The organism is Acinetobacter sp. (assembly GCF_036666595.1).
Lineage (GTDB): Bacteria > Pseudomonadota > Gammaproteobacteria > Pseudomonadales > Moraxellaceae > Acinetobacter.
In genome coordinates, this window is sequence record NZ_JAVWVO010000018.1 from 1 (window position 1) to 46,341 (window position 46,341).

At 40.5% G+C, this 46,341-nt stretch carries 50 protein-coding genes; 27 read left to right on the top strand and 23 right to left on the bottom strand.

Translation table 11 applies throughout. The features are described from left to right. The 5 genes from RR876_RS16065 to RR876_RS16085 form a co-directional block, all read right to left on the bottom strand. The coding region (locus RR876_RS16065) for a helix-turn-helix domain-containing protein (protein WP_332637106.1) at window positions 1-610 on the bottom strand (610 nt) is incomplete at its 3' end. Beyond that, window positions 607-915 (bottom strand): hypothetical protein, encoded by a 309-nt coding sequence (locus RR876_RS16070; RefSeq protein ID WP_332477815.1) that lies wholly within the window; start codon window positions 913-915, stop codon window positions 607-609. The genes RR876_RS16070 and RR876_RS16065, both read right to left, overlap by 4 nt. Then, window positions 912-1,166, bottom strand: coding sequence for a hypothetical protein (locus RR876_RS16075; RefSeq protein WP_332477814.1), 255 nt, complete (start codon window positions 1,164-1,166; stop codon window positions 912-914). The genes RR876_RS16070 and RR876_RS16075 overlap by 4 nt, the downstream gene beginning before the upstream one ends. Window positions 1,167-1,394: 228 nt before the next feature. After that, on the bottom strand, window positions 1,395-1,895 hold the full coding sequence (locus RR876_RS16080; protein WP_332477813.1) for a phage regulatory CII family protein: 501 nt from the start codon (window positions 1,893-1,895) through the stop codon (window positions 1,395-1,397). Between the two features lie 58 nt (window positions 1,896-1,953). Then, on the bottom strand, window positions 1,954-2,178 hold the full coding sequence (locus RR876_RS16085) for an XRE family transcriptional regulator (protein WP_151769306.1): 225 nt from the start codon (window positions 2,176-2,178) through the stop codon (window positions 1,954-1,956). Between the two features lie 129 nt (window positions 2,179-2,307). Here RR876_RS16085 and RR876_RS16090 point away from each other — a divergent pair, with 129 nt between their 5' ends. Continuing rightward, window positions 2,308-3,078, top strand: a complete 771-nt coding sequence (locus RR876_RS16090; RefSeq protein WP_332477812.1) for a LexA family transcriptional regulator — start codon at window positions 2,308-2,310, stop codon at window positions 3,076-3,078. A gap of 52 nt (window positions 3,079-3,130) precedes the next feature. Here the strand turns inward: RR876_RS16090 and RR876_RS16095 are convergent, their stop codons facing one another. Beyond that, on the bottom strand, window positions 3,131-4,783 hold the full coding sequence (locus RR876_RS16095) for a DUF4041 domain-containing protein (RefSeq protein WP_332477811.1): 1,653 nt from the start codon (window positions 4,781-4,783) through the stop codon (window positions 3,131-3,133). Window positions 4,784-5,086: 303 nt separating this feature from the next. Between RR876_RS16095 and RR876_RS16100 the strand changes: the two genes are divergently transcribed. The 7 genes from RR876_RS16100 (at window position 5,087) to RR876_RS16130 (ending at window position 8,974) form a co-directional block, all read left to right on the top strand. Beyond that, complete coding sequence (locus RR876_RS16100; protein WP_332477810.1) at window positions 5,087-5,515, top strand: hypothetical protein; 429 nt, start codon at window positions 5,087-5,089, stop codon at window positions 5,513-5,515. Then, on the top strand, window positions 5,515-5,820 hold the full coding sequence (locus RR876_RS16105) for a hypothetical protein (RefSeq protein ID WP_332477809.1): 306 nt from the start codon (window positions 5,515-5,517) through the stop codon (window positions 5,818-5,820). Before RR876_RS16100 ends, RR876_RS16105 begins: the two co-directional genes overlap by 1 nt. Window positions 5,821-5,833: 13 nt before the next feature. Further along, a complete protein-coding gene (locus tag RR876_RS16110) occupies window positions 5,834-6,907 on the top strand; it encodes an ATP-binding protein (protein ID WP_332477808.1) in 1,074 nt (357 codons plus the stop codon). Next, window positions 6,904-7,887: a hypothetical protein gene (locus tag RR876_RS16115; protein ID WP_332477807.1), complete on the top strand. Its 984-nt coding sequence runs from the start codon at window positions 6,904-6,906 to the stop codon at window positions 7,885-7,887. Before RR876_RS16110 ends, RR876_RS16115 begins: the two co-directional genes overlap by 4 nt. 142 nt (window positions 7,888-8,029) lie before the next feature. Further along, a complete protein-coding gene (locus tag RR876_RS16120; protein ID WP_332477806.1) occupies window positions 8,030-8,512 on the top strand; it encodes a class I SAM-dependent methyltransferase in 483 nt (160 codons plus the stop codon). After that, on the top strand, window positions 8,505-8,690 hold the full coding sequence (locus tag RR876_RS16125) for a hypothetical protein (RefSeq protein WP_332477805.1): 186 nt from the start codon (window positions 8,505-8,507) through the stop codon (window positions 8,688-8,690). Before RR876_RS16120 ends, RR876_RS16125 begins: the two co-directional genes overlap by 8 nt. After that, a complete protein-coding gene (locus RR876_RS16130; protein WP_332477804.1) occupies window positions 8,690-8,974 on the top strand; it encodes an HTH domain-containing protein in 285 nt (94 codons plus the stop codon). The genes RR876_RS16125 and RR876_RS16130 overlap by 1 nt, the downstream gene beginning before the upstream one ends. Here RR876_RS16130 and RR876_RS16135 read toward each other — a convergent pair. Then, window positions 8,971-9,990, bottom strand: a complete 1,020-nt coding sequence (locus RR876_RS16135) for a site-specific integrase (protein WP_332477803.1) — start codon at window positions 9,988-9,990, stop codon at window positions 8,971-8,973. The genes RR876_RS16130 and RR876_RS16135 overlap by 4 nt on opposite strands. A gap of 282 nt (window positions 9,991-10,272) precedes the next feature. Between RR876_RS16135 and tusD the strand changes: the two genes are divergently transcribed. Genes tusD through RR876_RS16155 form a run of 4 tightly spaced genes read left to right on the top strand, consistent with a single transcriptional unit; the run spans window position 10,273 to window position 11,654 of the window. Beyond that, on the top strand, window positions 10,273-10,641 hold the full coding sequence (gene tusD / locus RR876_RS16140) for a sulfurtransferase complex subunit TusD (RefSeq protein ID WP_332477802.1): 369 nt from the start codon (window positions 10,273-10,275) through the stop codon (window positions 10,639-10,641). A 44-nt stretch (window positions 10,642-10,685) separates the two neighbouring features. After that, window positions 10,686-11,036 (top strand): hypothetical protein, encoded by a 351-nt coding sequence (locus tag RR876_RS16145; RefSeq protein WP_332477801.1) that lies wholly within the window; start codon window positions 10,686-10,688, stop codon window positions 11,034-11,036. 10 nt (window positions 11,037-11,046) lie between these two features. Then, a complete protein-coding gene (locus RR876_RS16150; RefSeq protein ID WP_332477800.1) occupies window positions 11,047-11,328 on the top strand; it encodes a DsrH/TusB family sulfur metabolism protein in 282 nt (93 codons plus the stop codon). Window positions 11,329-11,342: 14 nt separating this feature from the next. Then, window positions 11,343-11,654: a TusE/DsrC/DsvC family sulfur relay protein gene (locus RR876_RS16155; protein ID WP_332477799.1), complete on the top strand. Its 312-nt coding sequence runs from the start codon at window positions 11,343-11,345 to the stop codon at window positions 11,652-11,654. A gap of 2 nt (window positions 11,655-11,656) precedes the next feature. Here the strand turns inward: RR876_RS16155 and RR876_RS16160 are convergent, their stop codons facing one another. From RR876_RS16160 to RR876_RS16170, 3 genes are all read right to left on the bottom strand, one after another. After that, entirely contained in the window at window positions 11,657-12,145 is a 489-nt protein-coding gene (locus tag RR876_RS16160; RefSeq protein ID WP_332477798.1) for a helix-turn-helix domain-containing protein, read from the bottom strand. Window positions 12,146-12,278: 133 nt separating this feature from the next. Further along, window positions 12,279-14,420: an HAD-IA family hydrolase gene (locus RR876_RS16165; protein ID WP_332477797.1), complete on the bottom strand. Its 2,142-nt coding sequence runs from the start codon at window positions 14,418-14,420 to the stop codon at window positions 12,279-12,281. 206 nt (window positions 14,421-14,626) lie between these two features. Further along, entirely contained in the window at window positions 14,627-15,526 is a 900-nt protein-coding gene (locus RR876_RS16170) for a LysR family transcriptional regulator (protein WP_332477796.1), read from the bottom strand. Between the two features lie 100 nt (window positions 15,527-15,626). Between RR876_RS16170 and RR876_RS16175 the strand changes: the two genes are divergently transcribed. Next, complete coding sequence (locus RR876_RS16175) at window positions 15,627-16,043, top strand: CidA/LrgA family protein (RefSeq protein WP_332477795.1); 417 nt, start codon at window positions 15,627-15,629, stop codon at window positions 16,041-16,043. A gap of 9 nt (window positions 16,044-16,052) precedes the next feature. Further along, on the top strand, window positions 16,053-16,754 hold the full coding sequence (locus RR876_RS16180; RefSeq protein ID WP_332477794.1) for an LrgB family protein: 702 nt from the start codon (window positions 16,053-16,055) through the stop codon (window positions 16,752-16,754). Between the two features lie 19 nt (window positions 16,755-16,773). On the opposite strand, the gene RR876_RS16185 is transcribed toward RR876_RS16180, so the two are convergent. The 10 genes from RR876_RS16185 to RR876_RS16230 all read right to left on the bottom strand — a co-directional run bounded on the left by RR876_RS16185 (window position 16,774) and on the right by RR876_RS16230 (window position 29,962). Next, window positions 16,774-18,000 (bottom strand): MFS transporter, encoded by a 1,227-nt coding sequence (locus tag RR876_RS16185; protein WP_332477793.1) that lies wholly within the window; start codon window positions 17,998-18,000, stop codon window positions 16,774-16,776. Window positions 18,001-18,075: 75 nt separating this feature from the next. Next, a complete protein-coding gene (locus tag RR876_RS16190) occupies window positions 18,076-20,340 on the bottom strand; it encodes a TonB-dependent receptor (protein ID WP_332477792.1) in 2,265 nt (754 codons plus the stop codon). A gap of 15 nt (window positions 20,341-20,355) precedes the next feature. Next, entirely contained in the window at window positions 20,356-21,615 is a 1,260-nt protein-coding gene (locus tag RR876_RS16195; RefSeq protein WP_332477791.1) for an MFS transporter, read from the bottom strand. Next, window positions 21,603-21,983, bottom strand: coding sequence for a hypothetical protein (locus RR876_RS16200; protein WP_004979960.1), 381 nt, complete (start codon window positions 21,981-21,983; stop codon window positions 21,603-21,605). The genes RR876_RS16195 and RR876_RS16200 overlap by 13 nt, the downstream gene beginning before the upstream one ends. Next, entirely contained in the window at window positions 21,980-22,624 is a 645-nt protein-coding gene (locus RR876_RS16205) for a GNAT family N-acetyltransferase (RefSeq protein ID WP_332477790.1), read from the bottom strand. Before RR876_RS16205 ends, RR876_RS16200 begins: the two co-directional genes overlap by 4 nt. A gap of 28 nt (window positions 22,625-22,652) precedes the next feature. Further along, window positions 22,653-24,488, bottom strand: coding sequence for an IucA/IucC family protein (locus tag RR876_RS16210; protein WP_332477789.1), 1,836 nt, complete (start codon window positions 24,486-24,488; stop codon window positions 22,653-22,655). Beyond that, entirely contained in the window at window positions 24,485-25,936 is a 1,452-nt protein-coding gene (locus tag RR876_RS16215; protein WP_332477788.1) for a SidA/IucD/PvdA family monooxygenase, read from the bottom strand. The genes RR876_RS16210 and RR876_RS16215 overlap by 4 nt, the downstream gene beginning before the upstream one ends. Beyond that, the gene (locus RR876_RS16220) at window positions 25,929-27,713 is read right to left on the bottom strand and encodes an IucA/IucC family protein (RefSeq protein WP_332477787.1); all 1,785 of its coding nucleotides are present in this window, start codon (window positions 27,711-27,713) and stop codon (window positions 25,929-25,931) included. The genes RR876_RS16215 and RR876_RS16220 overlap by 8 nt, the downstream gene beginning before the upstream one ends. A gap of 417 nt (window positions 27,714-28,130) precedes the next feature. Beyond that, the gene (gene ybaK, locus RR876_RS16225; protein ID WP_004693333.1) at window positions 28,131-28,598 is read right to left on the bottom strand and encodes a Cys-tRNA(Pro) deacylase; all 468 of its coding nucleotides are present in this window, start codon (window positions 28,596-28,598) and stop codon (window positions 28,131-28,133) included. A 167-nt stretch (window positions 28,599-28,765) separates the two neighbouring features. After that, window positions 28,766-29,962, bottom strand: coding sequence for an alkane 1-monooxygenase (locus RR876_RS16230; RefSeq protein WP_332477786.1), 1,197 nt, complete (start codon window positions 29,960-29,962; stop codon window positions 28,766-28,768). 169 nt (window positions 29,963-30,131) lie between these two features. On the opposite strand from RR876_RS16230, the gene RR876_RS16235 reads away from it, so the two are divergent. Further along, the gene (locus RR876_RS16235; protein ID WP_332477785.1) at window positions 30,132-31,064 is read left to right on the top strand and encodes an AraC family transcriptional regulator; all 933 of its coding nucleotides are present in this window, start codon (window positions 30,132-30,134) and stop codon (window positions 31,062-31,064) included. Between the two features lie 282 nt (window positions 31,065-31,346). Next, the gene (locus RR876_RS16240) at window positions 31,347-33,551 is read left to right on the top strand and encodes an OsmC domain/YcaO domain-containing protein (protein WP_332477784.1); all 2,205 of its coding nucleotides are present in this window, start codon (window positions 31,347-31,349) and stop codon (window positions 33,549-33,551) included. Between the two features lie 69 nt (window positions 33,552-33,620). Here the strand turns inward: RR876_RS16240 and lpxB are convergent, their stop codons facing one another. Then, a complete protein-coding gene (gene lpxB / locus RR876_RS16245) occupies window positions 33,621-34,793 on the bottom strand; it encodes a lipid-A-disaccharide synthase (RefSeq protein ID WP_332477783.1) in 1,173 nt (390 codons plus the stop codon). 245 nt (window positions 34,794-35,038) lie between these two features. Between lpxB and RR876_RS16250 the strand changes: the two genes are divergently transcribed. The 8 genes from RR876_RS16250 to RR876_RS16285 all read left to right on the top strand — a co-directional run bounded on the left by RR876_RS16250 (window position 35,039) and on the right by RR876_RS16285 (window position 43,028). Beyond that, window positions 35,039-37,198 carry a TonB-dependent siderophore receptor gene (locus tag RR876_RS16250; protein WP_332477782.1) on the top strand — a complete coding sequence of 720 codons (2,160 nt, stop codon included), beginning with the start codon at window positions 35,039-35,041 and terminating at the stop codon, window positions 37,196-37,198. Window positions 37,199-37,273: 75 nt separating this feature from the next. Beyond that, window positions 37,274-37,552 carry a hypothetical protein gene (locus RR876_RS16255; RefSeq protein ID WP_332477781.1) on the top strand — a complete coding sequence of 93 codons (279 nt, stop codon included), beginning with the start codon at window positions 37,274-37,276 and terminating at the stop codon, window positions 37,550-37,552. Window positions 37,553-37,555: 3 nt separating this feature from the next. Beyond that, window positions 37,556-39,115: a PepSY-associated TM helix domain-containing protein gene (locus RR876_RS16260; protein ID WP_332477780.1), complete on the top strand. Its 1,560-nt coding sequence runs from the start codon at window positions 37,556-37,558 to the stop codon at window positions 39,113-39,115. After that, complete coding sequence (locus tag RR876_RS16265; protein ID WP_332477779.1) at window positions 39,112-39,408, top strand: hypothetical protein; 297 nt, start codon at window positions 39,112-39,114, stop codon at window positions 39,406-39,408. The genes RR876_RS16260 and RR876_RS16265 overlap by 4 nt, the downstream gene beginning before the upstream one ends. Before the next feature lie 120 nt (window positions 39,409-39,528). Beyond that, the gene (locus tag RR876_RS16270; RefSeq protein ID WP_332477778.1) at window positions 39,529-40,038 is read left to right on the top strand and encodes a hypothetical protein; all 510 of its coding nucleotides are present in this window, start codon (window positions 39,529-39,531) and stop codon (window positions 40,036-40,038) included. 281 nt (window positions 40,039-40,319) lie between these two features. Then, complete coding sequence (locus RR876_RS16275; protein ID WP_332477777.1) at window positions 40,320-41,216, top strand: sulfite exporter TauE/SafE family protein; 897 nt, start codon at window positions 40,320-40,322, stop codon at window positions 41,214-41,216. 139 nt (window positions 41,217-41,355) lie between these two features. After that, window positions 41,356-42,447 carry a 3-deoxy-7-phosphoheptulonate synthase gene (locus tag RR876_RS16280; protein ID WP_332477776.1) on the top strand — a complete coding sequence of 364 codons (1,092 nt, stop codon included), beginning with the start codon at window positions 41,356-41,358 and terminating at the stop codon, window positions 42,445-42,447. 56 nt (window positions 42,448-42,503) lie between these two features. Then, on the top strand, window positions 42,504-43,028 hold the full coding sequence (locus RR876_RS16285; RefSeq protein WP_332477775.1) for a protein tyrosine phosphatase family protein: 525 nt from the start codon (window positions 42,504-42,506) through the stop codon (window positions 43,026-43,028). Here the strand turns inward: RR876_RS16285 and ispF are convergent. Further along, on the bottom strand, window positions 43,016-43,504 hold the full coding sequence (gene ispF, locus RR876_RS16290) for a 2-C-methyl-D-erythritol 2,4-cyclodiphosphate synthase (protein ID WP_332477774.1): 489 nt from the start codon (window positions 43,502-43,504) through the stop codon (window positions 43,016-43,018). The genes RR876_RS16285 and ispF overlap by 13 nt on opposite strands. A 101-nt stretch (window positions 43,505-43,605) precedes the next feature. On the opposite strand from ispF, the gene RR876_RS16295 reads away from it, so the two are divergent. The 3 genes from RR876_RS16295 to RR876_RS16305 all read left to right on the top strand — a co-directional run bounded on the left by RR876_RS16295 (window position 43,606) and on the right by RR876_RS16305 (window position 45,487). After that, complete coding sequence (locus tag RR876_RS16295) at window positions 43,606-44,256, top strand: hypothetical protein (RefSeq protein ID WP_332477773.1); 651 nt, start codon at window positions 43,606-43,608, stop codon at window positions 44,254-44,256. Window positions 44,257-44,300: 44 nt separating this feature from the next. Beyond that, window positions 44,301-44,783 carry a CinA family protein gene (locus RR876_RS16300; protein ID WP_332477904.1) on the top strand — a complete coding sequence of 161 codons (483 nt, stop codon included), beginning with the start codon at window positions 44,301-44,303 and terminating at the stop codon, window positions 44,781-44,783. 77 nt (window positions 44,784-44,860) lie between these two features. After that, window positions 44,861-45,487: an aminotransferase gene (locus RR876_RS16305; protein ID WP_332477772.1), complete on the top strand. Its 627-nt coding sequence runs from the start codon at window positions 44,861-44,863 to the stop codon at window positions 45,485-45,487. Window positions 45,488-45,841: 354 nt separating this feature from the next. Here RR876_RS16305 and RR876_RS16310 read toward each other — a convergent pair. After that, window positions 45,842-46,341: citrate/2-methylcitrate synthase (locus RR876_RS16310; protein ID WP_332637107.1), on the bottom strand; the 500-nt coding region annotated here is incomplete at its 5' end.

The following is a 46,341-nucleotide window of genomic DNA, read 5'->3' on the forward strand; positions in this document are numbered from 1 at the left end:
GGTTGTAAATCTCAAAAGCGCGTTTTTCTCGTTCCACCCATTTCGCTGTCATGAGGGTTTCTGGTTCGATGCAGTCATCGGCCAAAGTAATTTCTTCACGAAGTTTTTTTGAGCAAAGCCAGTCTTTTTTATTTTTAGATTCTAATGAGAGATTCTTTGAAAGATTCCGTGTCCCAACGTTGGGACTGTTTAACGGAATTGTTGGGACTCTTTCATGGAATTGTTGGAACTGTTCCGTTGTTGGAACTGTTCCATTGTTGGGACTGTTTAAATCACTATCTTCAGTGTTTAAGAGTACCGTTGTTGGGATAGTTTCCCGACCTTTTACACCTAATAATTGATAAACTTTGACCTGTTTTGTGCGCCCTTTTCGCTCACCTGTATCGACAATTAAGCCATCTTCAATCAGCTCATCGATGATTTTAAGCACAGTTTTACGGTCCATTTCGGTATCTTCCACCAACCGCGCCATGCTTGGATAGGCACAATGATCTTCACTTGCTCGGTCGGCAAGTGATAAAAGAACGAGCTTTTTAAGTGGTTTTAAACTGCCGCCTTTCTTTTGTTTCTGGCGTACTTTCCACACCCAAATCGTTGCATCTAAGCTCACAACTCACCTACCTCTTCATTCATCTGAATGAATCGCCCAAACATAAAAATCTGACCTGCTCGATGCAAGCTTGAAATGATTTCACCTGCATACCAAGCTGAAATACGATGTTCATTGATCAGCATTTCCATAAACTCATCACGCGTGACAGCAGCATTCTTTTCATCACTATTTACCTTGCGTAGGTTTGCTCTACGGATCTCCAGCAATCCATCTAATGTGCGGAGTGCTGGCTCGTACCATGATTGAAGCTGCATCATCTGCTTATGCTCAGGCTTCTTTTGAATAGCCTTGTTAGTAATCATGGAACCTCTGCTAAAGCTTGTTCGGCTTTAGTGAGACGGCGTTTAGCCTGTAGTTCTGCTGTAGTGGCAGTACGAATATCGTCTTGATGAACCAACTCACCACCTTCAATCCAGTAGTAATCTTTTGGCTGATATGCTTCGATTGTTAGAAGCTGCGGATCTGAATTTGACTTCTTTAAGACAACGACATCCCCAACTAGAAAATCCGTATTGTCTTCAATTACTTGTTGTGATACATTCGCGTCGTTCATGAAAGTGTACCCTCTGAATTGAATACTAAGGCCCGATCTCAACTCTCGGGCTTTTTTTTGCCCGTTCGGTGTGCTAGATTCGGATACATGTTCAATTCCACTAGAATGTTTTTGAACTAAAAGTCTGAGCTCACTCTCAGGCTTTTTTTTGATTAATAGATGTGCTAAGTTTGTTTGCATATATTCACTCCGCAAGTGTTGAATATTGGAAAAGCCTGATCCACGAAATCAGGCTTTTTCTTTTTGAGCATTTGCCGTGTACTTCTGCATTTGCTTAAGTGCTGCCTGATCCACAGCGGTAATCAACTCGATCAAGCCCTGGGTAATCTGGTGGATCTCTTCGTATTCCGCTGGTGTAATCACCCCATCTTCATAAGCCTCATACACAACACGGTTTGCTTTCCCACTCTTAATGTTGTGCTGCATCATTGCTTCAAAGATCGAAAGCTCATGATGTTTGCTTGAGTCGCAATTCACTGGTACTAATGCGTATCCCATCTGATGCGCCCACACCTTTAAAATTTCAGGGTTCTGCGTATACATCATTATGGTTTCAAGCTTCTTCAAACTCGGTAAGTGGTTCGGCATACCTACGTTGCCGTAGTTGCAAATGGTGTTGTGTGAATCACCAGTAACTTGAGCAATTTCCTTTGGTGAAATCCCCTGCGTCTGGTTAATCATTTTAAAAATTGCCGTTTGAGCTTCACGGCTTAGTGTTATTTCTTGCATTTGTGAAATCCTTGATTTGTTTCACGTTTCTTTGAGTCATCTATGAAGTGATAATTGGTTATGCGACTGAGGGATTCTTCTTTAAGAAAAATTCAAATAATTTCTTATGTGAAAGCTTATTGTTACTCGCATCCACTATTGCTTGAATGGTTTCCATACGAGGCTTTTTGCGTCCATGGATTAGATGCGACTCCATATATCCGTAAGACACTCCGACGCGCAGGCAAAATTGATTTTTTTCCGTTTCGCTTAAGGCTTTCCAGAATTCATATAGGTTGGGCATTCAAATACACCTATTAGGTAAATTAAATATAAATATACCTGCAAGGTAAATTTAATTCAACCTATCAGGGTATTTATTTTTTCTACCCATCAGGTAAATTTAACAAGTATTTTTAAATATGGGGTTCATATGACTGGCTTGATGCAAATTCATGAGATTCGCTTAATGAATGCTAGAAATCTATTAAAGAAATCTGGATTGAGTCGTGCGGATTTTGCTGAAAAGACTGGTATTTCCTACAATCTGATTAGTCAATATATTGGTAAAAATCCAACAAAAAATATTGGCGATGAAACAGCTACTAAGATTGAAGATGCTTTTGATAAACCCAAGGGATTTTTAGATCAGGCTAATGCTTTTGCACTTGAATCAAATGAGGAAGCATTAGGCAATACTCAGCCTAGTGGTATTAAAATTGCCCCTATTGAATTTAGAAGTGGAGACACAAAAACAACCAATGTGAGAATCCCAGTTTATAAGGATATTAAAGCTTCCTGCGGGGCTGGCATTCAGAATTTTTTAGAGGATGTAAGTGAATATCTTGATATTGATCCTTACATACTTAAAATCATGGGTATTCAGACTAAACCTGAAAATTTAAGAATAATATACTCATCTGAGTACAGTATGTGGCCAACCGTGGCTCCTGATAGCCCATTATTTGTGGATATATCAGACAAAGACCCAGACATGCTTAAAAACGGAAACGTATATATTTTTACACATAGTAATGAATTAAGAATGAAACGTATTTTTGTTAGTTATGCAGGCAGCAAAACAGTAAGACTAGCAAGCGATAACCCTGATAAAGTTCGCTACCCAGATGAATTTATTACAAACGAACAATTAAATGAGATCAATTTTGTTGGCCGTTTAGAGTTAGCACTCGTAAAGCCCTAGAGATAAAAACCCACCTCTAGTGGTGGGTTATTCTATAATGGTTACTAAATAATTACTCTTCCTCACCATCAAACACATACTCCAACTTGTTTGCCTCTATTTCTTCAATTGCATTCTCAAGTATGTGCTGCTCATGATCTGGCAATAATTCTATTTGTAAAGATTCTCTATATTGTAACGCCTCAGCTTTTAGGGTGAACTTAGCTTGAATCCCCTCATCCTCTAAAAACTTTTTAACACCCTCTAAAGGTGTTTTAAAAAACTCTTTCCGGTAATTCACTTTATTAACACGCTCATGATTAAAGTGGTGATGAAGCTTTTTCTCAAGTGCTGGTGCATCATCACTATAAATCATCGCATGAACATCAAAAGTAAATGGAACTGAGGCGTCACCCAACTCACGAACACGATCTAACGGCTCCAATCTTCTAGTCATACCAAGTTTTAAAACGTTTTCACCAAACGAGCCTATATTTGAAATTACATACACGTGGCCAGCTCGTGTCTGTTGTGCCATAGATATTGCTCTCTGATTTTTTTCTTCTGCCTCTTTTAGCTTTAGCATTAACTCATTCATTTTTTGATCATATTTTGATTTTTGATCATCTGATGCTTGGTCAAATTCTTTCCTTGCTTTTTCATAGGCCTTTTTCAAAAACTCTTCTTCTTTGCTTGCTTCTTTTATAGCACGCTCATATTCTTTTCTTGCCTTTTCCTCTTCACGTATTTGCTCACGAATTTCTCTTTGCTCTTCGCGCTCCCTCTCCTTGTACTCTAGAACCAAAGCTGCCCATTTAAGCTCTTCCACCCTTAGTGCTAAATACGATGGATTAATTCTTGCGTTTCTGAAGGCCACGCCATAATTATTAAGGAGCAAGTAATCCTCCTTTAGAGCTTCTGTTAGCTTACCAACGTTATCATGTCTTAATCTTGATACATGAACATCAGCCTTACTATTAAAGGCATTTGTTATGAAAGCAATTGCTGTTGTTCTTCTGTGATCCTCAACATAATCACACTCAGCAACAACATTTTGTTTAATTGCTATTTTAATCTCTGACTTTATTGTTTTTAATCTTTGAGATGCATCAAGATGCTCATAACCATCAATAAGATCTTCAAGGATAGCTTGGTTGGGAAGCAAGTATTCATCACCATAACCTTGAATTTTGTTCTCAAGTGCTCTATTAAGTTTACTTAACTCTAGTTTTCGTTCTGCTAGATCAAAGTATTCTCCAAGGAGTTTTTGGGCTTGATTTTCAATCTGAGTTTTTGTTTTTTCAGAGTGTTCTTGCAGGAAGATTTCTACGGATTTAATTTTACTTTTAATCTCATTTTTAAGTGTTTCACCCTCAGCGACAATCATCTTTTTATATGAATCATACGACTGAAGTTTAGCTTCTTTTTCTAACTCCCAATCCTTTTTAGCCTTTGAAATTTCATAAATGCAATTTTCTTTTTCAGACTCAACATATTTTTTAATATCTACAATTTCTTGATACTTTTCAAGTTCAACTAAGCGCTTTTCCAAAGCTTCTTTTTGATTTAAAAGGCCAGTTATCTGCCTATAATCACTGCTAACTTGTGCTTCATTTTTAGTAATATCAATTGATAGCTTTTTATTTTTCTCTATTAATTCAGACTCTCTAACCTGTAGTTCCTTATTTTTTATGAAAAAATAATAAACCACACCCCCTAAAGCCATTAAGGCTATCAATAAAAGTAATACCATCTTTAATTAATCATTTAAAAAATAATCAATTCTTATCATTTTTTTAAATAAAATCAATTATTAAAATAAATTCTAATAAATTTATATGTCTTACAGTTAATTACTATTTCACTTAATTAACTTTAGTTTACCAGAGTAGTAAAAAATAATTCTTATTTTCACCTAGCAGGTATTTACTTTATTTTACCTCACAGGTATATTTTATCTCGTAAACAACAAAAAAGCCCCGATGACTTTGGACGGCTATCAGGGCTTTGCAAACTTGCGAGATCAATTATGAACAAAACCTTATCCCCTTTCAATAGCATCAAGATATCTCTTGGTGTAGCTGCTGTAACAATAGGCGTGCTTAGCTGTGGGTTTAAAACTGCACCACAAGCTGCACAACCAATAGTTGCCAACGTAGCCCCTTCTGAATATCAACTCCTTGCATTACGCATGACTGGTGAAAACCACGGCGAAGCGATTATTCGTTTAGATGGTTTCCGTGTTACTGCACGTTTTGAAGTTGAAGCATTTGAAGATAGCTACGGCGTACCGGGTAGTGAATTCACCGCTGTCGACGTAACCAACCTAGACAAAGTGACCGTTTCAGATGCCCTAGGCAATCCGTACAACGATTTCACAAACCACATCGACCATCAGAACTTCAATGCCCTTATCAAAGGCTATATCGAAAAACATCGTTTAGTGGAGGCAGGCTAATGACTACTTCTACTCAAAAGTTTTCTGAGTTCATCAGCCAAGATGACGAAGGCAACATTCGTATGCGTCTCGGTCATTCAACCTACTTTGAAAAAGGTCGCCATATCTATGTGGTGAATAAGGATGGTACCGAACAGCTAATCACGCTTGAGGTTCACGCTGCTAAGCCTTGGATTCGTGAAAACTTTGAACGTGAACGAGCTTTCCAACAAAGAAAAACCATGGCTGTTCGTCTTCAGAAGTCACTTACACGTACTTATCCAAAATCATATAAACGAGCTAAAGGCTCACTGTTCTGGGCATAAGGGGGCTTTAATCATGACTGTATTTTTTAAGAAAGCTCAACGTAAAAATGCCAAATTACGTCTTGCTATAGCTGGCCCTACAGGATCTGGAAAAACTATGGGTGCTCTGCTTATTGCCAAGGGTATTGGTGGGCGTATTGCTGTTGCAGATACAGAAAACAGTAGTGCTGAACTCTATGATGATGTTGTTCTGTTTGAACATGCGAACTTGCAACCTCCCTACACTCCTGAAAAATTCATAGGTGCTATTAAGGCCGCTGAAGACGCAGGTTTTGACACACTTATCTTAGATAGCATCACTCATGAATGGTCGGGTGTAGGTGGTTGTCTTGAAATTGTAGATAAGCTGGCGAGCACTACATTTAGAGGTAATAGCTGGGGTGCATGGAGTGAAGTGACCCCTCGCCACCGTAAGTTTATCGATGCAATGCTGCAGTCTAGCATCAATATTATCGTGACGCTGCGCTCGAAAATGGAAACCGTTCAAGTTACCGATAGCAAAGGTAAAAAGAAAGTGGAAAAAGTTGGGATGAAGGCTGAACAACGCGATGGCATTGAATATGAGTTCACGACAGTCTTGGATATTACACACGACAACTTCGCTATAAAAACCAAAGATCGTACGCGTATTTTTGAAGAGCCACGCGTTCTAAGTGAAAACGATGGAATCCTACTTAAGCAATGGCTTCTATCAGGTTCTGCTGATTCTTGTATTGATGGTAACCAATACCTAGAGCTTGAGGAGTTAATGAAAAATGCGGGTGTCGATATTGAGAAATTCTGCACAAAACGCGGCTTAAACAGTTTGCATGATGTTCAACAGCAAAAGTTTGATGAAACCTGTAAATCACTCAACGATATGATTAAACGGAATGCTGAGGCACAGCAAGCAAATGATGAACAGCTTCAGCAGGAACAAGATGCATTGCTGGAACAAGACTACCAACAGGCATTAGCTGTAATTCAAAAGGCACAAAGCGCAGTTGAACTTCAATACCCTGCTGATTTTTTCAAAGGGACCAAATACGAACAACAAATTCTAAATTCTTGCCAAGCAAAGTCAGATATGGAGGGATGGACAGCATGAACATTTTAAATGGTACTGAAGCTTTTGAAGCAATGATGGCTGGTCGAAATATCATGTGCCGCGCTGCAGGTGAATTAATCACTTTTGATGACTTGGACCAGTTCCCTGCCACCATCTTTTCTAAACCCGGTTATGAGTTTTGCATCAAGATCGACACTATCGAAGTTGCGGGTATTACTTTTACAAAACCACTAGATGATGATGAAGTTGAGCATGGTGATGATATTTATATTGTTCAGGCCAATGGCGAGATACATCACCATAAATACCAAGTCTGTCATGAAGCAATAAATCAATCTGTCGCACGTGGCTTTGCGCAACGCGATCTAGCTAACGCACAGCTACAGGCAGAGGCATTCTGTAAACTCTTTGACCGTGAATATCGCCAAGCCGATATTGTTGAATTTACTGAAATGAATGCTCCACCAAAACAAAAACGTGGACGTAAAGCCAAAGAAAAGAATGTAGAGGAAAGTAAACCTGAACTTGAAGCAGCAGCAGCGGAAACAGCCTCAATCCCTGTAGAAAAAAAGACATCTGATGATTCTAATGATCTCAAAGTGGGTGAACTTAAGCGATTACAGCAAAATGCCGAGCAACTTCTTCAAACTCAAAACAACAATGATGAACAGCATCAAAATCTATTAAACGGATTGCTGGAACGCGCTGCCAGTGCTCAGTCACCTGCAGAAGCAAATGCACTAGTTAGATACACCAGTGAATGGTCAGAAGAACAACGCAAACCTCTGCTAACTGCTATTCACAACCGTTTGAGTGAGCTAAGTGCTTCCACTGCAGGTAATGAGGAGCAACCACCTTCATTGATGGTTCAAATCGAGAATGCCAAAGATTTAACTGAATTAGATTGTTTGGAAATTGAGGTCTATGGCCGTCACCCTGAGATCCAATCCAAGTTGATGGGCTTTGTGAAGCGACGTCGCTTTGAGCTGGAGAATCAATCAAGTGAGGTGGCTTCATGAAGTATGAGTACTCCTCCTTAACCCGAACACTCACAGTGTTCGGAGTGAAGATGACACATATTTTCGACAAGGTGAACGCCAGTGAAATTGATGCATTAGTTATTAATGCAAAGTTAAAAGAAGCACGTTGGAGAGAAAGCAAATGAGTGCAAAAATCCTTGATCCCTGCTGCGGCTCTCGCATGATGCATTTCGATCGTACAAATCCAAATGTCGTATTCGGAGATATTCGTACAGAAAAGCACATTTTATGTGATGGTCGCTCTCTTGAGGTAACTCCTGAAATTGAAATGGACTTTCGTGCAATGCCATTCAAAAATGGTCAATTCAACTTAGTTGTATTTGATCCACCACATTTGATCAAAGTAGGCAAGGCAAGCTGGTTAGCTTTGAAGTATGGAAAACTTCAAGCAAATTGGCGGGAAGATATCCAAAAAGGATTTGAGGAATGTTTTCGCGTGTTGGCCAACGACGGTGTGCTTATTTTTAAGTGGAATGAAACTCAAATTAAAGTCAGTGAAATTTTAGCATTGGCTGATCAAAAGCCTGTGTTCGGACATATCAGTGGTAAGCGTGCGAATACTCACTGGATCACTTTCATGAAAATGGAGCAGGCTAATGACTAACCTCCAACTCATCGCCCAAGAGCTTGCTGAAGAATTTGCACCACTCGTCATAGGCCAATCAGGTGCAACCAAAACATTCACGGCGGAGCAAGCCTCTGCCCTGTACAAAATTTTAGTTTATTGGGGGTATCCCGATGAGGGACCCAAGTCAGAAGTGGAATTGAAGGAGGTGTTTTAATGGGGGCATTAAAGTACATCATTACAGTTGAGTCAGACACACCTCCACAAGTCATGCTTGGGCAGAATATCGGTGGTGGTATTGTCAAAGAGCTGAAAGAAGTTGAGGTGGAATTAGTATCTGCTGCTAAATTAGCGGAAAAATATAATCTATCAACGACAACCATCCGTGAGCGCCTTGCATCTATTAATCAAGGTACACAAGGCAAATGCTTGTACAACCCTCGCCTAGCGCACGGCATACTCACAGCAAAAAATAAAAGAGGCAGACCGAGAGCTAATTAGCTCTCACTGTCATTAAACATTTCAACTAGGTCCTGAGCGTCTGGATTGTAGTAAGTGTTAATTAATATCCCAATCGTTTTATGCCCGGTGATCTTTGCTAAAACCTCAACTGGCAATTTCCGAACCTTAACCATTCTCGTGATTGATTCATGTCGTGAGTCGTGGAAATTAATGTGAGGTAGATTCGCTCTTTTTTTAGCTCTCACCCACGTTGCGCAACATATATCCTTGTCGATCGGCACCAGAATGTCATTATCCAAAGGTAATAATGAAAGCAGGCGCTTTGCTTCTTTCGATAACGGTACGTTTCGAGACTCGCCATTTTTAGTCATTGGCAGATGTACAAAACCATCTCTCAAGTCTGATCTGCGCATTGCCAATATTTCACCTTGTCGCATTGCTGTTTCAAGCGCAAATAAAAATGCCCATGCTACATAATGCTTTGACTTCTCAGGTGTAGATTCACCATCCCAATCCAACGCTTTAAGCAACACTTCTTGTTGTTCAGGCATAATCCGCTGATTTCGTGATTTTTCCTTACTTGGCATCGGCACAGTTTGCCAAACATTCGACTCAATTAAAAAAAGCTCTTTCAAGGCATAAGTGAAAACAGCCGAATAGATAGCATGCTCATTTCTTAAAGTTGATACTTTGACTTCTTTTTTTCGTTTATTTCGCCACTCAACAATATCGCTGGGTTTAAAATCATAGATAGACTTATCGGCAACATTGGGTGCAATGCGATCGAGGTTTTTAATCTTGAGCATAATTGTTCTAGCAGACCGCATATGTCTACCATGTTCTTGATAGTACTTATCGCATAATTGACGAAATGGGTATGCTGGCTTTATTCCTTGTTCTAAATCAGCCTTACCTGTTTTAAGCTCTAGCAGCTTGATTGATGCCCAGTGCTCGCACTCTTTTGCTGTATCTCTGGTCACTGAGTATCGCTGCTTGTCAAAAGTAACAGTGATACGCCAAGTTGACCCACGTTGTATTGGTTTCGGAAGCTTCATTTTTCTTGGTGTAGATTTGGTGCAGATTGCCTTTTATTCTATCGAGAATGTAGTAAAAGGAAAGAAAATACAGGGAATTTCGTGCAGATAGAAAATGGATTTTTGTTGTTTGACATTCAAATCAATTTAATAATCTATTGTTTTTAAATGATTATTTTTAAATTAATTTTTATATTTGGTGTGAAATTTTATAGATACCACCTAAAATCATTGTATACTACCTTTTTATTATGAAGTCCGAATGTACCAAGCAAGGTTTGGACATTCCTCTAGTGAAGTTTGATGAGTACTTTATTACTAATTACCTCCGCACCGAGTTCGATTCATGCATGGCATGCTTTAGGTTTAGCACAAGCACTGCATGCGAAAAATGAACCCTTTCGAGTGTTTTTCTACCAAGATGGTGTTCAAGTTGCCAATGCGCTGCAATGGGAACCTGACGACCAACGGAATCTATGTTCTGAGTGGCAAAAGCTCACCATTCGCCTACCCGTTTGTGTAAGTGCAGCCTTGGCCCGAGGAATTACCGATGCCGAAAATGCACAGCGTCATCAGTTAGCACAGCATAATCTTGCTACAGGTTTTGACTTGGTCGGCCTAGGGGAACTGGCCGATGCCGTTCAATCTGCAGAGCGCTTAATTCAATTCTAAGTGCTAAGTTTTCAAGAATTTGTTGCTTTTAAAAGGTATATTGTGTGAAATCTGTACTGGTTATTTTAACCCAAGCCAATTTGAACTCTTTGCAGGTGCATGAAAGCCTGTCTGCAACCATGGTTCTTGCGACTTTTGGCTGTGAAGTCAAAGTCTTATTACAAGATGCTGCACTCAGCTTATTAAACAATACTCAGTCATTTGACCCCTTAAAACATGCGTTTAAACTGGCTTCAAACATGGTTGATAGCTTTGAGTTTTATGACTTAAGCCCAATTTGGATTGAAACCAAGAATCAAGCTTCTGCTTTTGTTCAACAAACCGAGCAAGAAATTGAATGTGTTGAACTCAATGCCAATTTAATACAACAGTTTGACCATGTATTGTATTGGTAAGGAGACAGCTATGAGCAAAACACTTTATCTTGTGCAGTCTCCATTTTCCGCGACGGAGCAAGCCCTGAGTAAATTACAAAACCTGTATCAATCAGGGGACGATGTAGTTTTAATGGGAGATGCAGCTCTTTATATAGAGCATACTTTTATTCAGCAGTTAGCTTGTGTATTTGTGCTTGAACAGGATGCTGAAAATATCGCTGCTGTCCATCCGAGTAACCTAGAAACCATCAGCTATGCTAGTTTTGCTGAGCTATGCTTAAGCCATAGTCGTTGTATCAGTTTAAAATAATTTTGAGTGTTTAGATGAATTTAGAATTAGACCAAGATGGTCATTTAGTCGATTACACCATTTGGAATCAAGAGGTTGCAAAAGAGTTAGCAAAATCTTTAGAGCTTGAATTGACCGATTGGCACTTTGAAATCCTCATGGCAGTGCGTCAGTTTTACCAACAGTTTGGACACTCACCTGCAACACGTCCGCTGATTAAGTTTTTAATGAAAACAGTCAGTGCAGACATCAACAATGCTGTACTGCAAGAAAAGTTTAATACTGGGCTTGTGGCACGCCATCTGAGCCGTTTGGCAGGTGTGCCAAAACCTGCCAACTGTTTATAAGCTTAAGCTTGTTTAACGTCTGATTGAGCAGCTAAAGCATCGATATAAACCTGTGTCTGTATCGCTTTGATGTCTTTGGCATGTATGGCATCACCACATTCGTTGCAAACCAAATGTGGTTGAATGCTATGCCCACAGGTTTTATGGATAAATTGCACGGGACGACCTAAGCCTTCGTCCATCCATTGATCGGCCCATGTTGCCATGGACATCAGCACTGGGTATAAAGCCAAACCTTTTTCAGTCAGACAATATTCAAAGCGCTCTTGGCGATCTGTATAGGGTCTTTTCTCCAAAATATCATGTTCAACCAAGCGCTTTAAACGCTCAGAAAGCACATGACGAGTGACACCTAAGTTTTGTTGAAAACTTTCAAAACGGCGTGCACCCAAGAATGCATTTCGTAAAATCAACATCGTCCACCGATCGCCAATCACCGACAGCGTTCGTGCAATTGAACACGGTTGCTCTCCTATCTCATCCCATTTCATTGAAAAAAACCAAATCTCTCTTAGGCCTAACGTTAAAAGATTTAAGACCATAAGAAAAGCTCTTTTTACCCAGCTTTTCTTATGTTGTTTTCACATTTTAGTCGGCTCAAAGACATCTGAACGTCATGAAGGCTTAAGCACAGCTCATTTCAGTATTTTGAGGCTGGTCAGGGACCATAAAGTCTTCCATTCCCAGCTCACCTTTTTGATATTCATTGAGACGTTTTTGAATGACATAATACAGCGCTTTTTTGTGCGCTTTTGACAGGTTCATCTGTTGAAGCTGCTGCTTCAGATGCCCTAACAACACATCTATGGGCTGTTCCTCTTCTCCCATCAAATACAGATAACCAAAAATCGCACCACTTAATAGCGCTTCAAAAGAAAATCCATTCGAAACATTATACGCGACCGATGAAAATACACGTTCAAATGCACTTAACTTACGCAGTGGATCACGCCCAACCCGACTACATGGGTCTTTATAAGCATACTGACAAGATTGATCAAAACTTCGTGCTAAGCACGTTAAATCATTTTTGCGTTTTGGCAGGTAATGAGCCAGACCCTGCATCACTTCTGCAAGCAGTTTTTCAACGAAGTACTGTACTCGCGGATCGCCCATTGCTACGCCAATGGTCTGATGCCCGAGTAGGCTGGCATACCACGCAGTCATGGCATGTACGCCATTCCATAAGCGGTTTTTAATGAGCTGAATATCTGAAATTTGATCTACCAAGATCATTTGACGCATTTTACTGAGTAAGGGACTTTTGTTTTCCACATAGATCGGCATATCCATTTCAGCATTGAAAAGAATTAAATCCATATGTTGTAAAATATGACTCGGTTGAAAATTTTGTCTTAAATCTTCTACATATTCACTGGCACGGCGCTCTTGTTCTGCACTGAGTTTACTGACATCTTCAACTTCAATTTGATTACTCTCGTCATCAAGTTGATATTGCTTAAAAATATTGTATTTAATACACAGTTGACGATATAGATTTTTATCGCTCAGCTTAGACACCATACGGTTCACAACCGTATCGCAGAAATAGTGCTGCTCTAAAATAAAATCGGCAACAGCATGTTCTGTTAACTCCACCAATGCTTTACGTACCTGCTGTAGAACCAACTGCTTGGCGCCAATTTTATTTAAGATAATTAACAGCGTCAGTGGCGTTTGAACTTGCTCATCTTGCGCCAGATAGCGGGCATAGAGGCCCTGTGCAATGGTCGCTGCTTCACTGACTAAAGCATTTTCAGCTAAACAAATCGCAATTAAACTCGACTCGACGTACATAGTGTGCATTTGCTGTAAGTCCTCAGCATCGATAATATGCATATTTTCAATGCGCTCATCATAAGACACTTGCCCATAGCGAATACAATACGCACCAAAAGCGTTTACAGCTGAACGGTATAAACTGTTCCGTGTAGACGCATAGATTTTTTTAGGACGCGTATAGCCGTCCCAGTGTGACAAGATTTGTGCGATATAGCCCCCGCCGATGGCACCAAATCCATGAATCCCGACGGTCAGTTGATTTAAAGTCTGGGGAAAGCTTTCTTGTAAATTGGGCATTTCAAGATGCGAGCTGTAGATATCTAATTCCATTAGATAATCATACATATTTTCAAAATAATAATTTGCATGTGCCAACATGCTTGCATTGGGTTCCTTAATATCTTTAAACAGTACACAGATGCCCCCAGCATCATGTGCCGAGCGGATACCATTTTCAGAGTCTTCAAACATAAAACACTGTGCAGGTTCAAGGTTTAGTTTTTGCGCTGCACTTAAGAAAATTTCAGGATGTGGTTTCCCCTTTTCAACCTCGTCACCACAGACCAAAACATCAAAAAACTTATAAACATTGGCGTTGATTAAATACTCTTCAGCAATCGCTCTTCGACTAGAAGTCGCCACGGCCATACGTAATCCTGCTTTGCGTAGGCGTTCTAAAACTTGCACCAATCCTTTTTTAATCGGCACACCATATTGGCGCACTGTTTCTAATTCTAATTCGTCTGCCCGCTTACGAATCTCAGCATAGGGAACTTCCTGTCCATATTGCTTTTGTGCCAAGGCTTCCGCACTTCTGGCGCTTAAGCCTAAACATGCCATAAGATAGGCATCTGAAAACTCGACCCCAATTAGCTCTTTGGATGCCTGTTTCAAGGTTTGAAACCGTAAACGCTCGGTATCAAACATTGTTCCATCCATGTCAAAAAGCGCACCATGCACAATATCATTCTTAAATTTAAACATTTAGCCTCCGTTTTTATGTTTGCACTTAGACTATACAAAAATCGAGCACAGAGACTTTGATCTGATTTTATGAAACATTTTTGTTTATTTATTAATCAATAGATTGGTGTTTAGGCATTTTTTTGTAAACGCAAGGTAATCTTAGGTAATCGAAGCGTAACCATAGCGATCATTTTTTTAACAAATTCTATCTGGAGATGAGCCATCTAAAAATGAATTTGATCTTTATATTCATCAATGATCGACAGCCATGCACGAGTAGCAGGATTCATGACTACGGTGGAATTCCATGCCATATTTAAGTTCCAGCGCAAGCTTGGTTGTTCTACTAGACTGACACTGAATTTTGCACGATCTAATTGCTCACAATAAATTTGTGGTAATAAAGCAATACCGACGCCAGACTCGACCATTTTGGCAATAAAGTCCCACTGGCTACTTTTACACAGTACTTTGGGTTCAAAGCCTGCTGCCATAGCTGCTTCCAATATCACATGGTTCAATGTAAAGGTGTCTGCATACAGTAGAAACGATTCTTCTTTGAGTTCAGCAAACTGCACCAAATCGCGCTTTCTCCACTGTGAATCGTAGTTGGAAAGCAAACACAACGGTGAATCGATAATTTGAATGCCTTGAATGCTGGGTTTTAACTCGCCCAATAAAATCCCAACGTCAATTTTTTTGGCCAAAATGGCTTCTTCAATGCCTGTCGCGCCGACTTCTAAAAAATTCAACTCAATATTGGGATACAGTTTGTGAAACTTAACGATTAAGGAACTCAATAGCACTGAGCCTAAAGGGGGCAACCCCAATCTCAATACACCTTGTTTCAGCCCACGAATTTGATCTGCAGCTTCAAAGATCTGCTGCTCTTGCTGCAAAATCTGCAATGCATGCTGATACAGCTGTTCTCCCATATAGGTCAGTTTCACTTCCCGCTTTCGTCCTGCCTGCCCTTTATGAAATAAAGGCAACCCGATCTCAACTTCTAATTGTTTTAAAGATTTACTAATAGTAGGTTGAGTCACCGATAGTTCCTCCGCAGCAAGACTAAAACTGTGACTTTTCACTAGCTGCACAAATATTTTTAAGGCTTTAAAATCCAAAATTATTCCAATTAAGCATAATTATTATTTTATTATTCATAATTACAAGATCAGGTCAAACTTAAAATAACACCAACAACTTATACCCCGTGGTCTTCCAATGCGTTCGTTCAAATTGCCATATCGTTCTACTCTTCAAGTAGCTTTGCTGATTGGGATTTGGTATCTCGGAACGCTGATACAAATCGCCCTGTCTTTACCGATATCAGGTGGGATCGTGGGTCTAACGCTTTTACTTATTTCTCTGTTAGCGGGTGTATTTAAGCTGGACTGGATTAAGTCAGGTTCGGATCTACTTTTAGCTGAACTGTTGTTGTTTTTTATTCCTTGTATTATTGGCTTAATCAAATACAAACATCTTTTTCTTACTCAAGGTTGGCAACTGGTTTTCTCTATTGTCCTTGGGACCATTTGCGTGATGACCTGCACTGCCTACTGTGTTTTCTTAGGCTTTAAGCTTGAAGCCAAATTTCAAAAAAAGCCCAAACAGTCACATCAGTTGAAAAGTCACATTTAAGGTACGATCATGCATATTCACTTCGTTGCCTTGATCTGTTTTATCGGGACTGTACTGGCCTATCTTTGGGGTAAAAAGTTTTATCAGAAACACCCGTATGTATTGCTCTCACCAGCGGTTTTTATTCCCTGTCTGATTATTTTATGTCTGGTGTTTTTCAACATCCAATATGACAACTATATGTACTACAGCAAATGGTTAGTCTGGATGTTAGGCCCTGCAACGGTCGCATTTGCCATCCCGATTTATGAATATCGCAAAGTCATTCAACAGCATGCTTTTTCGATTGCTTTGGGCATTATCGTGGGTATGTTGGTTGGCGTAGTCAGCTCCTTTTACTTGGCACGTTTGTTCCATTTTGATGCTATGACCAGTTATAGCTTGATGAGCCGCTCTATCTCTACCCCTTTTGCCATGGAAGTCACGCAAGCCGTTGGAGGCTCAGTCGAGCTGGTGATTTTATTCACCGTGATTACGGGTATCGTTGGTGGACTCTTGGCTAACAGCGTATTGCTTGTTCTAAAATTGGATTCTAAATTTGCTCAAGGTGCGTCATTGGGTAGTGCCGCACATGGTTTTGGGACCAGTACTGCTTTCAGACGTCATAAAGAAGAAGGTGTCGCAGCCTGTCTCAGTATGGTTTTGGCAGGTATTTTCATGGTGCTGTTTGGCCCAAGTTTAATTCACGCTGTCGTTTATATTCTTGGTTAATCCTCTTCGATAAAGGATCTCATGCCACGCTACTGAGATCCTTGTTGGCTTGTATATGTTTAAAGCTAAAGTACAGCATCAGCCCCGTCATCAATGCCAATAAAAAATAATAGGGTAAATGTTGATTCCACTGATATAAGCCTGTACTTAACAACGGTGCAAAAACGAAACTTAGTGCTTGCGTAGCTGTGCATAAACTAGCAATTTTAGTTTGTAGCGTGGTTGGTGCGGTTTGGGCTGCCCCTGTGGTAAAAGCTGGAATTAAACAGGCCACGGCGATACCATAAAAAATATAGGCTGCTTGGAAAGTCCAAATCTGACTGGCACTCAGTGAAAGTAATAAACCTAAAACCATCGTCACAAGACCGATCCAAAGTAATTGTTTAATTGACCATTTAAACCATTTTGAAATCGCCAATTGCATCAAAACCAGTGCTAACCCCACAATTAATGAACATTGAGAAAAATACATTGCACTTTGGTAGGTATCAAAATGGAATCGATCTTGGATATAAAAACCAGCGGTTAAATTCAGGGTGACAATAGCGACATATAAGCTAAAGCCCAGCAATAACCAAATCCCTAGTTTTGACCATTTCAGCTTTTCTGTCGGGTAGTCTTGTAATTTAGCTGTGGTATCCTCCCGTTCTTGTGTCTGTGATGCTTGCTTCCCATGAAAGCCTAGTACAATCCAAGCCGCCATAGCCGTTAAAATAGCCACTGCACCCCATAACGGTGTCAACATACTCCATGTCAGCAATAATGTCGTCACTAAAGGGCCAATCACCACACCTAAGCTGTTCAGCGCGCCAAACTTCGCCACATTCTGACTACGTTCCTGCTCACTTTGAAAAGCCGTCATAACATAACTTTGCAGCGCAATTTGTGGCATCGCCATAAAAAAGCCAGTACTGGCACGGGTCAATATCAGTAAGCTAAACAAAACAGCAAATGAAATGGCATAACTCAGTCCATAGCTGAGTACCGCCGCAAATAAGCCCCAAGTGATTGCCATACCGATAAAACCGATACTTAACAATTGATAAATGCTGAATTTTTGAGTTTGTTTAGAAATATAAATAGCTGAAATGGCCATCACCAAAGCACCAGCCGAAACCAACGCTCCACCTTGCAGTTCCGTCAACCCCAGTTGCCGAATAAACGGTGCAAGTAAAGGTAAAATCATCGAAAAACAAGCGCCATTGGCAAGGCTGCCTGCAATAAAGATTTTGTTATTGCTATTCATTTTATTATTTAAACCATTTCTTAAGGCGAGATTACAAAGCAAAGAGGTAGCTGAAAGCTACCTCTGGTTGTGCAATTAGTATTTTAATGTGTAGCTCAAACCATAGGTTCGACCTTGAGCAGGTAAGCTTGAAATAGCACCATAAACTGACTCCACAGCTTGACTATAGACTGATTTGTAGTCCGCATTCCAAACGTTATACACACCAAAGCCCACAGTACCAGGACCTGCTTTTGCATTGGCTATGACGTCCATTGTTGCGAAACCTTTGATTTCAGCAGGAACCGTTGAACCATACTTTACAGCATCTTTTTTGGCTTTATCTGTACCACCAATAGCAAGAGCTTGAACACGCAGGCTCATATCGTTGTTAAACTGCCACTCAGAGAATGCTGTACCTTTCAGTGGTGCAACACGGATTGCATCTAGCTCTTGCCACTTTCCTGCGGTATTTTTAAATTGTCCGCGGGTGTAAGCCATGGTTCCACCCACTATCCAATTTGGCTGTAGTCGATATGACAGATTTCCTTCAACACCATAAACGCGTTCATCGGTATCTAGAACTTCAATCGTGTAGTTGGGACGTCCAAATTTTAGACTTTTATCTGAGTCATTATAGAAAGTGGTGACACTCGCATTTAAACCATTTGCAGCTTGTACACGCCAGCCCAGCTCATAGTTATTAACTTTAATTGGATCAATGGTTTGACTATTTACAGTAAAACTTGCGGGTACATCACGAAGCATACGTTGAATGTCTGGTAGACTTGAGCCCTGAGAAAAGTTTGCGAAAACTTGTTGAGCATCCTTCAAATGATATACAGCACCAAGATTAAATAATGTTGCATCATGCTTTACCTTACCGCCATTTAAAGTTTTGGCTTGGTAGCCTGGCTGCAAGTCCGCTGTAATTGCCTCCATATACGGCGTCGACTCATCTACTTGGCTTTCTACACGCTCATAACGTACCCCTGCTTTTAAACCTAAACGATCCGTTACATCAAAGTCCGTTTGCACAAAAGTACCCAACTTTTCTGTTTCTACATCAGGTCCAAAAGCATAATAATTAAAAGGTTTATAATTTAGCCCGTTGCTGGCAACAAATGCAGCACTATCATACATTTGAATATTTTGTTCATCTTGTTCATTTTCATAATCAATGCCGTAGCTAAGTCCCAAATTACGACCATTTAAAACAAACTGTTTCTGCAAAGCAACACGCGCACCGTACACATCAATATCTGTTTCCGATTGATAAACGAGGTATAAACCGCCACCCATGGCTTGAGCTGAAGGGAACCAACGTGCCTGTTCATTACGATAATACGCTTCGGCATTTAAGGTATGACCCAATACATTTTGATTTTCATATTGTGTATTAAACGCATAACGTTCAGTTTGAGGTTGAGTCTCAAGTTGCATGCCTTTGACTGCAGCAAGGCTGGCTGTATAGGTCGGGTCTCGTTTTACATAAGCTAAATTTGGACCATAGTCAGGTCCATACTCACTGTCTTGTTCATCATTAAAATATTGTGCACCAAAACTTAAACTTTGTTCATCTGAAATATTCCACGTCAAACGACCATTGAGGTCCAATGTGTCCGTATCTTGGCGGTCAGTCTGCGCAACCTCAGGTCCTATGCGGTTGCCATGGCTATCCTGAATTTCACCACGTGTGGTATAACTTGCACCGAAAGCTCCTTGCAATGCACCTTGATTAAATAAGACACTTTGTGATGCTTCATAAGCCATAGCATCTGATTTAACATTATTACCCGCCGTCACCCCAACTTTAGTTTCAAAGCTAATTGGGTCCTGACCACCACGTTTAGTAATAATATTAATAATCCCGCCTGTTGCTCCAGAGCCATAAATACTGGTCGCACCTGAAACCACCTCAATACGTTCAATCATAGACGGTTGAATGCTATTTAATTGGCGCGAACCATCGCGATAACCTGTTTGTGGCACACCATCAATCATGTACTGCACCACACGACCACGCATGGTCATGCCATAGTTTGAGGTTGTTCCGCTACTCGGTGTAAGGGATGGAACCAGTGTTCCCAAAATATCGGCAATGCTCTTGCCAGCATTGGCCTGTTTTTCAATTTCAGCTTGATCGATGCTATAAACGGTGCCTGCAATGTCTGCAATACTCTTTGCAGAGCGGGTTGCTGTCACCACAATCGGTGCAAGTTGTGTGGTTTCTTTTTGTTGGGCCTCAACACTGCTCGTCTGACTTACTGAATTTGTTAGAACGTCATCTTGAGCATATAACTGTGTACATACAGCCAGTGTTAAACAAGTCAACTGCATAGGTAACATAAAACGGTTCATTTCTTTTTCCTTTTATTAAACTTCTTGATTCAACAGTTTTTGTTGAGTTTTTTGATGACGTGAAATGATGTATTGGCTCAGTAGTACACTGACTACAGACGCAACCGCCAACACTACATAAAAATTGCCATAGCCAAGTGATTTGGCTAAAAAGCCCGATGCGGCTCCCCCGATAAAATAAACCAACAGTTCAAAACACACCAAAATGGTGAAGTCAGTGCCGGCCTGTTCTTTGGAACTGCTTTGCATGAAATAGGCATACAGTGAAGTCATCGCGACATAACGAATCGCAAGCATGACAATGACAAATCCCCCTAAGAGCAGATGCCACTGGTTTAACCAACCCAAAATAATGGCTGCACCAATCAGCCCATACAACGCTGTTCGACACCACCCCGCCCAAATGAGCAACTGTGTAGCCTGAATTTTTTTCAATAAAAATGCGGCACTCACAGCAGCGAGCAAACCCACACCTGCGCCAATCACAGACATCAGCACCCCAATTTGGGCAAGCGTCCATTTCTGGTCAATCAGCATTGGATTCAGCATCGCCATTGCTGGTGCTTCCACCACGCGATAACATAGGATCAGTGCCAAAGCAGATAAAATTTCAGGACGTTTGAAAGCACGGGCTAAGCTTGGTGCTTGTTTGACAATATTTTCATGTTCGTTTGCATTTTCTTGAATATAAAAAACAGCAAACATCGTTAAAGCAGTCATGAGTGCTAAACACACCAATGCGCTTTCCCAGCCATAGTACTGGTATAGCCACAGTGTAGCTGCGCCCCCCAACATACTCCCCAAAGCTACCCCTATACTCTGAGCCATACTGCCCAAGCGGTACTCAGACGCTGAAAAGGTTTCTACGGTATAACCATCTATGGCAATGTCTTGGGTCGCCGCAAAGCTTGAAATCCACAAGCCAATCACAACAAACACCACCAGTCCATAAGAGAACTGGGTAAAGGCCAAGGCCAATACCCCAAGTACTAGGGCTACTTGTGTAAAGAGCAGCCATGTTTTTCGTTTACCTAACTTCTTGATATAAAGCCGGTCGATGAGTGGTGCCCATAAAAACTTAAATGCCCATGGAATATAAAGCAGCGACAGCATTCCAATCCAACGTAAATCTACCCCCTGATGTCGCAAAATAGCGGGCAATGCCACATTGTAAAAATACAAAGGCAAGGCATGTGCCAGATATAAAACAATGACAACGGCTAAGCTCAAAGCTGAGATTTGGCTTGTTGCTCTTTGTGTATTTAGGTTTTGCATATCCACCTCTGCACTGCCCATTGCAGTGCATCAGAATGATCAAGTGTGACGTAGTAAGGCACCCGCCATGCAGCATGCAGTGAAGGTGTATTCAGTCGTTGTTGATCGGTTGGGTCTTGTGCAATTCGAACCAGACCCAAGCAGTATTGAAAGAAAAGTTGTTTATACTTTTTGTACCAAACCGCTTGCAGTTGACGGTATTCCTCAGGAAATTCCGTACCGATATCGGTTTGCATGACCAAAACAAAGTGCTGTTTCTTTAAGAAAAAACGTTCAACTTGACTGAGCCATTGTTCAAATTCGGCAACAGTGACATGCGCTGAAAAGCGCATGTCCATGATTTGTATATGTTCTGAGCTATAGCTCATGTAAGTTCCTCAGTACTATTGAGTGGGTTATCGTTTTGCATAAATGCATTTGAATCAGTTAAATACCCTCCAAATTTTTCATAGAATTTTTGTTTAAAGCAGTAATACAACATGGCCGTTTTTTCAGGCATCGGGATCAAGCGCTGCGCCTCATAGCACATTTCTTCGACCACTGCGGCATAGGGTTTAACCGTATGATCAGGCTCCCCGACAATTTTGTCGGAAGGTGCATTTTCAAAAATATAAAAACCTAATAGCCGCATCACTGGACGCAAGTAGCCTTTACCGAAAGCCGACTTTTCACCAAACAATAAATGCCAACCGAGGTCTAAATCATCACCATCGTAATAACGTCCTAGACGGTCACGCTTGCCTTCATAGATTTCGGTATAGCCCACATCCTGCCCATCCACCCCAACGATCAACAAACGGTGATGGTCATCGGCCAGCATTTTTTCAAAATACACCGCGAGATCAATTTCAGACTTATTCAGCTGCCACTGTGGAATAACATGAGGCTCATGCATCCATTTATGTAACAGTGCTAAGTCCTGCGGATACTGTACTTGGCGCAAGTAAAATTGCGTCTCATTCTCATAGTATTCGTAAAAATCGGGAAGTTGCTGTGAAAGTGTTTTCATATGGAAGCCTGCTAAATTTTTTGGTTTTTTATGATGCAATACGCTTTGTGGTTGTATCGCCAGTTGACTTAGATACCTGCGCTGACCATCGTTTTAAGGTTTCAGGGCTGACAGGATTGGCAATTGGATCTAAAAATACAGGGACAGGACGTTCTGCTTCATCGTTATAACTGGTGGTAAATAGACGCACTCGGTTTAAACAAATTTTTTCAAATTCGGCTCTAAACATGGCAAATTTTTCAATGCGTTCTGCCAACTCTGGATGCGCCTGATGAAAAGCATCAATGACCGATGAAATGGTTTGCCAAAATTCAACTTCGCTATGCTCAGGGTAGTCTTGTAGGAATACATTACAGATATAGCGGTAATGCACCATAAACAGTCCCGTGAAAATAAAATGGCTGAGTTCATGCGCAGGATGACGCAGTAAAATTTGTCCTTCGATAGGTAAACTTGCTAATTCTGGGAAGTCTTCATCAACCAAATTGATATCATCAATAAAGTCTTTCAGCACCATTTTTTGCGGTACGCCATTGGCATGAATGAGCATGGTATTTTCCCCATGTGGAGAAAAAGCCAAGCCATATTTGTACAAGCAGATTAAGAGTGGAGTGACCGATACCTCGGCAAAGCGTTTTAACCACTGTAATGGACTCAAACCCGACGCCTGAATCAACACGGCTAATATCGACTGTCCGTTGATGTCTCGATGTAATAAAGCCGCTTGAGAAAGTGCCTGTTCACCTGTTCCAATCACTGGGTCTACACTTTCACGCCACAAACACCCAAACAGTTCTTTAAACTGATACGGCGCACCATCAATCTGATCAAAACAAGGCTGATGAATAGTCAAAGTTGCAACTTCACCTAAGAATTCAACGCCTGACTGTTTCAAGTCTGAATCTTGAGATTGAATCTGCTTTAACCAAGCTGTGATGGCTGGAGCTGCTAAGTTTCGTTTAGACGGCAACCCACGATACACCGCAGTATTGAAGATACTGACAGGTAATTTGACATAATGACGCTCAGGCTGACTGATGTTGCAAAGCGTACGAATCGACTGCATAGGTACATAATCATCTTGCCCAACGCCTAATTCAATAATGCGCTGATCCACGATTTCATTGGCATAGGTTGGTACTAACCATTGATGCCACTGCCATGCATGTACTGGAATGAGTAAGTAATCAAGGCTTGAACGTCCGAGCGCATCTAACTGTTGCTCAAAGTTCTCTAACTCTTCTGCATCCAACTCACATTGATAAAGTCTCCCTGCTTGCCACTCCTCGGTAGAACGGAACTCTGCCAAATCACGATGCACCGCGAGCCACAGCACTTTTACCGTTGGCGAAAGTTCAGGAGCTGCACTTAAGTAATCGTCATAACCAAAACCCATACGACCTTTGCTCATAATCAACCACGGATGACCACGGAGCATGCCTTCAATTTCATGATGCGATGCGGTCAATACTGCTTCACTGCTTAAACGACTTTCATCAAATAAATGCGCCTCGGCTAACCATGTATTGTTCATTTCTTTGATCAAATATGCCTTGGTAAAGGGCTTAACTTCGGTTTGATTTGAAAACGCACGAATAAAAGTATGTAAGTTCCATGCAGGCAGATCTTCAGCCGTGCTCAATTCGCGTACTGAACCCTCCTCAATCTGCCAATGTCCCAATAAATAGTTTTGTGCTTTAAAGGTATAGGTTTGATCATCCAACGTCAGCTGGTAACGATTGTCCTTTAAATGAGTTACTTGAATAATTTCTTCATATAAAAATTCAGCAATCGCCATTTCAATTAAGCGCTGTCCTGCCAAACGCCACTGTTTCTGATTCACTTGAAGTTGTGCAAAGCTCATATGATTTTCTCGAATGTATAAGGCTGCATAGAGGGATGTGACCCTGTTTGTATTTTGTGCTGCTCAATATTTTTTGATTTAGGAATCGATGGTACTAAAGCAGCTGTTCGTGCAATAGATATGTCATGCTGCATATACATTTCAGGGTTCTGCTCAGCGCTGAAATGCTGAAACGTCTGTTCATTGCTGTCCAGCTCATACAACTGATAACCCAGTAGTTGATTGGCAATAGTTGCAGCACGAAATGCGCCTAGGCCTAAATCTGGTGTACCTACGCCATGACTATGCATTTCTTGGTTTTGCACATAAATTTCACCCATTGCTGTATGCTGCAAACGATAGTCTTGGCTCACCTTCCACCGCCCCGCTTGATCTGTTGCAATCAAGGGCTTTAAGTATTTAAAAAAGGAAAACTCAGGGCTGTAATAACCTGTAGACGCCACCACAAAATCAACATCCATATAAAAACGTTGCTTGGTTACCGTATGTTCAAGGCTCAAGCGAATGTGCTGACTTTCCACTAACTCAGCATCAAGCAACTGAATTTGTGCATGCAAATGTGTTGCTTGTGCAGCAGAGGCAATACTACGGTGGTAAAGTTTTTGGTAAATCTCACGTATGGTTTTGGCACTAATGCCTTTGTACAACAAGGCTTGATCTTTTAACTGTGCTGCTTTTTGTGTTTCTGAAAGTCTATAAAAATGTTGGGTATAGTTCGGACTAAAATGTTCCAAGCCCAATGGTGTATATTCCATCGGGAAAAAGCCATTGGAACGCGTCAGCCAATGCAGCTTAAAGTCAGCCGTTGGTACACAGTCATGTTGATACTGCTGATCAAACAAATCTAAAAAGACTTCAGCAGAAGACTGTCCTGAGCCTAAAACTATGACATTGCCTTTGAGCTTGCTTTTTTTATGGGTTAAGTACTCTGCTGAATGGATACATTTTTCAGGGGCTTGTTGTTGTAACTTACGCAGACATTCAGGCAAATAAGGCTGGTTTCCCGAACCAATCACCAAGTTTCGGCACAAGTAACGAATAAAACGGCCGCCTTGCTCAACCACCACCTCAAAACCTTCGCTTTTGGCATAAATTGCCTTTACCGTTGATTGGTACTGTATATGGCCCAGTTGATCTGCCACCCATTGGCAATAATGGTTGTATTCACGGCGCGGAATATGAGGCTGCTCAAGGAAGTAGAACTTATATAAGCGCTGCTGTGATTTTAGGTAATTCAAAAAACTCAACGGACTGGTCGGATCAACCATCGACACCAAATCCGCCATGAATGGGACTTGCAAGACCGTATTGGGAAGTTGCATACCTGCATGCCAGTCAAACTGCGCTTTTTTTTCAAAAAACAGATAGTTCAATTCAGTCTTTTCATGCAACAAACTGGCTAGGCTTAAGTTAAATGGCCCAAGGCCAATCGCAATAAAATCAAGCATAGAGGGCATCCTCTTGTTTGATATAGAGCGGATTGGCTAACTGAATATAGACTGACTGATTCTCAACGGGTGCAATCAATTCATCTAGTTCATATAAACGGGTCAGTAAGTTGCCCTTATAAGGCAGCGTTGGTTGATACAACAGACTTTGAATCAAACTACTGTCTGGGTATTGCTTCAATAGGTCAAAGAGATGTTGCTGTAAAACAGACAGTAAATCTTGCTCACTTACATAGCCTGTTGCACCGATGGCATTGATGATGCCAAACAAGGTGTTACCAAAGAAATAATAACTAAAACGCTCATCGACAAAAGCCTTTGAACCTACCGCATGGGCTTTATCGTTCAGTTCTGGAAATTGTTGTAAAATTTCACCTGCAAATTCTTCGATGTAATAAAAGCCTTGATTGTCTCGTAGCCATAGCAGCCGTGGCCAGCCATCTTTTAACTCGACCAAGACATTTTGCTGATGCGACTCAAAGGCCATACCATAACGATGGTAGACGTACATGAGTGGGCTCAAACTGATGTTTAAAAAGGTCTTAAACCAATCATGTGCGATTTGTGCTTTATCATCTAAATTTTGTTGAAAAGCAATCTGATCAAATAATGCATTAAAACGATTGCGTTCTTCTACCGGATGATCCTGACACAATGAAGCGATACACGTGACTTGCTGTTCGGGAGTAAAAGGCTGATCACGTACAATACAAATCGTTTCATTGATGATTTCATCATTGACCTGAAGTGCAATCCACGCCGGATCATTCACCGCTTTTAGGCTTGGAGATTGTTTTAAAATACTTTGCCCTAACTCACTGTGCCAAAGCCGATGGGTCATTTCGCCGCGGTGACATTCTTTTGCTAAATTGACGCGGATAGAGTTGGTAATCATCACTGAAAGCGATGGTTTTAACATCCACGGCGCGTTAAAGCTCGCCAAAGTACGTACAGAAGTGGTTGGAGAAAATATCCATGCTTTTTCACCCAAATCGATGATTTTCAGTTTAGCTCTTAAACTTCTAAACCACACTTTGCTTTGTAAATAGCGGGCTTGCCATGGATGCAGTGGTAGCAGTTTGTAATGTGCATATGCAGCTAAGGTCTCAAGTTCCGATTCAGACAAATGCCATTTGATTTCTTGTTTGAGTTGTGCTGAAAAAGCCTGCTCAAGTGCTGTTCCTTCTGCAATATATTCAGGTGCCACCAGCCAATAATGCAGCTGGGTCTGACCACAAGCTTCAGGTGAATATTTTTGCCAGTCCTCATGGACAAAACCTGTTCGGCTTTTCGGTGCAGGATGCATGCTATGACCTAAAATCAAAGCCTGTTCAGACTCTATGAAACTTTGCTCAGCCTGTACGAGCACATCAAAATCCACTGCCCGAATATTTAAAAACTGTTGTAATGCATCACGACTTTGAATCCAACGTTCAACCAAGGATGCTGCATCGACATGGCCTTCGGATTGTTGCACTAACTCTTCTAGTAACAGACTGACCATGGCTGCTGCGCTAAAGTTAAGCTTTTGGCCTTTTTGAAAAATTTGCGGTAAAGCTGCAATACGATGTCGCCCAACACGACTGACATAGCTTAACGGAACAAAAAGCTGTGCTTGGATTAAACTAAGCGACAAAGATAACAGCGTCAAACCTTGGCTAAACGCGAGTTGAGTTGAATTTTGTTGATACTTCTCAAACAAGCTCGCCTTGCCTGTTTCTTGTGAGTATGCATTGACAAGATGCTGCATCGCCAAGCGATTGGCTAGCTCTTTCATCTGACCATTTCCTCTTTTTAAAGCTTATTCCAAGCTCATTTCATGTAATTATGTTTCTTAAAGGTGTTTACGTTGGCCAACGCTGCAAAAAGCATGTTAATGGTAATTATTATCATTTATCTTTGCAATTTTGTTTACTTTTGAAAATATACGCACTACACCAACATATATTATTGTTTTTTAATACTTTTAAAAATTTAATCAGTTTTTCTAATAAAGCCTATACGAAATTACACCATAGCTTTAAATGATAGTTTATGAATTTATAATTGATTCGAACTATAAAATTTCCCTATATTTCATTAAGGAAAAGCCCATTCAGTCACTTGAATGGGCTTTCATTTGTGCTCAAATTAATACTCAAAAGAACTCAAGACTAAATTAATATAGATAAAGCAGCGAAGACGTCACTACTCTTTATTGATCCAGTACATCTGCAAAAGTGGCTGAAAGTACTTTTGCTAAATCCTGTGGTTTTAAACCGATATCTAAGCCGCGCTTCCCCCCACTGACATAGAGTTTTTCCAACTGTACTGCGCTTTGGTCGATCACGGTTTTTAACCTTTTTTTCTGTCCAACAGGACTAATCCCGCCAACCAAATAACCTGTCAGTCGTTCTGCATCTTTAGGGTCGGACATTTTTAGTTTTTTTGCCCCCACTGCCTGTGCAACTTTTTTCAAATTTAACTGATGATGTACAGGAAGAATCGCAACAAAATAGTTTTTTTCGTCGGTCACTAACAGTGTTTTAAACACCTCTTCGACACGTAGATTTAATTTTTCTGCGGCTTCAAGCCCAAAGCTTTTTGCATTGGCATCATGCTCATATTCATGAATAGAAAAATCGATTTTATTGGCTTTTAAAAGTTTGGTTGCAGGTGTCATTTCTGTTCAATATTTTCACTACATACTCGGCATTATATGCCTATTAAACAAGAAAGTTTAGCTGTACGCTTTCCATGAGCATCGAACTTACAGGCACTCAACAAATCAATGGCTGTAAGTTCGATGTCAACTATGTATGCAACTTGTTATCGCTAAAATATCGCAGTTTAGCCAGCACTTAATCCAAATTTCTTAAAGATTTGAGCACGGCGCTTTGGCAAGATATTGGCTTTGGTCAAATCACCTTCGTAGTGATCAAACACTCGTTGATCCATCATTTTAAACCATAGCTTTGGAATTAACGCTGGAATCAACATAGTGGCATAACCACTCGGTAGCTCTGGGGCTTCATCAAAATGTCTTAAGGCCTGAAATGGACGGGTTGGATAGGCATGATGATCTGAATGGCGTTGTAGCTGGTATAAGAATAAATTAGTCACAATGTTGTTATTATTCCAGCTGTGTTCTGGCATGGTTCGCGCATAGCTACCATCTTCTTTTTGGCTACGCTTTAAACCATAGTGCTCAATATAATTAATAATTTCAAACAGACTCACGCCATAAAATGCTTGTGTCACCAGATATGGCGTCACTTTTTTGCCAAACAATTTCAACATGGTTGCATGAAAACCAGCACTCATCACCCATCCATGAAACAGTTCATTTTCTTTGGAGAAGAAAGACAGACCTTTTCGTTTTAGGCGTTTATGTTCAATCTCAACCGCCGACTTCAACCCACCGAAAACGGTACGCGGCCAAAACTCATAAAAAGTCTCGCCCATTTTCGATGAAGCGGGATCTTCTGGCGTTGCAGCACGCTTATGATGCCCATAAGGGTGCTCAATGCGGAAATGGTTGTACACCAACGGCGCTAAAGTCATGTGTGACCAATAATGATCTGATTTTTTAGGACGATGGCACAGCTCATGTGCTGTATTTACCGCTACTCCATTAATTGCCCCCATGGAAATGCCCAATAATATTTGGTCGAGCATCGATACATTTTGGCGAGTCACCACATAACCTGCAAACAAATTGGCTGCCATTTGTAGCGGAATGAACAATTTCACAATACGGTCATAGTACGGGTCATTCACCAAGACCTTAATTTCATCATCCGAAGGGTTATTTTCATCTGCACCGACCAGACCATCTACCGCAGGAATAATGACATGCAGTAACAGCGGCCCACCCAAAGCGAAGATTTTCTTGGTAGGTTTCGGGCCAAAATGATAGCCCGCTAAAATACCCATGCCAATCACAGGAAGCCCAGGACTCAATAGCCAGCCAAAACGCTTTTTATCGATCCCTGCTGCATTTTCGACAACCACGCTAGCATTCGTCATTTTCATTGATGCATTCATTACCATTCTTCCAATTTTCTTGTTATGCCTTTATATTTCTAGAAATGGGACATAAAGAACAGTTGCTAACGTCCAAGAAAACAGCGTAATCGTCCTTGGCCTGAAATGACTTAAATTGACCCTAAATCAAATATTAAGCCCAAGAAATAAAGACTAGAAATTGTAAAGTATGGATGCTTTAAGTAAAATTTTTGAAGATATACACCTCAACCAATCTGAGTACCTCTACCTTAAACCGCACGGTGAGTGGGCTTTTCGCTATACCGAGCAATCCACCATGATGGCGTATGCAGTACTTCAAGGACAATTCACCATTTGTTTAGATGCTAAACAAATTATTGTTGCTGAAGTCGGAGACTTGATCTTACTCCCTTCGGGGCCAAGTCATGAGTGTCGATCCTCAACCACCGACCAACTGTTAGAAGTATTCGATATTTCTGACTTATTTGCCCAAAACCAACACAAAGAAGTCTCTTTTGGCAGTGATGCGACACAACAAAAAACCGTGATCTTGGCCTTACATGCACATATGGACCCCATTATGGCACGTCCTTTAGTACAGGCCTTACCCGCGTTTATTCACCTTCAGCACAAAGATCTCAGCACAGTACCTGAATGGTTACAAATTGGACTGCAGTTTCTCGCTCTAGAAGTCCAACGCATACGCCCGGGTCGTGACAAAATTTTGGATCATTTGGTGAGTATTTTATTAATTGAATGTGTGCGTGATTATATTGATGCGCTGCAAGACTCGAACAATTGGCTGAGTGCTTTATCTCATCCTGAACTATCCAATGCACTTGCAAAAATTCATGCGGAACCTTCACAGCCTTGGACAGTTGAGTCCCTTGCAGAACAGTGTTGTATGTCACGTTCTAAATTTGCCACATTGTTTAGCCAAATTTTAGGCACTAGCCCTTTGGCTTATTTGCAACAACACCGTCTGCGTTTAGCCGCCCAATACTTGCGTAATGGACAAGGTACAATTCAGCAAATTGCACATCGAGTCGGATACAACTCAGAAACGGCTTTTAGCCAAAGCTTTAAACGACAGTATCAAATGAGCCCAAGCCAATATAGAAATCATCCACACCCAACTTAAAGTGCCCGTCCTTAATGGTTTAATAGCAATCTTCTCTCAGCTTATATCTTTGTCCATCAAGATAAATACCTTGAACTTGCAGACAAAGATTAGCATCTTGTGAAAATCACACTATAATATCCCGCATCCTTGCTAGAGATGGCTTCAAACCACTGCTTGTTTGTTCTTTTTCGCTCTAGCCACACTTTTTTAAGTCCAATTTTCATCCGTGATTCGGCTTATTTTTCAATATTTTATCTCTTGTATGTCCATGCTGACATATAAGAAAATTTAGGTGCCAGCATGGAAATCAAGGTTAATTATCTCGATAATCTTCGCCAAGAAGCGAAGTTCGATGATTTTACAGTCATTGCCGATCAACCGATTCGCTACAAAGGTGATGGCTCTGCACCCGGTCCATTTGACTATTTTTTAGCATCTTCTGCGCTTTGCGCAGCTTATTTTGTCAAAGTGTATTGTTTGGCACGTGACATTCCAACTGACAACATTCGTTTGTCACAAAACAACATTGTTGACCCTGAAAACCGCTATAAACAAATTTTCAAAATTCAAGTTGAACTCCCTGCAGACATTTCAGAAAAAGATCGCCAAGGTATTTTGCGCTCTATCGACCGTTGTACGGTTAAGAAAGTGATTCAAACAGGTCCTGAGTTTATTATTGAAGAAGTGGAAAGTATTGATGCTGACGCTCAAGCCCTGCTTATTCCAAGCCTTGCTTCTGAAACCAGCACCATCATTGCGGGTAAAGACCTGCCTTTAGAAGAAACCATTGCCAATATGTCAGGTATTTTGGCTGGTCTAGGCATGAAAATTGAGATTGCCTCTTGGCGTAACATTGTGCCGAATGTGTGGTCGTTACATATTCGTGATGCTCAATCGCCAATGTGTTTTACCAACGGTAAAGGGTCAAGCAAAGAAAGTGCTTTAGCTTCTGCGCTGGGTGAGTTCATTGAACGTCTGAACTGTAACTTCTTCTATAACGACCAGTTCTGGGGTGAAGACATTGCCAATGCCGAGTTTGTGCATTATCCAGATGAAAAATGGTTCATGCCAGGTCCAAATGGTGAAATGCCTGAAGGTGTACTGGATGAATACACACTTGAAATTTATGACCCTGAAGAAGAGCTGCTAGGTACGCATTTATACGACACCAACTCAGGAAAAACTGAGCGCGGTATTTGCTCTTTACCTTTTGTTCGCCAGTCTGATGCTGAAGTGGTTTACTTCCCATCAAACTTGATTGAAAACTTGTACCTTAGTAACGGGATGAGTGCAGGAAACACCTTAGCTGAAGCACAAGTACAGTGTTTGTCTGAAATTTTTGAGCGTGCGGTAAAACGTGAAATTTTGGAAGGTGAACTGACCCTGCCAGATGTACCGCAAGAGGTTTTAGCGAAATACCCAAGTATTCTAGCGGGCATCCAAGGTTTAGAAGAACAAGGTTTCCCTGTACTGGTGAAAGATGCCTCTCTAGGCGGTCAATACCCTGTGATGTGTGTGACTTTAATGAACCCACGTACAGGTGGTGTATTCGCCTCTTTCGGTGCACACCCAAGCTTTGAAGTTGCGCTTGAGCGTAGCTTAACTGAGCTACTGCAAGGCCGTAGTTTTGAAGGTCTGAACGACTTACCTCGCCCAACATTTAGCTCAAATGCGGTCACTGAACCCAATAACTTTGTTGAACACTTCATTGACTCAAGTGGTGTGGTGTCATGGCGCTTCTTTAGTGCCAAATCAGACTATGACTTTGTCGAGTGGGACTTTACCAATCAAGGCCAAAACTCAAATGCTGATGAGGCTGATGAACTGTTCGGTATTTTGGAAAATATGGGCAAAGAAGTCTATATGGCCATTTACCAACATTTAGGTGCAACAGCATGTCGTATCTTGGTACCAGGTTACTCAGAAATCTACTTGGTTGAAGACTTGGTGTGGGATAACACCAACAAAGCGCTACTTTATCGTGAAGACATCCTCAACTTACACCGTTTAGACGACGAACAGCTTGAAGCACTGGTTGAACGTTTAGAAGAATGTGAACTGGATGACTACACTGAAATCAAGACTTTGATCGGGATTGAGTTTGATGACAATACCGAATGGGGTCAATTGACTCTGCTTGAACTTAAACTACTCATCTATCTTGCATTAGAGCAGTTTGAGGAAGCGAAAGACTTGGTTGAAGCATTCTTACAATACAACACCAATACCGTTGAACGTGGTCTGTTCTACCAGTGCATGAATGTCGTGCTCGAAGTAATGTTGGATGACGAAATGGAACTGGAAGAATTTGAAGCCAACTTCCGCCGTATGTTCGGTGATGAACGTATGGATGCAGTAATAGGCACAGTTGAAGGTCGTATTCGTTTCTATGGTTTAACAGAAACCAGTATGAAACTTGAAGGTTTAGACCGTCACTTACGTTTAATCGACAGTTATAAAAAGTTACATGCTGCACGTGCCAAAGCAGTTGGACTAAAACCTTAAAGTAAAAAGAAACAACCCAAATACGTTTGGGTTGTTTCTCACTGTACTATTACGATGTCTTAAAGAAAATTAATCTAAAATATTTAAAATCGCCTCAACAGAGTTTTCACTATTACCTGCAAGTAACTGTTTATGCATGGTAATGTGCTGCATGGCTTGAATCTGTGCTGTTTCAATATTCATTAATTTTTCAATTTCAGCCGCCAATTTCTCAGGTGTTGCATCTTTTTGGATTAATTCTTGTATCACTTTCTTGCCTGCAATAATATTCGGCAATGAATAATATTGAATCTTGATCAAGAATTTCACCACATGATAGGTGAGCCAGTTCAACTTATAGAAGGTCACCATTGGTCGGTGTAACAGCATAGCTTCTAAAGTCGCTGTACCTGAAGCCAAAGCCACAATATTAGCGGCGTTCATCACTTGGCGCCCGATCTTCGACTCAGTGCCTGAGTTTTCAAGTAAATCAATTTGATCGACCAGTGCTTTTGGATACTGGTTAAGCAAAGCTTCGATTTGTTGCTTACGTGCATCATTGATTGCTGGTATCACAAAGCGATAGTTTGGATATTTGGCGTAGAGCAATTTTGCAGCACCTAAAACCAGTGGACCGAGCTTTTCAATTTCACCACGTCGACTTCCCGGCAATAAGGCAATATGCTTTTGGGTCAGATCTAAACCCAGTTCTTCTTTGGCTTGTAAAATTGGGTTTTCCAAAGGCAATTGGCTCGCCAAGGGGTGTCCTACAAACGCAGCAGGAACATCCCATTTTTTATAAAATGCTTTTTCAAACGGAAATAAACACAATACCAAATCAATTGAGGCTTTGATGCCATGAACCCGTCCCTGACGCCATGCCCAAACGGAAGGACTAACATACTGCACGGTTTTTATTGGCAGTTGTTTTTGTTTTAAACTTTTTGAAAGGCGCAAATTAAAATCTGGCGCATCGATGCCAATAAATACATCGACAGGATGGGCTGTCCACTTCTCTACCAGTCCATCACGTACAGCAAAAAGCTTTTTAATGTCTTTAAGAACCTCAACCAGCCCCATGACAGACAAAATATCCATCGGATAAAAGCTCTTGAAACCCTCTGCAATCATTTGCGGGCCACCAATACCCTCAAATTCTGCATCAATTCCTTGCTCACGAAAACTGCGAATAAGTTTAGCACCTAAAGTATCACCTGATACTTCACCCACTACGATTCCAATTTTAAGTTTCCGATTTTGCAAAGCATTATTCCTTATTTTTCAACCCATGCATCATAACATAGCGTCTTTTAGTTTGGCGTGGGTATGTTTAAGCAACAATGATAAAGTGCCGTCAACTTACATCAATGGCCTTCATGAACTCTTAACCACTTCATATCGCCTCAATCAAAGATAATTTTTGATTTATTTTTTCAATTGTAAATAACTTGTAAAGCACATAAACAAACAATAAACTTATTAATAATTATTCTCATTAGTATTTATTAATGCTCAACATCTCCTCTCGCGGCTTTAAGCTCTCTATCATTAGTTTAGCTATTCTTAGCGCTCAGTATAGTTTTGCACAAGACACGCAAAACTTAGCAACCATTACCGTACAAGCAAGTGATGATCAAGCAACACAAAGCTCTGAACAGTCTAAATCCTATATTGTTCAACAATCCACTAGTGCGACTAAACTAAATATCCCACTCAAAGAAACAGCTCAAACAGTCAATGTCGTGACACGTCAACAACTTGATGACTTCGCACTAAATAGTACACGTGAGGTTTTGCGTAATGTTCCTGGCGTCATTGTGAGTAATCAGGAAACAGATCGTACAACTTATCTTGCACGTGGTTTTGAAATTTCAAATGTGCTTGTAGACGGTGTTGGTTTTCCTCTAGAAAGTTATAACTATAATAACGACAACCCAGACAGTTTCTTGTTTGATCGAATTGAAGTGGTAAAAGGTGCAGATGCTTTAAATAATGGCGTAGGTGACCCAAGTGCAACCATTAACATGATCCGTAAACGCCCGACTCAAGACTTACAAGCTTCATTTAATGCCAGTTATGGCTCTTGGAATACCCAACGTTATGAGGCTGATGTGTCATCTGCGCTAACCCAAGATGGTAAAATGCGTGGCCGTGTATTTGGTTATGAGCAAACGGGTGATAGTTATTTAGATAACTATGAACTTGAGAAAAATGGATTTGGTGCAATCATTGAAGCAGATCTCACTGACTCAACTTTATTCACTGCGGGTTATACCGAAACCAACAATAAATCGAATGGTAATAACTGGGGCGCAAACCCACTGATTAATACTGAAGGTGAGAAGTTAGATTATTCAAGAGACTATAACTACAGCCCTGATTGGACCTATTGGGATACCAATATCAAAAATTATTTTGCCGAGTTACAACAAAAACTTGGTGGTGATTGGGTTGCAAAACTGTCTTATGATGAAAAGCATACAACACGGAATTCAAAACTCCTGTTTTTATCGGGCAACCCAAGTGCCGATGGAACTTCAGGCGTATACCTATGGCCTGGTATATATGAGGATGATAATAAAGCTCGTCAAGCCAATCTTAATTTTTCAGGAACCTATCCATTATTGGGACAACGTCATGAAGCTGTTTTCGGGTACTCATGGTCTGAGAATGACAGTAATGAACTGGGTTATGGCGGTAGTTACACCAATCACAACACAACAGATTTAGCCAGCTGGACACCTGCTGAACCGACTTGGGATTTATCACAAACCAGTGGTGAAATGCATATGAAGCAAAAAAATCAAAGCTATTATGCGGCGACGCGTCTGCATCTAAACAATGATTTAAGACTGCTTTTAGGTGCAAACTATGTGCAAGCTGAAAGCAAAGGCACAAGTTATGGCGCAGACACTATTTATGATGAAGATAAAGTTTTGCCTTATGCAGGCATCACTTATAATTTCACTCCTGAATATACAGGTTACATGAGTTATAGCTCAATTTTCCGCCCACAAACGACTAAAGCTGTAGATGGTGGTATTAATAAACCGATCGAAGGTGAAAGCTATGAGGTTGGTGTAAAAAGTTCGTGGTTAGATGATAAATTGACTGCAACAATGGCTATTTTCCGTACTGAAGAAAGTAACTATCCTTTACGAAATTCAGATGGCTTACCAACAACACGTAAAACTCAAGTCAGTGACTTACGTTCACAAGGTTATGAATTTGGTCTTGCAGGACAGCTCACAGATCATTTAAATCTCAGTTTTGGTTATACCCAATTAAGTTTGAAAGATTTAATTAATGGTGGTGACGCTCGTACCTTTAACCCTACCCAATCTTTTAATTTATTGACAACTTATCAAATCCCACAAATCCCTAAATTAAAATTAGGTTTAGGCATCCAGTGGCAAGATAAAACTTACTTAGATGTTCCTGAAACGACGAATGCTAGCGGCGTTGTGACTCAAAAATCAGGCAGTATTCAGCAAGATGCTTATGCTTTAGTCAATGTGATGGCAAGCTATGAAGTCAATAAAAATATCACCTTACAAGCCAATGGCAATAACATCAGTGATGAAAAATATTTATTTAATTTCCCAGATGCACAAGGTTTTTATGGTGCACCTGCCAACTATAGTGTTGCTGTAAAATTCAAATATTGATTCAATAGCGCCTTGTTTTCTGTTATTTAACAGCACAGAAACTGAGGCGATTTTTTCTGGGTTAAATGGTTCGTCATGCATAAATTTCAATATCCCCTATCCGTCCTGTATCGGTTTTTGATCGCATTTGGCTTAGGCTATTTATGTACATCTATGTTATCGGAACTGCTTACCCTTAGTTTTCACCTTCACTTCGCTAAAGCAGAATCCATTTATTTGGCGGCTTTTCTATCTCTTATTTTCTTTACCACTTTTGTCATTTTGAGCTTTTGTGTTCAATCCCTTAAAAAGTTAAGCGCTTCAACCATTTCGCTTTCCCTTTGTTTTTTTCTATTGCTGAAGTTCGTAGGTTAAACCATGCAAAAATCTGTTCGCCAATCAATGGCATGGCTACACTCTTGGCTTGGACTAACACTGGGATGGTTATTATTTGCCATTTTTTTAACAGGTGCTGCGACCTATTATCGTCATGAAATAAATTTGTGGATGCAACCTCAATTTGCCACCATGCAAGTCAAACAAGACATTGCGATGAATTCGGCATATCAATATTTACAAAAAAATGCCGCAGATGCGCAAAGTTGGTATATCGGTGTAGCTAGCCCTAGTTCACCTGTTAATAAAATCTACTGGCAAAAGGCCGATGGTGGCTACGAAAATAAGACTTTGGATGCGAACACAGGTAAAGAAGTCACCTTATCTGCAACTCAAGGCGGTGAGTTTTTCTATGGCTTTCACTATCAGCTGTATGGTGTGCCCTATTTTATCGGTAGGCTTTTAGTCACGATTGCTGCCTTCTTAATGTTGATCATCCTCATTTCAGGCATCATCACACACAAAAAGATATTCACCGAATTCTTTACCCTAAGAGCCTTCAAGGGGCAACGCTCGTATCTAGACTTTCACAATGTCACCTCTGTCATTGCTTTGCCCTTTTTCCTGACCATTACATTTACTGGTTTAGCCATTTTCTTTTATCTCATTCTTCCCAATGGCATGAAGAAACTCTATCCAGAGCAACCGTTCCAATATTTTGATGAAATTAGAAATATTAGTATCAGCTCTGAAGCTAAACCGACACCTGCTACGATGCGACCAATTGAATACTTCATACAACAATCTGAGCAGCGTTGGGGTAAAACAGAAATTGACAATATTACGGTCAAACACCCCAATACCAATATCGCTCAGGTGAACTTGGTTGAGTCAGCTGACCGAAGCATCACGCGAAACCAAGCCCAACTCAGTTTTAACGGCGAATCTGGTGCCCTGCTTGGAGACACTCGAAATAAGAGTGCAATTGCCACGCTCAATAATGGAGTCTATGGTTTACACATGGCACACTTTGCGCAGCCCCTATTACGCTTTGCGTTATTCTTCTCAGGGCTTTTAGGCTGTGCCATGATTGCATCTGGGCTTTTACTCTGGAGCTTAAAACGTCAGCTACAAAATAAGAAACAAAGTTTCCACTTTGGACATTATGTGGTTAACCGCCTAAATACGGCTGCCATCATTGGCTTGCCGATCGCAATGCTCAGTTATCTTTGTACAAACCGTTTACTTCAGTTAGAAGCAGGTCAACCCAACTACGAAATCTACGCATTTTCCGGCACTTGGTTACTCAGTTTAGTCATTGCATTGCTCACTCCACAGCAACACCTTTGGAAAACTCAACTGAAAGTCTTCATTTTACTGGCGGTATCTTTGCCTATTTTCAATCTTTACTATTTAATCAGCCACCAATATGTACATGACTTACATGAATATTGGTTATTCTTGCGAGTTGATCTTATGATCATCATCCTTGCGATATTGGCTATTTTCTTACATCAAAAAATTCAGCCCATTCAACACAAAGCCATACAAAAAATTCAGAAAAAATATGCCAATACTGCGGTTCAGGAGTCCAATTCATGATCTACCTAATTGCAGGACTTCTCATCACTTTCGCATGCTATGTGTTATTTCTGGTGAGCGATAAGCAGCGCCCTAAAACTCAAAAGTCACGTTGGGCTAAGTGTGCAGAACATTATCAAATCTGCCGATATTTGGCTTTTGGTGTACTGGCCGCGGCATTAACTTTATTGATTCAATTCACGGGTCGCGGTGTAGGAAGTGTCTGTTTATTTGTATTTGCAACCCCAATACTTTTTATACTGATTCTGGGCATCAATGACTTAAAACCCAAAAAAACAGCTCAATCTAAGTAGTATTTACTCTACAACTCACACACTTTTTTATTTCGATCATGAGCCAAAGAAAAAGGTGTGTAAATATATGAGCCAGAACCATCGCAACAGAATTTTAAAGAGTGCTCAAAATCATTTAAGTTGAAGCATCGTGATTTTTTAGTTATAACACGCTCAATAATAAGCACTTTTATAGATCATTTCTCGGGACAAACATTGCGTCCAGCTTTAGATTGGTTACAACAAGAAATCATCACACCCTTTCGACAGCTCTGGAGTTGGTCGAAGCATCATTTTGGCTGGACACTTTTTATTTCCTTCATTTTTAATTTGCTTGTATTTATTTGTTTCCCAAGCAGCTGGATCCCTACTCAAATTCAAAGTAAAACTTTTGCTGAAATCACCGTTGAAGTCGGTAAAGGACGAATCAGCACGTTGAAATTTAAACAACAGCATTGTTTATGGATTGCAAACTGCGCATTGATGGAAGAACCTGTTCAAACACTATGTGACCAGTCATCACATCATCACATCATCACATCATCACCAATTTATGGCAAAGCAGGTCGAGGTTTACTATTTGGAGCGTATTTTTTGGAACCTAAAAAATACCAAAACGGAGGCATTTATTCATCAGATCACATTGGCTGATCCACGTCTGCAACACTTAGATATAATCTATAGCTCGACCGCAGCGGATTTTGAGCAATAGAAAAAGCATCAGCTAGCCCCTCTTTATGTTCTACGAACACTCATAGGTCTCAATCTATGGTGGTTGCTGACAATTGTAGGCTTAAAAATAAAAGCACGGATACAGCTCAAACAATAACTCCTATATCTCTTTTTAGAATAAGCAAATCAACAATCAAGACAACGACTTATATGAAAACGTCATAAGATATGCACGTTTTTTGATATTTTGGCATATAACAATGTTTGGTCCACTCGAATTTATTCTCGCAGGTGTTTTAGTCGGTTTTTGTGTGGGAATTACTGGTGTAGGTGGTGGTTCATTAATGACACCGATCCTCATTAGCCTTTTCAGAATTGAACCTCACATTGCCATTGGTACAGACTTGCTCTATGCCGCAATTTCAAAATTCTGTGGTTCATTTGTACATGCCAAAAAGCTAAACATTGTGTGGCCGATTGTGCTTTGGCTTGCAATTGGCAGTATTCCTGCTTCCTTTGCAACACACTGGGTACTCGACAACTATTTGAGCCAGTCTACCCACTACAAAGCCGTGCTCACCATGGTTTTAGGCTTCATGTTGACCATTACAGGTTTATCAATTGTCTTCCGTAATCAAATTGAAAAATTTTTCAACAAATTACGTAAAGATGAACTCCCAGACATGACTGAAGACTTAGAAAAAGTTCAGCTTCAAACCAGCAATAAACGTAAGTACATTGTGATAATGGGTGTGGTTCTTGGGGTCTTCGTGACACTGTCATCAGTCGGTGCAGGTGCTTTCGGAATTATGGCTTTGGTCATTATGTTCCCCAACCTACCGATGATTCGTATTATTGGTTCTGACGTTGTGCATGCGGTGTTACTTACGTTCGTTGCAGGTATGGGTCACATGACTTCAGGCAATGTGGACTTCCACCTCCTTATGTGGTTATTAGTAGGTTCTATTCCAGCCATTATTATTGGAACACTGATTAGTTCACGCCTTCCTGAAAAAATCATCCGTAAAGTGTTGGGTATTACCCTGTTTGCGCTGGGTGTGAACTTCATGTTGAATCCGATCAAAGCTAAACCTATGAAGCCAGCCGAAACTGCTCAAGTCGTTCAAATTTCAACAGTTAAGAATGCCTCTGTGTAGGCATTCTGATTTAAAATAAACCTAAGATTCATCACTTTTTTTTCAAAGATTCATTCGACTTTTTTATAACCTTTTAACAGCTAAACCGTGTTATATTCAGCTTATAAAGCAACTTAATACGATCGAACCAGTGACGGCAATGAATACTCTACAGTCAAACTCTATTACCCAAAACGACATCGATGACGTGAATTTACAAAGCATTCATCCGCTAGTTACCCCAGCGGAATTAAAAACTGAATTGCCTCTCACTGAGTCTGCATATCAAACTGTACTTCACGGTCGTGAAACGATTCGCAATATTTTAGATGGTAAAGACAAACGCATTTTTGTGGTGATTGGCCCATGTTCAATTCATGACCCTGTCGCTGCTCACGAATATGCAGACCGTTTAAAAGCTTTAAGCGATAAAATTAAAGACTCAATCTATATCGTAATGCGTGTTTATTTTGAAAAACCGCGTACGACTGTTGGTTGGAAAGGTCTGATCAATGACCCTGACATGAATGACTCATTCAATATTGAAAAAGGTTTACGCATTGGCCGTAAACTTTTGGTTGAGTTAAATGAAAAAGGCTTACCGTGCGCGACCGAAGCCCTTGATCCAAACTCACCACAATACTACCAAGACTTAATCTCTTGGTCAGCGATTGGTGCACGTACCACTGAAAGCCAAACACACCGTGAAATGTCTTCTGGTCTTTCTTCACCCGTAGGTTTCAAAAACGGTACTGACGGTGGCTTAACTGTTGCAACCAATGCCATGCAGTCGGTGAAACATGGTCACCACTTCTTAGGTCTAAACAACCAAGGCCAAGTATCTGTGATCCGTACTTCAGGTAACCCGTATGCACACGTGGTACTTCGTGGTGGTAATGGCAAGCCAAACTACGATGCTGGCTCTGTAGCAGAAGCAGAAGCAGCATTGGCTAAAGCGAAAGTCAGTACCAAAATCATGATTGACACCAGTCATGCAAACTCGAACAAAGACCCATTCCTTCAACCGCTTGTTCTTAAAAATATTACCGAACAAATTATTGATGGAAATAAATCTATTATCGGCATTATGGTTGAAAGTCACCTTAAAGGTGGTCGTCAGGAAATTCCTGAAAACCTATGCGATCTTGAATACGGCAAGTCAGTAACCGATGGTTGTATTGACTGGGATACCACAGAAAAGGTATTACTAGAGATGCACGAAGCACTCAAAGACGTTTTACCGAACCGTTAAGTTTTTAAAACGCCATCTTCGGATGGCGTTTTTCATTCTAAGATTAAGAAATAATTATGAACGCTATTGAAACACACTTAAGCCAAACACTTAACTTTCAATTTATCCACGAGCATTTGTTTACTTCTGGACAACCGACTGCTGAGCAATTACAGCAAATTAAAGAGTATGGCGTAAACACGGTCATCAATCTTGCGCTCAGTAATAGCAATAACTATTTAGTCAATGAAGATCAAATCTGTTTAGAGCTCGGTTTGAACTATATACATGTGCCGATTTCATGGGATACACCGTCTGATGATCAGTGCTTATTGGTCTTAGATATGATTGATCATTTGGTGCAAGAACAAACCATTTGGGTCCATTGTTCAGAAAATTATCGCGTCAGTAGTTTGATGTATTTATATCGTCAATATTATATGAATATCGATATGCCAACTGCACATGAGGCCATGCATCAAATTTGGGAACCGAATGACACATGGACAGGTTTGGCGCATGCTGTTGCCTTACAACTCCAAGGCCGTAAAGCAACACAAGAATTAAAGCTCGCTATGATCAATCCTGATCATTTTGCATGAGAAATCAGCACCATAGCTGTAGATAAAATACCTTCCTGACGACCCGTAAAGCCCAGTTTTTCCGTGGTCGTTGCTTTGATGCTAATCTGCGTGATTTCAACATCGAGAACGTCCGCAATGCTTTGGCGCATTGCTAAATTATGCGGCGCCAACTTCGGACGTTCGCATGCTACAGTAATGTCTGCATTATTCAACTGATAACCGCGATCTAAAATGAGCTGATATACATGTTTGAGTAATACTCGACTGTCTGCTCCTTTAAAGCGAGGATCGGTATCGGGAAAATGCTGACCAATATCGCCTAAAGCCAACGCACCCAATAATGCATCTGTTAAAGCATGCAAAACCACATCACCATCTGAATGTGCTTTTAAGCCGTGTGTATGTGGAATTTGAATACCTGCCAGTGTGACAAATTCACCCTCTTCAAAAGCATGTACATCAAGTCCCTGTCCAATTCGAATATGTGCAACCATGCTCAGTTTCCTTTAAGAAATAAATGATTGAAATCTTGTATTCACGCTTTCTCTTTCGCTATAGTTACAAGCAGCGCAACATAGTGAAAGTATAAGCGATCATGCTGTTGAAAACCGACATAAAACTTATGAAAAAATTTAGTATTTTAGTGTGTCTAAGTTGTCTTTGTACCAGCTTTAGTTATGCTCAAGTCATTGACTGTGATGATCCGACTTCATCTAGCCTTAAAAAGATCTGTACTGATCAATTTAAAGATATTCGACAAAAATTAGATACACAATCAATGACTGCTTTTTTAATCAGTGATGCGCCGCAGCGTTTATTGGTCGATACCCATCAGCTATGGTTGAACCGCCTACAGCAGTGTAAATCCTTAGCTTGCTATCAGCAGCAGATGGATTTTAGAATTGATGATCTCAACTTCTATACATCGTTAAATCAAAGTTTGACTCAACATTATTTGAAATTTGAACATGGGGTCATTGCCAAACAACCTGTGCATCTACAAGTGCATCAGCTCTCTAAAGATAAAATTAAGATCGAAGGTATTGCATATCGTAGCCCCAATAACCGAATAGAAACCCAAACCATTTCATTTTTGGCCTACACTACACCCGATCAAAAGCAAAACATTACCGATAATGAAAACAACTGCCACTACCAGTTCAACTTTCAAAAAGCCATTCTTTCTGTAAAAAGTGAAAGTAAAGCATGTAATCGTTTTGTCGGTGTGTACCGTGTTTATGACTAAGCTGTCAAACAGATCAAAATAATGGACATCGGGAGGCTAAAGTGGTGCAAGTACTCAAGCAATGCTGCAACCTCCTAGAACAGAAAAAATTGACCATTGCCTTTATCGAAAGTGCCAGTTCAGGTTATCTATCCAGTCAATTTTCGATTTATAAACATAGCGGAGCAGACATTTTACTCGGTGGACTGGTGAGTTATGACTCCAGTATCAAATGTGAAATTTTAAAGATTGATCCTGCACTTATTCAGCAATATACAGCGGAGTCAATTGAAGTCACTGAAGCTATGGCACTTCACGGGCATCGACTATTTCGTCATGCCGATATTATTGTCTCCTGTACAGGGTTGCTCAAACCTGGTGGAAGTGCAACGCCTGAGAAACCTGAAGGCACCTTTTATATTGGCATTCATTATCAAAACAGTTTAAGCACTTACCATTATTTACTACTGGGCAGTGCACTCGAGCGACTTGATCAACTTACGAAAAACGTAGCTCAAATGGTCATTCAACGTGTTCAAAATGCTTAAATCTTTACACTAAATTGGATTTTTCTACATTTAGAACCCTTAAACTGAACCATAATCAATAAAATGTGAAGCGCTTCATGATGATGAAAATAATCCATCCTCTACTTTTCAGCACCTTATTTTTTTCAAGCCACAGTTTTGCAACTGTAGGTGGACCACAAAATATTGAAGTTTTAGGACTCGACCAAGCTGATCAAAAAATTTATGTGATGCGACATTATTTAGATGGTCGTGGTCGTTTGCCACAATTGTATTATTATCAACTTAACAGCAAAACACCCTCCAAGCTGATTGAAGTAAAATCTTTATATATCAATCCAAAAACTCAAAAAATTGACTATGATCAAGACAGTCAGAAGTTTGAGCGTGATATTGCAAAAATAAAAAAACGACTCAAAGCTTTAACGCCGGTTCCACCAAAGCAGGTTAAAATTCAAGTCATCAGTAAAAAGACTTCAAAAGAACCTTCTTGGTATGATCCTAAAATCTCCATCCCGAAGTTTAGCTATCAATATCAAGTGAAATACAACAATTTGAAAAGTCCCGTACACAAGGCGGTGGACTATAAAAATGGGCTGCGAATTTCGCAAAGTTATAAAGTTCCTAATCAACAAAAAGCGCTGGTGACTGTTCAATATCTCGGGATTCCTTTTGAAACAGGTTATAACATTGAAGATCCAGTTTTATTGATGCCTAAAAAATAAAGCCTCAGAAGAGGAAAAGCCAGTCAGTTAAGAAATTGACTGGCTTTTTATTTTTTAAATTCATGATGTTATTCGATGCACGGAAACGTCATCCGCAACTGTTCGAGGCAAAACTATTTTAAAAATAGTAAGGTTTCTGCGATTAATTAATCAATAAAAGGGATTTGGCGAGTTTTGCGGATGACAAATGCTTTTGATTACTTTGGGCTTATCCAAAGTAATAGATGAGCTCCAAGTATATGATTTAAAAATATAAGACTCCGTCGTGCATAACTAAAAAGCTAAGGGCTTTATTTCTAAAACCCTTAACTGACTGGCATTACTCCGAAGAGGCTTTATTACAAATTTTTTAATTTAAGCCGCTGAACGATCCTCAATCGGCACCACTTTACGTAGCTCAGGCCCCGTATAGTCCGCACTTGGGCGTATAATACGATTGTCCGCACGTTGTTCCATCACATGTGCTGCCCAACCTGTCACACGGCTCATCACGAAGATTGGTGTAAATAATTTGGTCGCGATGTCCATGAAGTGGTATGCCGATGCATGAAAGAAGTCTGCATTACAGAATAATTTCTTCTCACGCCACATCACTTCTTCACAACGTACTGAAACTGGATAAAGAACGGTATCACCGACATCTTTGGCTAAGCGCTCTGACCAAATTTTAATGATGCCATTACGTGGGTCGTTGTCTTTGTAGATTGCATGTCCAAAGCCCATGATCTTTTCTTTACGTTCCAGTTTGCCCAGCATTTCTCGCTCAGCTTCTTCAGGTGACGTCCAGTTTTCAATCATTTCCATCGCTGCTTCGTTTGCTCCACCATGTAATGGACCACGCAGTGAACCAATTG

Excerpts from the sequence above, each read along its gene's own strand:
- RR876_RS16240 (WP_332477784.1), top strand. The coding sequence starts at position 31,347 with ATGGAAATCAAGGTTAATTATCTCGATAATCTTCGCCAAGAAGCGAAG.
- RR876_RS16180 (WP_332477794.1), top strand. The coding sequence starts at position 16,053 with ATGCATATTCACTTCGTTGCCTTGATCTGTTTTATCGGGACTGTACTG.
- RR876_RS16265 (WP_332477779.1), top strand. The coding sequence starts at position 39,112 with ATGATCTACCTAATTGCAGGACTTCTCATCACTTTCGCATGCTATGTG.
- RR876_RS16150 (WP_332477800.1), top strand. The coding sequence starts at position 11,047 with ATGAGCAAAACACTTTATCTTGTGCAGTCTCCATTTTCCGCGACGGAG.
- RR876_RS16095 (WP_332477811.1), bottom strand. The coding sequence starts at position 4,783 with ATGGCTTTAGGGGGTGTGGTTTATTATTTTTTCATAAAAAATAAGGAA.
- RR876_RS16165 (WP_332477797.1), bottom strand. The coding sequence starts at position 14,420 with ATGTTTAAATTTAAGAATGATATTGTGCATGGTGCGCTTTTTGACATG.
- RR876_RS16195 (WP_332477791.1), bottom strand. The coding sequence starts at position 21,615 with ATGCAAAACCTAAATACACAAAGAGCAACAAGCCAAATCTCAGCTTTG.
- ispF (WP_332477774.1), bottom strand. The coding sequence starts at position 43,504 with ATGGTTGCACATATTCGAATTGGACAGGGACTTGATGTACATGCTTTT.
- RR876_RS16200 (WP_004979960.1), bottom strand. The coding sequence starts at position 21,983 with ATGAGCTATAGCTCAGAACATATACAAATCATGGACATGCGCTTTTCA.
- RR876_RS16135 (WP_332477803.1), bottom strand. The coding sequence starts at position 9,990 with ATGAAGCTTCCGAAACCAATACAACGTGGGTCAACTTGGCGTATCACT.
- tusD (WP_332477802.1), top strand. The coding sequence starts at position 10,273 with ATGAGTACTTTATTACTAATTACCTCCGCACCGAGTTCGATTCATGCA.
- RR876_RS16110 (WP_332477808.1), top strand. The coding sequence starts at position 5,834 with ATGACTGTATTTTTTAAGAAAGCTCAACGTAAAAATGCCAAATTACGT.
- ybaK (WP_004693333.1), bottom strand. The coding sequence starts at position 28,598 with ATGACACCTGCAACCAAACTTTTAAAAGCCAATAAAATCGATTTTTCT.
- RR876_RS16215 (WP_332477788.1), bottom strand. The coding sequence starts at position 25,936 with ATGCTTGATTTTATTGCGATTGGCCTTGGGCCATTTAACTTAAGCCTA.
- RR876_RS16070 (WP_332477815.1), bottom strand. The coding sequence starts at position 915 with ATGATTACTAACAAGGCTATTCAAAAGAAGCCTGAGCATAAGCAGATG.
- RR876_RS16120 (WP_332477806.1), top strand. The coding sequence starts at position 8,030 with ATGAGTGCAAAAATCCTTGATCCCTGCTGCGGCTCTCGCATGATGCAT.
- RR876_RS16260 (WP_332477780.1), top strand. The coding sequence starts at position 37,556 with ATGCAAAAATCTGTTCGCCAATCAATGGCATGGCTACACTCTTGGCTT.
- RR876_RS16220 (WP_332477787.1), bottom strand. The coding sequence starts at position 27,713 with ATGAAAGAGCTAGCCAATCGCTTGGCGATGCAGCATCTTGTCAATGCA.
- RR876_RS16080 (WP_332477813.1), bottom strand. The coding sequence starts at position 1,895 with ATGCAAGAAATAACACTAAGCCGTGAAGCTCAAACGGCAATTTTTAAA.
- RR876_RS16090 (WP_332477812.1), top strand. The coding sequence starts at position 2,308 with ATGACTGGCTTGATGCAAATTCATGAGATTCGCTTAATGAATGCTAGA.
- RR876_RS16235 (WP_332477785.1), top strand. The coding sequence starts at position 30,132 with ATGGATGCTTTAAGTAAAATTTTTGAAGATATACACCTCAACCAATCT.
- RR876_RS16305 (WP_332477772.1), top strand. The coding sequence starts at position 44,861 with ATGATGATGAAAATAATCCATCCTCTACTTTTCAGCACCTTATTTTTT.
- RR876_RS16205 (WP_332477790.1), bottom strand. The coding sequence starts at position 22,624 with ATGAAAACACTTTCACAGCAACTTCCCGATTTTTACGAATACTATGAG.
- RR876_RS16295 (WP_332477773.1), top strand. The coding sequence starts at position 43,606 with ATGCTGTTGAAAACCGACATAAAACTTATGAAAAAATTTAGTATTTTA.
- RR876_RS16285 (WP_332477775.1), top strand. The coding sequence starts at position 42,504 with ATGAACGCTATTGAAACACACTTAAGCCAAACACTTAACTTTCAATTT.
- RR876_RS16230 (WP_332477786.1), bottom strand. The coding sequence starts at position 29,962 with ATGAATGCATCAATGAAAATGACGAATGCTAGCGTGGTTGTCGAAAAT.
- RR876_RS16185 (WP_332477793.1), bottom strand. The coding sequence starts at position 18,000 with ATGAATAGCAATAACAAAATCTTTATTGCAGGCAGCCTTGCCAATGGC.
- RR876_RS16115 (WP_332477807.1), top strand. The coding sequence starts at position 6,904 with ATGAACATTTTAAATGGTACTGAAGCTTTTGAAGCAATGATGGCTGGT.
- RR876_RS16175 (WP_332477795.1), top strand. The coding sequence starts at position 15,627 with ATGCGTTCGTTCAAATTGCCATATCGTTCTACTCTTCAAGTAGCTTTG.
- RR876_RS16075 (WP_332477814.1), bottom strand. The coding sequence starts at position 1,166 with ATGAACGACGCGAATGTATCACAACAAGTAATTGAAGACAATACGGAT.
- RR876_RS16160 (WP_332477798.1), bottom strand. The coding sequence starts at position 12,145 with ATGAAATGGGATGAGATAGGAGAGCAACCGTGTTCAATTGCACGAACG.
- RR876_RS16105 (WP_332477809.1), top strand. The coding sequence starts at position 5,515 with ATGACTACTTCTACTCAAAAGTTTTCTGAGTTCATCAGCCAAGATGAC.
- RR876_RS16190 (WP_332477792.1), bottom strand. The coding sequence starts at position 20,340 with ATGAACCGTTTTATGTTACCTATGCAGTTGACTTGTTTAACACTGGCT.
- RR876_RS16275 (WP_332477777.1), top strand. The coding sequence starts at position 40,320 with ATGTTTGGTCCACTCGAATTTATTCTCGCAGGTGTTTTAGTCGGTTTT.
- RR876_RS16130 (WP_332477804.1), top strand. The coding sequence starts at position 8,690 with ATGGGGGCATTAAAGTACATCATTACAGTTGAGTCAGACACACCTCCA.
- RR876_RS16210 (WP_332477789.1), bottom strand. The coding sequence starts at position 24,488 with ATGAGCTTTGCACAACTTCAAGTGAATCAGAAACAGTGGCGTTTGGCA.
- RR876_RS16125 (WP_332477805.1), top strand. The coding sequence starts at position 8,505 with ATGACTAACCTCCAACTCATCGCCCAAGAGCTTGCTGAAGAATTTGCA.
- RR876_RS16255 (WP_332477781.1), top strand. The coding sequence starts at position 37,274 with ATGCATAAATTTCAATATCCCCTATCCGTCCTGTATCGGTTTTTGATC.
- RR876_RS16280 (WP_332477776.1), top strand. The coding sequence starts at position 41,356 with ATGAATACTCTACAGTCAAACTCTATTACCCAAAACGACATCGATGAC.
- RR876_RS16250 (WP_332477782.1), top strand. The coding sequence starts at position 35,039 with ATGCTCAACATCTCCTCTCGCGGCTTTAAGCTCTCTATCATTAGTTTA.
- RR876_RS16155 (WP_332477799.1), top strand. The coding sequence starts at position 11,343 with ATGAATTTAGAATTAGACCAAGATGGTCATTTAGTCGATTACACCATT.
- RR876_RS16085 (WP_151769306.1), bottom strand. The coding sequence starts at position 2,178 with ATGCCCAACCTATATGAATTCTGGAAAGCCTTAAGCGAAACGGAAAAA.
- RR876_RS16100 (WP_332477810.1), top strand. The coding sequence starts at position 5,087 with ATGAACAAAACCTTATCCCCTTTCAATAGCATCAAGATATCTCTTGGT.